The following is a 57671-nucleotide window of genomic DNA, read 5'->3' on the forward strand; positions in this document are numbered from 1 at the left end:
ACCGGCCTTGAACGCATCGGCCAGATCCTGCTGATCCTGGAACACCATGGCCGGTGCTTCGACGATCTGGTTTTCCAGCGCCACGGCGGAAACTTTCATCACCCCGCGACCAAGGTTGCCTTCCATCACCCGCAAGCCGCCCTCGGCGGAGAACGCGCGCGCCACCGGGCGCAGGATGTTTTCGTCGAGGCTGTCGGTCGGGCCTTCGCGCCACACCAGCTCACCGTTATCGAGGAACGGCTCTTGGGTGTAGCGGCTCAGACCATGGCCGAGCACGGTGTTGACGTCTTCGTGCAGCAGGCCCGCTTCAAGCAGCTCACGGATCAGGAACGACATACCGCCAGCGGCCTGGAAGTGGTTGATGTCGGCTTTGCCGTTCGGGTAGACGTGGCTCAGGGTCGGTACGACTTCGGAGAGGTCGGCCATGTCCTGCCAGGTCAGCTGGATGCCAGCGGCCATGGCGATGGCCGGCATGTGCAGGGTGTGGTTGGTCGAGCCGCCGGTGGCGTGCAGCGCGACGATCGAGTTGACCAGCGCCTTCTCGTCGACGATTTCGCCGATCGGCATGAAGTTGCCGTTCTGTTTGGTCAGACGCGTGACCTGATGCGCGGCTTCGCGGGTCAGGGCATCACGCAGCGGGGTGTTCGGGTTGACGAACGAAGCGCCCGGCAAGTGCAGGCCCATGACTTCCATCAGCAACTGGTTGGTGTTGGCGGTACCGTAGAAGGTACAAGTGCCTGGGCTGTGGTAGGACTTCATCTCCGATTCCAGCAGCTCTTCGCGGGTTGCCTTGCCTTCGGCGTACTTCTGCCGCACGTCGGCTTTTTCCTTGTTGGAAATACCCGAGACCATCGGCCCGCCCGGGACGAAAATCGTCGGCAGATGGCCGAAGCGCAGGGAGCCCATCATCAGGCCCGGCACGATCTTGTCGCAGATGCCGAGCATCAGCGCGCCGTCGAACATGTTGTGCGACAGCGCCACCGCCGTGGACATGGCGATCACTTCGCGGCTCGGCAGGCTCAGCTCCATGCCCGGCTCGCCCTGGGTCACGCCATCGCACATCGCTGGCGTACCGCCGGCGAACTGGCCGACCGAACCGATTTCGCGCAAGGCGTTCTTGATCTGCTGGGGAAAGACTTCGTACGGCTGGTGCGCCGAGAGCATGTCGTTATACGAAGAAACGATGGCGATGTTCGCCGAGTTCATCATCCGCAAGCTGTGCTTGTCTTCGCTGCCACACCCGGCCACGCCGTGGGCGAAGTTGGCGCATTGCAGCTTGCCGCGCATCGGCCCGTCAGTGGCGGCACCGCGAATCAGTGCAAGGTAAGCCTGACGCGTGGCGCGGCTGCGGGCGATAAGCCGTTCGGTGACCTCAAGAACGCGGGGATGCATGTGTAGAACTCCAGGCTAACGGATGTGGCGACCTGATTGTCTATGCTGATCAAACGCCGTTGTTGTTGGAATGACAGACGGCTTTTTTGACCATTCGGACCAGTTGATTCAGGTCACTCGTTGTAGATAAAACAAAATATTGCCACTAAAAAGGCTTGTTTTCTATTTTTATGCGAATAATCTTGTAATTCCAACAACAAAACGACGGCGGCGCTGTTCAATGACTCTTCGAATCGCAATCAATGGTTTTGGCCGCATCGGCCGTAATGTCCTGCGCGCACTGTATACCCAAGGCTATCGACAGGATTTGCAGATCGTCGCCATCAACGATCTGGGCGACAGCGCCATCAACGCCCATCTGCTCAAATACGACACCGTTCACGGCACATTCGACGCCGAAGTGGCCCATGACAATGAGAGCCTGACGGTCAATGGCGACCGTATTGCGGTCAGCGCGATTCGCAACCCGGCCGAGCTGCCATGGGCGGCGGAAAAGATCGACGTGGTGTTCGAGTGCACCGGTCTGTTCACCGACCGCGCCAAAGCGGCCGCGCATCTTACTGCCGGCGCGCGCAAAGTGATCATCTCGGCCCCGGCCAAAGGTGCGGACGCTACCGTGGTTTATGGTGTGAACCACGACATTCTGCGCCAGTCGCACCAGATCATCTCCAACGCGTCGTGCACCACCAACTGCCTGGCGCCCGTGGCGCAGGTGCTGCACCGCGAGCTGGGCATTGAAAGCGGCCTGATGACCACCATTCATGCCTACACCAACGACCAGAACCTGACCGACGTCTACCACACCGACCCGTACCGCGCGCGCTCGGCCACGCAGAACATGATCCCGAGCAAGACCGGCGCCGCCGAAGCGGTGGGCCTGGTGCTGCCGGAACTGGCGGGCAAACTGACCGGCATGGCCGTGCGGGTGCCGGTGATCAATGTGTCGCTGGTGGACCTGACTGTGCAGTTGAAAAAGGAAGCCACGGCCGACGAGGTCAACGCGCTGATGAAAGCCGCCAGCCAGCATTCGAAAATTTTGGGTTACAACACGTTGCCGCTGGTTTCCAGCGACTTCAACCACAACCCGCTGTCGTCGATCTTCGACGCCAACCACACCAAAGCCAGCGGCAAACTGCTGAAGGTGCTGGCTTGGTACGACAACGAATGGGGTTTCTCCAACCGCATGCTGGATAACTGCCTGGCGCTGTGCAACGCCGAATAAAGCTACGCCGCCCCTGTAGGAGCTGCCGAAGGCTGCGATCTTTTGATCTTGATTTTGATTTTTTACAAACAAGATCAAAAGATCGCAGCCTTCGGCAGCTCCTACATTTGCCTGCTTCGTTCAAAAACAACACTTGACCAGTCGACTAGATGATAAGCATTATCATTCGCTCGAAATGGATCAGGTTCCCCCGTGAGTCAATCGCGCTTCAATCACGTCTTCCTCTCTCAGCGCACATCCCTGCTGCGCACGATCGAGCGGATGGTCAACAACCACAGCACCGCCGAAGACCTGTTGCAGGAGACCTACCTGCGCGTCACGCGGGCGCTGAGCGAGCGCGCCATCGATCACCTTGAACCCTTCGTGTTCCAGACTGCGCGCAATCTGGCGCTCGATCATCTGCGTGCGCGCAAGATCCATTCACGGACCATGGTCGATGACGTGCCGCAGGACGTGGTGCACAGCGTCGCCGCCCCCGCCAGCAGCGCCGAAGACGCCGCCCATGCCGAACAGATGCTGGAGCGCCTGAACGTGAGCCTCAGTCAACTCAGCCCCCGCCAGCAGCAGATTTTCATTCTCAGCCGCCTGCACGGGCACAGTTATCAGGAAATCGCCGACGAGTTGAACGTCTCGTTGAGCACCGTGCAGAAGGAACTCAAGCTGATCATGTCGATCTGCATCGGTGTCGCCGAGCGTCTGAATGGCGATTGAGGCCGTAAGACTTTTCTCTATGCATCAGCAGTGCCTGCACTGATCATCGGGCTTTGCTACCCTTGCCCGATTTTTACGCTTCACTAAAAAAACAGCCGTGCACAGACACTGCCGAGGACACACCGTGACGGACACCCACCGCTCGCCTTCGCCCGCAACGGCGCAGGACGCTGCAAGCGCAATGGACCAGGCTCTGGACTGGCTCATCGTGCTCGGCAGTGCGGACGACGAGCAGACCCGGCAGTTTCACGCCTGGCTGGCGGCCGATCCATTGAATGCGGAGGCGTTCGCCAAGGCTCAGGCGGTCTGGGACGGGCCGCAAGTCGCCCAGTGCGCGCAAAGCCTCGCGGCCAAACCGGCGAAAGTCACCGTTCTCAAGCGGTTGCGTCCGCACTGGAAACCGTTGGCCACCGCTGCGGTGCTGATTCTGGGCCTGTTCAGTTTCAGCAACCTGCCGATGCGCCTTCAAGCCGATCACCTGACCGTGGTCGGCGAGCGCCAGCGTCTGCAACTGGAGGATGGCTCCAGGGTGCTGCTCAACACCAACTCGGCGTTCTCCAGCACCATCAACGAACGCCAGAGCGTGGCGCGGCTGTATCAGGGCGAAGCGTTTTTCGAGGTTGCCGCCAATCGTGGTCAACCGTTGGAAATCGATGCCGGACCGGTACAGGCCAGCGTGCGCGACACCGCGTTCGCCGTGCGTTATCTGGACGGCGTCGCGCAGGTCAATGTGCAGCGCGGCGATGTCGATCTGCGCGCCACGCACAACGACGCGCGGGTGCGCTTGTCCGCCGGAGAAAGCATTCGCATCGGTCCCAATGGTTTCGATCATCCGGCCAAACTGGATACCGCCACCGATCTTGCCTGGGTCCAGGGCCGGTTGATTTTCGAGAACTGTCCGCTCGACAAGGTGCTGGCCGAACTGCGCCGCTACTACCCGGGCTGGATCATCAACACCAACGAGCAGTTGGCCGACGTCAACGTCACCGGCAATTACCGTCTCGACCAGCCGCTGGACGTCGTGCGTTCCCTCGCTCACATCACCTCGGCGCGCCTGCAGGAATTCCCCGCGCTGGTGATTTTGAACTAAATGAGAATTATTTTTACTCGATAGCCGAATCCCGTTCGTCTCGTTATAGCCAATGCAATTGATTCGCATCTTCTGACGCGAATCAGCACCTATAAAGATTCGTGCGACACGGAGCGCTATCGATGTCCTCTCGCCTTACCCGCCAGACTGCTACCCCTTCCCGCGTATTGTCGTTGCTGACGGCCGCCATCCTCATGGCCGGCACCGCACCGCTGATGGCCGCCACCGAACAACCGGCGCGCAACATGGGTGGTTATTCGTTCTCGATCGGCCAGCAACCGCTGGTGTCGGCGCTCAATGCCTTCACCAGCGTGACCGGCTGGCAGGTCGGCTTGCCGGCAGAACTGGGTCAGGGTGTTTCGTCGCCGGGCGTGCGCGGTTCGCTGCCGCCGGAGAAAGCCCTGGAGCGCCTGTTGGTGGGGACCAACCTGAGCTTCCGCAAGCTGAGCAACAACAATGTGGTGCTGGAGAAGCGCAGTACCAGCGGCGCACTCAATCTGGATCAGGTGACCATCAGCGCCACCCGCCAGGAGCAGTCGGTCAATAGCGTTCCGGCCACCGTCACTGTGCAGACCCGCCAGGATCTGGACCGCAACAACGTCAACACCATCAAGGATCTGGTGCGCTACGAGCCGGGCGTGTCCGTCGGCGGCGCCGGCCAGCGCGGCGGCATCAGCGGCTACAACATTCGCGGCATCGACGGCGACCGCATCCTGACGCAGGTTGACGGCGTCGAAGTGCCGGACGGGTTCTTCAACGGCCCGTACGCCAAGACCCAGCGCAATTACGTCGACCCGGAAATCGTCAAACGCGTGGAAATCCTCCGTGGCCCGGCCTCGGTGCTGTACGGCAGCAACGCCATCGGCGGCGCCGTCAGTTACTACACCCTCGACCCGGACGACATCATCAAGCCCGGCAAAGATGTCGGCGCCCGCCTGAAAACCGGTTACAGCTCCGCCGATGAGAGCTGGCTGAAATCCGCCACCGTCGCCGGCCGTGCCGAGCAGTTCGATGGCTTGCTGCACTTCAGCCAGCGCGACGGTCACGAAACCGACTCCTACGGCAGCAACAACGGCACCGGCCTGGCGCGCACCGCCGCCAACCCGGAAGACGTCAAAGCCACCAACGTACTGGCGAAAATCGGCTGGAACTACAACGAAGATTCGCGTCTCGGCCTGACCTACGAAAAGTACAAGGACGATCGCGACACCGATCAGAAAAGCGCCTACGGCGGCCCGTACTTCAATGGCGCGCCGACCATCCCCAACAGCATGCTGCCCGGCGGCATGTACCAGTGGCGCACCGGCAATGACACCATCACCCGCGAGCGTTTCGGCCTGGAGCATAGCTTTGCCCTCGACAGCCTGCTGGCGGATAACGTGAAGTGGAGCCTCAACCATCAGGTCGCCAAGACTGACCAGAGCACCGAGGAGTTCTACTACCCGATGACCCGTAAAGTGCTGCGCACTCGCGACACAATCTACGAGGAAAAACAGTGGGTATTCGATGCGCAACTGGACAAGGCCTTCGCCATCGGTGACACCGATCACGTGCTGACCTACGGCACCACGATCAAGCAGCAGAAGGTCACCGGCTCGCGCAGCGGCGACGGCAAGTGCCTGGCAGTCGGCCGTGGCTGCACCGCCATCGGCGCCACCAGCGCGGCAGACGTGCTGAAAAAATCCAGCGACTTCCCGGACCCGACCATCAACACCTACAGCCTGTTCGCCCAGGATCAGATCAGCTGGAACAAGTGGACCTTCCTCCCGGGCCTGCGCTACGACTACACCCAGCTCAAGCCGCACATCACCCAGGAATTCCTCAACACCGTGGCCGCCGATGGCAACGGCACGGTCAGCGACGAGAACAAGACCTGGCACAAAGTCTCGCCCAAATTCGGCCTGACCTACGCCCTGACCGATAACTACACCTGGTACGGCCAGTACGCCGAAGGTTTCCGCACGCCAACCGCCAAAGCGCTGTACGGCCGCTTCGAAAACAGCACCACCGGCTACAACGTGGCGCCGAACCCGAACCTCGAACCGGAGAAAAGCAAAAGCTATGAAACCGGTCTGCGCGGCAACTTCGAGCAAGGCTCGTTCGATGTGGCGGTGTTCTATAACAAGTACCGCGATTTCATCAACGAAGACGCCGTTACTCCCGGCTATGACGAGCTGACCTTCCAGTCGAGCAACATCAAGCACGCGACCATCAAGGGCGCCGAAGTCAAAGGTCGTCTGAACCTCGATGCGTTCGGCGCGCCGCAAGGCCTCTACACCCAAGGCTCGATCGCTTACGCCTACGGTCGCAACAACGACACCGGCGAGCCGCTCAACAGCGTCAACCCGCTGACCGGCGTGTTCGGCCTGGGTTACGACCAGGACAACTACGGTGGCCTGCTGAGCTGGACCGTGGTGAAGAAGAAGGATCGCGTCGACGACACGCAATTCAAGTCGCCGGACGGCGTCAGCAGCCAGTTCAAATCGCCAGGCTTCGGCATTCTCGACCTGGCCGGTTATTACAAGGTTACCGATGACGTCACCGTCAGCGGCGGCATTTATAACCTGACCGACAAGAAATACTGGCTGTGGGATGACGTACGCGGTTACGACGGTGTGGGCGAGGCTTCGGTCATCAGCCCGGCCAACCTCGACCGCCTGACCCAACCGGGCCGCAACTTCGCGATCAACCTGGTCTGGGACATCTGATCCGCACGGCCCTGCGGCGCGCATTGATCTGCGCGTCGCAGGGTTTTTTTTACGGTTTGGCAGCTGCCCGTTCGTCTCGTTAGCAAGCGCCTCTTTTATCAAGGACCTCCCATGACCACTTCGGAAAAAGCCCTGCGTTCACAACGCCTGAACCAGATCACCCACGAGCCGCACAGCAAACTCGATGCGCTGGTCAAGGCTCACGCGCCGTTCGAGACCCGCGCCAACTTCGCCCGTTTCGTGGTCGCGCAGTACCTGTTCCAGTCGGAGCTGGTTGACCTCTACAACAACCCCGAACTGACCGCCATCGTCCCGGATCTGCCGGCCCGTTGCCGCGCTGAAGCGGCCAAGGCCGATCTGGCGGATCTGCACACCGACATCCCGGCACCCGTGGCCGGCGCGCTGAAAAACCCAAGCAAGGCCCGCGCCCTCGGCTGGATTTTCGTTTCCGAAGGTTCGAAGCTGGGCGCGGCATTCCTGATCAAACGCGCGGTGGCGCTGGAGCTGAGCGAGACCTTCGGTGCGCGTCACCTGGGCGAGCCTGAAGGTGGCCGTGCCGAAGGCTGGAAAAGCTTCGTGCGCACCCTTGATTCGCTGCAGTTCACTGCCGAGGAAGAAGCTGAAGTGGAACAAGGCGCAATCGACGCATTCAACCGCTTCACCGTGCTGCTGGAACAGGCTTACGCCATCGAAGCCGAACCGGCCTGACCCCACACAAATCCCCTTGTAGGAGCTGCCGCAGGCTGCGATCTGTTGATCTTGAAAACAACATCAAAAGATCGCAGCCTGCGGCAGCTCCTACAGGGGAACTGTGTAAGCCTGTAAGATTCCCGTCCCGCTTCAGAAGCAACCGCCGAGCCCATGCCGCAACCCGCCTCCTCTAAACTCGCCCGCCTGCTGTTCGGCCTGCTGGCCTATGTCAGCCTCGGCATTGGCCTGATCGCCATTGTCGTGCCCGGCCTGCCGACCACCGAGTTCATCCTGCTCGCCGCCTGGGCCGCGACCCGCAGCTCGCCGCGCCTGAGCGCCTGGCTGGAAAATCATCGACTGTTCGGGCCGATCCTGAGCAACTGGCGCAACGGCAAGATCATCGCGCGCAAGGCCAAGGTCAGCGCCACCGTCAGCATGCTGCTGTGCGCGACGCTGATGCTGGTGATGCTCGATCACGGCTGGCCGGTGTATCTGGCGATTGCCGGGATGAGTCTGGGCAATCTGTGGATCTGGTCGCGTCCGGAAACCATCGCCTCCTCCTGACTCACAGATCCCCCTGTGGCGAGGGAGCTTGCTCCCGCTCGGCGGCGAAGCCGTCGCAAAATTACCGCATACGTTGAGTCGGCAAGAATGCAGGGGAGCGCTGCGCACTCCAGCGGGAGCAAGCTCCCTCGCCACAACAGCCTCATCATCTCTTCGGTGTTCATCAGGCTGAAACTTCCCTGTAATTAATCGCCTTTTCAGCACATTCCCCTGCGCAAACGTTTAGCGTCGACCGTTCGTCGGCAAGCGCCTCATGCGCTGTCGCCGCGCGCCGATGAGCAATGCATGGCGCTGAATGGATTTGGCGAACCGGGTAGTTCATCCCGTGGCCACCTGCTCATTCATTCACGAGATCGCCCCATGTTCGACTCTCTCTCCATTCGCCTGAAAATCGTCCTGCTCTCCGGCCTGTGCCTGCTCGGTGTGGTCGCGCTGATCGTCGGCATGAACATTTACCAGACCAACCAGAACGACGAACTGGTCAGCAACTCCAGCAACCAACTGCTCACTGCCAGTGTGCAGAACCTGTTGCAGGCCAAAGCCGCCGAGCAAGCAGTGCGGGTGCAGAAGACCTTTGGCGAAAGCCTGACGGTGATCACCGCGCTGGCCGATCAGATCAAGGACATGCGCGCACTGGCCGCCAAGCGTTCGCTGGACGCCGGTGCCCTGCGTGAAGAGTTGAACCAGAGCCTGAAAACCGCGTTCGAGCGCAACGACAAGGTGCTCGGCATCTGGCTCGCCTTCGAACCCAACGGCCTTGACGGCAAGGACAGCGAGTTCGTCAACGATGCCGCGCGTCAATCCAACGAAGCCGGGCGCTTTGCGACTTACTGGAGCCGTGCCGCCGGTTCGGCGCTGAACACGATCATGGTCGAAGAAGATATGACCAAGACCACCCTCAGCGTCAGCGGCACGCCTTACAACAGCTGGTACACCTGCCCTCGCGACAACAAGCGTACTTGCCTGCTCGATCCGTATGCCGACACCGTGGGTAACAAGGAAATGTTGATGACCACCATTTCCGTGCCGCTGATCGTCGATGGCAAGGCCATCGGTGTGGTCGGGGTCGACATCGCGCTCGATGCCCTGCAAGCGGCGGCCGTGGAGTCGCAGCGCAACCTGTTCAACAACGCCGGGCACATGCTGATCGTCTCCGGCAGCGGCGTGCTCGCTGCCGACAGTTCCGACGCGACCAGGGTCGGCAAAAAGATCAGCGATACCCTCGGCGACGACGGCAAGGATCTGCTGCAACTGGTCAGCAGCGGCACGCCGAAGATTCTCGAACAGGGCGACCTGATTCGCGCGGTGTATCCGGTCGATCCGATTGGCAATTCGCGGGCCTGGGGCGTGGTCATCGACCTGCCGAAACAGGTGCTGCTGGCCGACTCGGTCAAGCTGCAAGCGGTGCTCGACGATGCGCAGGAAACCGGTGTGCTCACCGCCTTGGCGGTGGCTGCAGTTGCCGGTTTGATTGGCTTGCTGCTGATCTGGCTGACCGCCTCCGGTGTCACCCGCCCGATCAACAATGTCGCCGAGATGCTGAAGAACATCGCCAGCGGTGAAGGCGATCTGACCCAGCGCTTGAACTACAGCAAGAAAGATGAACTGGGCGAACTGGTGAACTGGTTCAACCGCTTCCTCGACAAGCTGCAACCGACCATCGCCCAGATCAAGCAGAGCATCACCGAAGCGCGCGGCACCGCCGATCAGTCTTCGGAAATCGCCCGCCAGACCAGCGAAGGCATGCAGGTGCAGTTCCGCGAAATCGATCAGGTCGCCACCGCGTCCAACGAAATGAGCGCCACCGCCCACGACGTCGCCAACAGCGCGTCGAACGCGGCCAACGCCGCCAAGGGTGCCGACCAGTCGGCCAAGGACGGCATGTCGATCATCGAGCGCAGCACCCGCGACATCAATCAACTGGCCGATGAAGTCAGCAAAGCGGTGACCGAAGTCGAAGCCCTCGCAGTCAACAGCGAGCAGATCGGTTCGGTGCTGGAGGTGATCCGCAGCATCGCTGAACAGACCAACCTGCTGGCGCTCAACGCCGCCATCGAAGCGGCCCGCGCCGGGGAAAGCGGACGTGGTTTCGCGGTGGTGGCCGACGAGGTGCGCAACCTCGCCAAGCGCACCCAGGATTCGGTGGAAGAGATTCGCGTGGTGATCGAACGCATCCAGACCGGCACCCGTGGCGTGGTTGCCACCATGCATTCGAGCCAGACTCAGGCGCACAACAACGCCGGGCAGATCCGTCAGGCCGTGGACGCGCTGGGCAAGATCAGCGACGCGGTCACCGTGATCAGCGACATGAACCTGCAGATCGCCAGCGCCGCCGAACAGCAGAGCGCCGTGGCCGAAGAGGTCAACCGCAATGTCTCGGCGATTCGCACCGTGACTGAAACGCTGACCGAACAGGCCACTGAATCGGCGGCGATCAGCAGTCAGCTCAATGCCCTGGCGAGCCAGCAGATGAAGCTGATGGATCAGTTCCGCGTCTGAAAATCACCACAGTCCCCTTGTGGGAGCTGGCTTGCCAGCGATGACGGTGAATCAATCAGTACATGAGTGACTGACACACCGCCATCGCTGGCAAGCCAGCTCCCACAGGGGGCAGTGTTCGTTGTTCGGGGATTTCATCTGCCTCGAGATTATTTTGCACTATCATCGCCCTCTCTCCCGGAGGGCCTTCGATGACTGATTTACTCACGTCCATTCAAGCCGCACTCGGCTTGCCCAACACGCCGATTCCGTTCACCGCCAGTGGCGCCCTGCCCTCGGCGTTCGCCGTCAGCGACCTGGCCTGCGCCAGCATCGCCGCTGCCGGTCAGGCCGTCAGCGAACTGCTCCAGCAACAGACCGGGCGCCTGCCCGCCGTGGAAGTTGATCGGCGTCTGGCCTCGTTCTGGTTCGCCACCTCGTTGCGACCGATCGGCTGGGACATCCCGCCGCTGTGGGATCCGATTGCCGGCGACTACGCTACCGAAGACGGCTGGATCCGCCTGCACACCAACGCCCCGCATCACCGCGCCGCCGCTGAAAGCGTACTCGGTGCCTGCGCCGACCGTGCCGCGATGGCAAAGAAAGTCGCGCAGTGGCGCAGCGCCGATCTGGAACAGGCGGTGGTCGAGGCCAACGGCTGCGCTGCCGAAATGCGCAGCTGGGCGCAATGGCAGCAGCACCCGCAAGGGTTGGCAGTGAATGCCGAGCCGCTGGTGCATTTCCGCACCGATCAGGACGAAACACTCAAACCATGGCAAGGCTCGGTGGCGCAACCGCTGGCCGGTCTCAAGGTGCTGGACCTGACCCGCGTGCTCGCCGGTCCCACCGCCAGCCGTTTTCTCGCTGGCCTCGGTGCCAATGTGCTGCGCATCGATCCGCCAAGCTGGAACGAGCCGGGCGTCATCCCGGACATGACCCTGGGCAAACGCTGCGCGCGACTGGATCTGCAGCAGCCGGCCGATCGTGCAGTGTTCGAAAACCTGTTGAAGGACGCCGACATTCTCGTGCACGGCTACCGCGCCGATGCCCTGGAACATCTCGGTTTTGGCGCCGAACGCCGCCGACAACTGGCGCCGGGTTTGATCGACGTCTGCCTCAACGCCTACGGCTGGAGCGGCCCGTGGCAGAACCGTCGTGGCTTCGACAGCCTGGTGCAGATGAGCAGCGGCATCGCCGAGGCCGGGCAGCGCTGGAAGCATGCCGATAAACCGACGCCGTTGCCGGTGCAGGGGCTGGATCACGGCACCGGGTATTTGATGGCGGCCAGTGCGATACAGCTTCTGACGCAGCGATTGAAGACGGGCCGGGGTGGCTCGGCGCGCTTGTCACTGGCGCGTACCGCCAGGCTGTTGATCGAGCAGGGGCCGGGGTCGAACGAGGCGTTGCGGGCTGAAGATGCGCAGGATCAAAAACCGCAGGTGGAGCAGACACCCTGGGGGCCGGCGCATCGATTACTGGCGCCGGTGACGATCAGCGGGACACCGCTGCACTGGACGTTGCCGGCCAGCGAATTGGGTTCACATCGCCCGTTGTGGTGAAACCATGGAGGCCTCTTCGCTGGCAAGCCAGCTCCCACAGGTTCAGAGGTGTTCACACACTCTGTGCTCGACACAGACACTGTGGGAGCTGGCTTGCCAGCGATGGGGCCAGTCCGACCAGCACACAATATTGATCAGTCAGCCCGGCTCAAAGACGTCCACAACACCTGCGCCGCATACCCGCGAAACGGCCGCCAGGCCTCGGCCCGATCCGCCAGTTCCCGCGCCGCAGGTCGCACACCTTCCAGCACCTCCAGCGACCGCAGCAAGCCGACATCTCCATGGGGAAAGCCGTCCATATCGCGCAACTGCCGCAATGCGATGTACTGCGCCGTCCACTCGCCAATCCCGTGCAACGCCAGCAGCCGCGCCACGCCGCCCGCGCGCCCTGGCTCGAACAGCAGCGGATCATCCAGCAGTGCTTGCGCCAGGCCCGATAACGTTCGCCCGCGACTTTTCGGCATGCCCAGCGCCGCCAGGTCCGCCGTCGCCAACACACCGGCCTCGGGAAACACATGCGTCAGGCCCGGCACCCTCGAGCGCAAGGGCGCGCCATACTGCGCAAGCAGTTTGCCCGCCAGGCGAATCGCCGCCACCACGGTGATCTGCTGCCCCAGCACCGCCCGAAACGCCAGCTCCAGACCGTCCCACGCCCCCGGCACCCGCAGCCCCGGGCGTTCGGCAATCAAGGGTGCGAGCAGCGGATCATTCGCCAGATGCCGATGCATCAATGCCAGATCGGTATCCAGATCAAACATCCGGCGCAAACGCTGAATGATCTCCGGCACAACGGCCGGATCAGGACAATCCAGCTCGACTTCCAGCGCATCACCCACGCCCGCCCACACCGACACCGTACCCTGCACCCCGGGCAAGCCGATGCTGCGCGAGTAAACGCCATCCACCACGGTTTCCATTCCGACCACCGCGCGTGCCGCGAGAAACCCGAGCATCGCGTTCCAGTCATAGGGCGGCTGATAAGCCAGCGTCAGCCTCACAGCGACAGCACACCACTGTACAAACCATACGCCGCCAGCCCCGCGCCGATCAGCACGCAGGCAAAAATGCCCTTCTCCACCGTGGTGAACAACGGCTCGCCCTGCTCATGCTTGGCCTTGGCGAACAGCACCACGCCCGGCGCGTACAGCAGCGCCGACAGCAGCAGGTATTTCACGCCGCCGGCGTACAACAGCCACACCGCGTAACACAGGGCGATGCCACCGATCAGCAGGTCTTTGGTGCGCTCGGCCGAGGCATGTTCATAGGTTTCGCCGCGCCCGCTGAGCAGTACCGCGTACGCCGCCGACCACAGGTACGGCACCAGAATCATCGACGAAGCGAGGTAGATCAGGCTGGTGTAGGTGCCGGCGGAAAACAGCGTGATCAGCAGGAAAATCTGGATCATCACGTTGGTCAGCCACAGCGCATTGACCGGCACATGATTGGCGTTTTCCTTTTTCAGAAACGCCGGCATGGTCTTGTCCCGGGCCGTGGCGAAGAGAATTTCGGCGCAGAGCAGCGCCCACGACAGCAATGCGCCGAGCAGGGAAACCGCCAGACCGATGCTGATCAACAACGCGCCCCATGGCCCGACGATGTGTTCCAGCACCGCCGCCAGCGACGGGTTCTGCAGGGTCGCCAGTTCCGGCTGACTCATGATCCCCAGCGACAGCACGTTGACCAGCACCAGCAGCGCCAGCACGCCAAGAAAACCGATCACCGTAGCGCGACCGACATCGCTGCGTTTCTCCGCCCGTGCCGAATACACGCTGGCGCCCTCGATGCCGATGAACACGAACACCGTCACCAGCATCATGTTGCGCACCTGATCCATCACTCCGCCGAAGCTCGGGTTGCTGCGGCCCCAGATGTCGCGGGTGAAGATGTCGGCCTTGAACGCCACGGCGGCAATCACAATGAACATGATCAGCGGCACGATTTTGGCGACCGTGGTCACCTGATTGATAAATGCCGCTTCCTTGATCCCGCGCATCACCAGAAAATGCACCGCCCACAACAGCACCGAGGCGCAGCCGATGGCGATCGGCGTATTGCCCTGGCCGAACACCGGGAAGAAATACCCGAGGGTGCTGAACAGCAACACGAAATAACCGACGTTGCCCAGCCACGCACTGATCCAGTAGCCCCAGGCGGACGAGAAACCCATGTAGTCGCCGAATCCGGCCTTGGCATAGGCGTAGACCCCGGAGTCCAGCTCGGGCTTGCGGTTGGCCAGGGTCTGGAACACGAACGCCAGGGTCAACATGCCGATGGCGGTGATCCCCCAGCCGATCAGGATCGCCCCGGCATCGGCGCGGGCGGCCATGTTCTGTGGCAGGGAAAAAATCCCCCCGCCAATCATCGAACCCACCACCAGGGCGATCAACGCACCCAGTCGCAGCTTTTGCGTCGGTTGCGACATTCCAGTCTCCCTTAATTCATTTGTAACAACTATTAACTAAACGGCTAATGCCAGATGTCGTTTATCAGGTAATGCCGACTAACACCCGTTTATATATAGCGACTGACGCTAACGCCTAGCACGCTAAGACAGTTTTGTGCGCGAATCCTAATAAATCAATTCTGTACTGAAAACAGATGCTGAAAATTTGCCAAAAGCTGAAAAACAACTAGCGTGATAATTCGAAAGTAATAAGACCAATTCCCAACCACAACAGGCAAAGGCCTCTAGGACGGGCATTCCAGACGATAGCGTTATGCCTTCAGTTGTTTCATAAGTCATTCATTAACAATGGAATGTGGCCATGAACTGATCCAAGTCAGCTGTTTGAACAGACAACAGCATTACGCTGTGAACTCTTCTCTCCTGCAATGGAGTCATGCAATGTCTGAAGCTCCCGGAAAACTACGACTAGGTGCACTGGTTGCCTTGGTAGTCGGCTCAATGATCGGTGGCGGGATATTCTCTTTGCCACAAAACATGGCCGCCAGCGCCGACGTCGGCGCGGTGCTGATCGGTTGGGCCATCACCGCTGTCGGCATGCTCACCCTCGCTTTTGTCTTTCAGACCCTCGCCAATCGCAAGCCTGACCTGGACGGCGGTGTCTACGCCTACGCCAAGGCCGGTTTTGGCGACTACATGGGTTTCTCGTCCGCCTGGGGCTACTGGATCAGTGCCTGGCTGGGCAACGTCGGCTACTTTGTTCTGTTGTTCAGCACCCTCGGGTATTTCTTTCCGGTTTTCGGCGAAGGCAACACGGTGGCTGCGGTGATTGGCGCCTCGGTGCTGCTGTGGGCCGTGCACTTTCTGGTGCTGCGCGGGATCAAGGAAGCGGCGTTCATCAACCTCGTGACCACCGTCGCCAAGGTCGTGCCGCTGCTGCTGTTCGTACTGATCGCGATCTTCGCTTTCAAACTGGACATCTTCACCGCCGACATCTGGGGTGTGAAAAACCCGGATCTGGGCAGCGTGATGAACCAGGTGCGCAACATGATGCTGGTCACCGTGTGGGTGTTCATCGGCATCGAGGGCGCGAGCATCTTCTCGGCACGGGCAGAAAAACGTTCTGACGTCGGCAAAGCCACCGTCATCGGTTTCATCACCGTGCTGCTGTTCCTGGTGCTGGTCAACGTGCTGTCGCTGGGCATCATGACTCAGCCGAAACTGGCCAAACTGCAAAACCCGTCGATGGCCGCCGTGCTGGAACACGTGGTTGGTCACTGGGGTGCGGTGCTGATCAGCGTCGGCTTGATCATCTCGCTGCTGGGCGCGCTGCTGTCGTGGGTGCTGTTGTGCGCGGAGATCATGTTCGCCGCCGCCAAAGACCACACCATGCCCGAGTTCCTGCGCCGCGAGAACGCCAACCACGTACCGGTCAACGCCCTGTGGCTGACCAACGCGATGGTGCAGCTGTTCCTGATCATCACCCTGTTTTCGGCCAGCACTTACCTGTCGCTGATCTACCTCGCCACCTCGATGATTCTGGTGCCGTACCTGTGGTCGGCCGCCTATGCCCTGCTGCTGGCAGTGCGCGGTGAAACCTACGAGGGTTTTGCCGCCGAGCGTCGCAAGGACCTGATTATCGGCGGCATCGCGCTGATCTACGCGGTGTGGCTGCTGTATGCCGGCGGGGTCAAGTATCTGCTGCTCTCGGCCCTGCTCTACGCACCCGGCGCGATCCTGTTCGCCAAGGCCAAGCTGGAACTCAAACAACCGATTTTCACTAACGTCGAGAAGCTGATTTTCGCCGCAGTGATCGTGGGTGCCCTGGTGGCAGCCTACGGCCTCTACGACGGCTTCCTGACCTTGTAACCCTTGATTTGTAATCTGGAGGATCACTGCAATGACCACGGAAAAAGTTAAGTACGGCGTCCATTCCGAAGCCGGCAAACTGCGCAAAGTCATGGTTTGCTCCCCAGGTCTGGCCCATCAGCGCCTGACCCCCAACAACTGCGATGAACTGCTGTTCGACGACGTGCTCTGGGTGGCTCAGGCCAAGCGTGACCACTTCGACTTCGTGACCAAGATGCGTGAACGCGGGATTGAAGTGCTGGAAATGCACAACCTGCTGACCGACATCGTCGCCATCCCCGAAGCGCTGGACTGGATCCTCGAGCGCAAGGTCACCGCCGACTCGGTGGGCCTGGGCCTGATCAGCGAAGTGAAATCCTGGCTGAAGAGCCTCGAGCCGCGGCACATCGCCGAATACCTGATCGGCGGCGTGTCGGCCGATGATCTGCCGGACAGCTTCGGTGGCAAGACCATCCAGATGTTCCGCGACTTCCTCGGCCACTCCAGCTTCATCCTGCCGCCGCTGCCCAACACCCAGTTCACCCGCGACACCACTTGCTGGATCTACGGCGGCGTGACGCTGAACCCGATGTACTGGCCGGCGCGACGTCAGGAAACCCTGCTGACCACCGCCATCTACAAATTCCACCCGCAGTTCACCAACGCCGATTTCGAGATCTGGTACGGCGACCCGGACAAGGACCATGGCAGCTCGACCCTTGAAGGCGGCGACGTGATGCCGATCGGCAACGGCGTGGTGTTGATCGGTATGGGCGAACGCTCATCGCGTCAGGCCATCGGCCAACTGGCGCTGAACCTGTTCAAGAACAAGGCCGTGGAAAAAGTCATCGTCGCCGGCCTGCCGAAGTCTCGCGCCGCGATGCACCTGGACACTGTGTTCAGTTTCTGCGACCGCGACCTGGTGACGATTTTTCCGGAAGTGGTCAACCAGATCGTCGCCTTCACCCTGCGCCCTGACGAAAGCAAACAGGGCGGCATCGACATCCGCCGCGAAGAAGGCAGTTTCCTCGACACCGTGGCCAAAGCCCTGAACCTGCCGAAACTGCGCGTGGTGGAAACCGGCGGCAACAGCTTCGCCGCCGAACGCGAGCAATGGGACGACGGCAACAACGTGGTGGCGGTGGAACCGGGCGTGGTCATCGGCTACGACCGCAACACCTACACCAACACCCTGCTGCGCAAGGCGGGCGTGGAAGTCATCACCATCAGTGCCGGCGAACTCGGTCGTGGTCGCGGCGGCGGCCACTGCATGACCTGCCCGATCGTGCGTGACCCAATCGATTACTAATCTTTGAGCCTTGGCCGCGCCTTATCGAGCGCGGCCAAGGGGATAACCGAAACCCAAGGAGATCCATCATGGCTTTTAACATCCACAACCGTAACCTGCTCAGCCTGGAACACCACACCCCACGTGAGCTGCGTTACCTGCTCGACCTGTCCCGCGATCTGAAACGCGCCAAGTACACCGGCACCGAGCAGCAACACCTCAAGGGCAACAACATCGCCCTGATCTTCGAAAAAACCTCGACCCGCACCCGTTGCGCGTTCGAAGTGGCGGCTTACGACCAAGGCGCCAACGTCACCTACATCGACCCGAACTCGTCGCAGATCGGCCACAAGGAAAGCATGAAGGACACGGCCCGTGTGCTGGGTCGCATGTACGACGCCATCGAGTACCGTGGCTTCAAACAGGAAATCGTCGAAGAGCTGGCGAAGTTCGCCGGGGTCCCGGTGTTCAACGGCCTGACCGACGAATATCACCCAACGCAAATGATCGCCGACGTGCTGACCATGCGTGAACACGCCGACAAGCCGATCCACGAAATCAGCTACGCCTACCTCGGCGACGCGCGCAACAACATGGGCAACTCGCTGCTGCTGGTCGGCGCCAAGCTCGGCATGGACGTGCGCATCTGCGCGCCGAAAGCCCTGTGGCCGCATGACGATCTGGTTGATCGCTGCAAGAAATACGCGGAAGAATCCGGCGCACGCATCACTCTGACCGAAGATCCGAAAGCCGCGGTCAAAGGCGTCGACTTCATCCACACCGACGTCTGGGTGTCGATGGGCGAACCGGTGGAAGCGTGGGCCGAGCGTATCCAGCAACTGCTGCCGTATCAGGTCAACAAAGAGCTGATGAAAGCCACCGGCAACCCGCGCACCAAGTTCATGCACTGCCTGCCGGCGTTCCACAACAGCGATACCAAGGTCGGCAAACAGATCGCCGAACAGTACCCGCACCTGGCCAACGGCATCGAAGTGACCGACGACGTGTTCGAGTCGCCTGCCTGCATCGCCTTCGAGCAAGCGGAAAACCGCATGCACACGATCAAGGCGATCCTGGTCTCGACCCTGGCTGATCTGTAAACCAATACAGCTCCCACTGACACGACACGGTCACTGTGGGAGCTGGCTTGCCAGCGATTGCGGTGTGTCAGACAGCGACAATGTTGCCTGATCCACCGCCATCGCGGGCAAGCCCGGCTCCCACAGGGACCGCATTCGTCCTGCGAGCTTTCACTGTTTTCCAGAAGGACATGTACCATGCGTATCGTCGTAGCTCTGGGCGGTAACGCCCTGCTCCGTCGTGGCGAGCCGATGACCGCTGACAACCAGCGCGCCAACATCCGCATCGCCACCGAGCAAATCGCCAAGATCCATCCCGGCAACCAACTGGTCATCGCCCACGGCAATGGCCCGCAAGTCGGCCTGCTGTCGTTGCAAGCGGCGGCCTACACCTCCGTCACCCCTTACCCGCTGGACGTGCTCGGTGCCGAAACCGAAGGCATGATCGGCTACATCATCGAACAGGAACTGGGCAACCTGCTGGACTTCGAAGTGCCGTTCGCCACCCTGCTGACCCAGGTTGAAGTCGACGCCAAGGACCCGGCCTTCCAGAACCCGACCAAACCGATCGGCCCGGTCTACGACAAGGCCGAAGCGGAAAAACTCGCTGCCGAAAAAGGCTGGGCGATTGCCGCCGACGGTGACAAATTCCGCCGCGTGGTGGCCAGTCCCCGGCCGAAACGCATCTTTGAAATCCGCCCGATCAAGTGGCTGCTGGACAAGGGCAGCATCGTGATTTGTGCGGGTGGCGGCGGCATTCCGACCATGTACGACGAAAACCGTAACCTCAAGGGCATCGAGGCGGTAATTGACAAGGATCTGTGCTCGTCACTGCTCGCCGAGCAACTGGAAGCCGACTTGCTGGTGATCGCCACCGACGTCAACGCGGCGTTCATCGATTACGGCAAGCCGTCGCAGAAGGCCATCGCCGAGGCGCATCCGGATGAACTGGAACGCCTCGGTTTCGCCGCCGGTTCCATGGGGCCGAAGGTGCAGGCAGCCTGCGAATTTGCGCGCCATACTGGCAAGGTCGCGGTCATCGGTTCGCTCGCGGACATCGAAGCGATCGTCCAGGGCACTGCCGGTACTCGCGTCAGCACGGCGAAACCGGGCATCAGCTATCGATAATTAGAAACTCCGGGGGCAGGCCCAGGGTCTGCCCTTCTCCCATGCCTTGAGAAGGAGAAACCCATGGCCATATTCAACCCCGGTCATTTGCACATCGAGCGACATGCGTTGACGCCAGATGACGTCAGTTACGACCTGTGCCTCGATTATGAAGTGTTCACCGATCCGCAAAAAGGCAAAGGGATACAGTTCACCCTGCACGGCAACATGCAGGGCAAGGACATGAAGGAAGCGTTTTTCCTGCCCAAGGAAGAGGCTTACAACTTCGCCCGCGACGTGACACGGATTGCCGAAAAGTACGGGATTCCAAAGGCTCACAGCCAGATCGGCTCGGTGCACAAGCATTACGATCTGATGTTTGAGGACATTCGGCAGAAGTTGAATATGCAATCCGGAGATCCGGTTAATCCCGAGCATTTCGAGTAACCCCAAAAGCCCCCTCACCCTGACCCTCTCCCGGAGGGAGAGGGGACTGACCGAGTTGCTCGCTCAAGGTACACCGACCTGAAATAGCGAGCCGAACTCAAGTTTTGAAAAGCCCCCAATCTGCTCCCTTTCCCCCTCGCCACTCTGGGGAGAGGGCTGGGGTGAGGGGTGGATTTCAAGCACGACGCCGATCTCAAGATTTCACCCCAGTCCCCCATCAAGGCATACTTGCCCCCCTCCGCACTGCAGAACACTGAACCGCCCCCATGCGTATCCACGTCAGCTTCATCGACCGCGTCGGCATCACCCAGGAAGTCCTGGCGATCCTCGGTGGGCGTAATCTCAATCTGGATGCGGTGGAGATGATTCCGCCCAACGTCTACATCGACGCGCCGACCTTGAGCCCGCAAGTGCTCGAAGAGCTCAAAGATGCGTTGTTCCGGGTGCGCGGCGTGGAGGCCGTGGTGGTGGTCGACATCCTCCCCGGCCAGCGTCGGCACTTGCAGCTCGATGCGTTGCTCGCGGCGATGACCGATCCGGTACTTGCCCTCGATAGCGCTGGCAAAGTCCTGCTGGCCAACCCGGCACTGATCGCCCTGTACGGACGTGAACCGGCCGGTGAAAGTGTCTCGGAACTGTTCAACGATCCCGGCCTGCTGGAAACCCTGCTCGAACAGGGCTTCCGCCTGCCGCTGCGCGAGATCACCGTCAACGGCCAGACCCTGTTGCTCGACGCCACACCGATCACCGACGCTGGTGCGCTGCTGACCCTGTATCAGCCAAACCGCATCGGCGAACAGCTCTCGGCGCTGCACCACGACCACGCCGAGGGTTTCGATGCGCTGCTCGGCGAATCTCCGGCGATTCGCACCCTGAAGGCTCGCGCGCAACGGGTCGCAGCCCTCGATGCGCCGCTGCTGATTCAAGGCGAAACCGGCACCGGCAAAGAACTGGTGGCCCGCGCCTGTCACGCGATCAGTGCGCGACACAGTGCGCCGTTTCTCGCGCTGAACTGCGCGGCGCTGCCGGAAAACCTCGCCGAGAGCGAGCTGTTCGGTTACGCCCCCGGCGCCTTCACCGGCGCCGCTCGCGGGGGCAAACCGGGGCTGATGGAACTGGCGAACCAAGGCACGGTTTTTCTCGACGAGATTGGCGAGATGTCGCCGTACTTGCAGGCCAAACTGCTGCGCTTTCTGAATGACGGCAGCTTCCGCCGGGTGGGCGGTGATCGCGAGGTGAAGGTCAACGTGCGGATCCTCAGCGCGACCCACCGCGATCTGGAAAAAATGGTCAGCGAGGGACTGTTTCGCGAAGACCTGTTCTACCGCCTCAACGTGCTCAACGTCGAAGTGCCGCCGCTGCGTGAGCGAGGTCAGGACATTCTGTTGCTGGCGCGCTATTTCATGCAGCAGGCCTGCGCGCAGATTCAGCGCCCGGTCTGCCGCCTCGCCCCCGGCACCTATCCGGCGCTGCTCGGCAATCGCTGGCCGGGCAACGTGCGCCAATTGCAGAACGTGATCTTTCGCGCGGCGGCGATCTGCGAAAGCAGTCTGGTCGACATTGGTGACCTCGACATCGCCGGCACCTCAGTGGCGCGGCAGACCGACAGCGACGTCGACAGCCTGGAACAGGCCGTCGAATCCTTCGAGAAAGCGCTGCTGGAAAAGCTCTACGTCAGCTACCCCTCGACCCGCCAACTGGCCAGCCGCCTGCAGACCTCGCACACGGCAATCGCCCATCGCCTGCGCAAGTACGGCATTCCGGGCAAGTCTTAAATTCACCGTAAATTCCCCCTGTGGGAGCTGGCTTGCCAGCGATGACGTCGGCACTTGCACCATTGATGGTGACTGATCCACCGCTATCGCTGGCAAGCCAGCTCCCACAGGGTGATGTGACGGATTCGAAATCCGTTCAAAAGCGACCTCCATCTGTACTGAAAGCGCTACAGCGGAACGATATCGCTACACTCTCCTCCAATCACCGCTGTGCAAGGCTTTGATCCGCTTCAGCTTTTCTCCCCGTCCCGAGCTGTAGCGATTTCGCTACAGAGGCCTCATTCCCACCACAATCAGAAACACATAACCATTTGATTTATATAGATAAATACAATCTGGCCGCGTTCTTGCTAAGTAACCGCTCATAAAATCAGGGCTTTCTAGCCAAGCCTTCCATCGCGTCCACCAGACGAGTCTGGCCCCCTTAGGAGTTTCCATGAGCGAGTTGCGTTTTACTGAAGATCACGAATGGCTGCGCACCGAAGCTGACGGCAGCGTTACTGTCGGCATCACCGCTTTCGCGCAGAACGCCCTGGGCGACGTGGTGTTCGTGCAACTGCCTGAACTGCAGGCTTACGAAAAAGGCGCTGAAGCCGCCACCGTGGAATCGGTCAAAGCCGCCAGCGGCGTGTACATGCCTCTGGACGGTGCAGTTCTGGCGGTCAATCCGGCGCTGGAAGATGCTCCGGAACTGGTCAACGAAGATCCGCTGGGCGAAGGCTGGTTCTTCCGTTTCCAGCCAAGTGACGCCGCCGCTGTCGGCAAACTGCTTGATCAGGACGCCTATGACCGTCTGATCAAAGCCCAAGCCGAAGGCTGAGGAGTAGCGACATGACCCAAGTAAACCTCGGCACTGCCAACGAATTCATTGCCCGTCACATCGGCCCGCGTGCCGGTGACGAGCAAGCCATGCTCAACAGCCTCGGTTTCGACTCGCTCGAAGCGCTGAGCGCCAGCGTGATCCCGGAAAGCATCAAGGGCACCAGCGTGCTCGGCATGGACGACGGCCTGAGCGAAGCCGATGCGCTGGCGATGATCAAATCCATCGCCGGCAAAAACCAGCTGTTCAAGACCTACATCGGCCAGGGCTACTACAACTGCCACACGCCGTCGCCGATCCTGCGCAACCTGCTGGAAAACCCGGCCTGGTACACCGCTTACACCCCGTACCAGCCAGAGATTTCCCAGGGCCGTCTCGAAGCGCTGCTGAACTTCCAAACCCTGATCAGCGACCTCACCGGCCTGCCGATCGCCAACGCTTCCCTGCTCGACGAAGCCACCGCCGCTGCCGAAGCCATGACCTTCTGCAAGCGCCTGAGCAAGAACAAGGGCAGCCACCAGTTCTTCGCCTCGATCCACAGCCACCCGCAAACCCTCGACGTGCTGCGCACCCGTGCCGAGCCGCTGGGCATCGACGTGGTGGTCGGCGATGAGCGTGAGCTGAGCGACGTGACGCCATTCTTCGGCGCGCTGCTGCAATACCCGGCGAGCAACGGTGATCTGTTCGACTACCGCGAACTGACCGAGCGCTTCCACGCCGCCAACGCGCTGGTGGCCGTGGCTGCCGATCTGCTGGCTCTGACCCTGCTGACCGCCCCGGGCGAGTTCGGCGCCGACGTCGCCATCGGTTCCGCGCAACGCTTCGGTGTGCCGCTGGGCTTCGGTGGCCCGCACGCGGCTTACTTCTCCACCAAGGATGCGTTCAAACGCGACATGCCGGGCCGTCTGGTCGGTGTTTCGGTTGACCGTTTCGGCAAACCGGCCCTGCGTCTGGCGATGCAGACCCGCGAGCAACACATTCGCCGCGAGAAGGCCACCTCGAACATCTGCACCGCGCAAGTGCTGCTGGCCAACATCGCCAGCATGTACGCCGTGTACCACGGCCCGAAAGGCTTGACCCAGATCGCCAACCGCGTGCATCACCTGACCGCGATTCTCGCCAAGGGCCTGAGCGCAATGGGCCAGACCGTCGAGCAGGCGCACTTCTTCGACACCCTGACCGTCGCCACTGGCGCACAGACTGCCGCGCTGCACGACAAGGCGCACGCTGCACAGATCAACCTGCGCGTAATCGACACTCAGCGTCTGGGCCTGTCGGTGGACGAAACCACCACCCAGGCTGACATCGAAACCCTGTGGGGCCTGTTCGCCGACGGCAAAACCCTGCCGGACTTCGCTGCGCTGGCCGCTTCGGTACAAAGCACCATCCCGGCTGCGCTGGTACGTCAGTCACCGATTCTCAGCCACCCGGTGTTCAACCGCTATCACTCGGAAACCGAGCTGATGCGCTACCTGCGCAAACTGGCGGACAAAGACCTGGCACTGGATCGCACCATGATCCCGCTGGGCTCGTGCACCATGAAACTCAACGCCGCCAGCGAAATGATCCCGGTGACCTGGGCCGAATTCGGCGCCCTGCACCCGTTCGCCCCTGCTGCGCAGAGCGCCGGTTATCAGCAACTGACCGATGAACTGGAAGCGATGCTCTGCGCCGCCACCGGTTACGACGCGATCTCGCTGCAACCGAACGCCGGTTCCCAAGGCGAATATGCAGGCCTGCTGGCGATTCGCGCTTACCACCAGAGCCGTGGCGACGAGCGCCGCGACATCTGCCTGATCCCGTCGTCCGCCCACGGCACTAACCCGGCCACCGCCAACATGGCCGGCATGCGCGTGGTGGTGACCGCGTGCGATGCCCGTGGCAACGTCGATATCGAAGACCTACGCGCCAAAGCCATCGAGCACCGCGAACACCTCGCGGCGCTGATGATCACCTACCCGTCGACCCACGGCGTGTTCGAGGAAGGTATCCGCGAAATCTGCGGCATCATTCACGACAACGGCGGCCAGGTGTACATCGACGGCGCCAACATGAACGCGATGGTCGGCCTCTGTGCACCGGGCAAGTTCGGCGGCGATGTCAGCCACCTGAACCTGCACAAGACTTTCTGCATTCCTCACGGCGGTGGCGGCCCGGGCGTCGGCCCGATCGGCGTCAAGTCGCACCTGACCCCGTTCCTGCCGGGTCACAGCCAGATGCAACGCAAGGAAGGTGCGGTCTGCGCAGCGCCGTTCGGCAGCGCGAGCATTCTGCCGATCACCTGGATGTACATTCGCATGATGGGCGGCGCCGGTCTGAAGCGCGCTTCGCAACTGGCAATTCTCAACGCCAACTATATTTCCCGTCGTCTGGAAGAGCACTATCCAGTGCTGTACACCGGCAGCAACGGTCTGGTGGCGCACGAATGCATTCTCGATCTGCGTCCACTGAAAGACAGCAGCGGCATCAGCGTCGATGACGTCGCCAAGCGCCTGATCGACTTCGGCTTCCACGCCCCGACCATGTCGTTCCCGGTCGCCGGCACGCTGATGATCGAGCCGACCGAAAGCGAATCCAAGGAAGAACTGGACCGCTTCTGCGACGCCATGATCCGCATCCGCGAGGAAATCCGCGCGGTGGAAAACGGCACTTTGGACAAGGACGACAACCCGCTGAAGAACGCACCGCACACCGCGGCGGAGCTGGTCGGCGAATGGACCCACCCGTACAGCCGCGAGCAGGCGGTGTATCCGGTGGCGTCGTTGATCGAAGGCAAATACTGGCCGCCGGTCGGCCGCGTCGACAACGTGTTTGGCGACCGCAACCTGGTCTGCGCCTGCCCGTCGATCGAAAGCTACGCTTAACCGAAGGAGGGGCAGGTTTACCTGCCCCTTTCTCCAGAACACCACAAATCCCTGTGGGAGCTGGCTTGCCAGCGATGAGGGTGGTCAGTCTCCATCTCTGTTGCCTGACACATCGCCATCGCTGGCAAGCCAGCTCCCACAATGAACGCATCAAGCCTGATATTGCGCCAATTCCTATAACAAGAAACCGGAGAACCACTCATGTCGTTAAGCGTGTTCGACCTGTTCAAGATTGGCATCGGCCCTTCCAGCTCCCACACCGTCGGCCCGATGCGTGCCGCTGCGCGCTTCGCCGAAGGTTTGCGCCGTGAAAACCTGCTGACGGCCACCGCCAGCGTGCGCGTCGAACTCTACGGTTCCCTCGGCGCCACCGGTAAAGGTCACGGCAGCGATAAAGCCGTGCTGCTTGGCCTTGAAGGCGAACACCCGGACACCGTCGACACCGAAACCGTCGCCGCGCGCCTGCAGGATATTCGCGGCAATGGCCGGCTGAATCTGCTCGGCGAACACAGCATTGCCTTCAACGAGAAAGAACACCTGGCGATGATCCGCAAGCCGCTGGCCTTTCACCCCAACGGCATGATCTTCCGCGCGTTCGATGCGGCGGGTATTCAGATCCGCAGCCGCGAGTACTACTCGGTGGGCGGTGGTTTCGTCGTCGATGAGGATGCCGCCGGCGCTGACCGCATCGTCGAGGACGCCACCCCGCTGACCTTCCCGTTCAAAAGTGCCAAGGACTTGCTCGGCCATTGCGCCACCTACGGTCTGTCGATCAGCCAGGTGATGCTGACCAACGAAAATGCCTGGCGCCCGGAGGCGGAAACCCGCGCCGGCCTGCTGAAAATCTGGCAAGTGATGCAGGACTGCGTCGCCGCTGGCTGTCGCAACGAAGGCATTCTGCCGGGCGGATTGAAGGTCAAACGCCGGGCGGCGGCGCTGCATCGGCAACTGTGCAAGAACCCGGAATCGGCGCTGCGCGATCCGCTGTCGGTGTTGGACTGGGTCAACCTCTATGCGCTGGCGGTCAACGAAGAAAATGCCAACGGCGGCCGCGTGGTCACCGCGCCGACCAACGGCGCGGCAGGGATTATCCCGGCAGTGCTGCATTACTACATGCGTTTTATCCCCGGTGCGAATGACGACGGCGTGGTGCGTTTTCTGCTGACCGCCGCCGCGATCGGCATTCTGTACAAGGAAAACGCCTCGATCTCCGGCGCTGAAGTCGGCTGTCAGGGCGAAGTCGGCGTGGCGTGCTCGATGGCTGCCGGTGCCTTGTGTGAAGTCCTTGGCGGCAGCGTGCAGCAAGTCGAGAACGCGGCGGAAATCGGCATGGAACACAACCTCGGCCTGACCTGCGACCCGATTGGCGGCCTGGTGCAGGTGCCGTGCATCGAGCGCAACGCCATGGGCTCGGTGAAAGCGATCAACGCGGTGCGCATGGCCATGCGCGGCGACGGGCAACACTTCGTCTCGCTCGACAAAGTCATCCGCACCATGCGCCAGACCGGCGCCGACATGAAAAGCAAATACAAAGAGACCGCCCGCGGCGGTCTGGCGGTCAACATTATCGAATGCTGATTTATGTCCTCTCCCTGTGGTAGAGGACCGCGCTTAGCCCCCTCTCCCTCCGGGAGAGGGCTGGGGTGAGGGGCTTTTGACCTTGATCTAAATCTAGCCCCATGCCCCCAAACTCAAACTTTCAAGGAGCCACGCATGTCCACCGAACAACTGTCGAAAACCCCGCTGCACGCTCTGCATATCGAACTCGGCGCCCGCATGGTGCCGTTCGCCGGCTACGACATGCCGGTGCAATACCCGCTGGGCGTGATGAAGGAACACCAGCACACCCGTGAGCAGGCCGGGCTGTTCGACGTCTCGCACATGGGCCAGATTCGCCTGACCGGCGCCAATGCCGCCAAGGCCCTGGAAACTCTCGTGCCGGTGGACATCATCGACCTGCCGGTGGGCATGCAGCGCTACGCGATGTTCACCAATGACCAAGGCGGTATCCTCGACGACCTGATGGTCGCCAACCTCGGTAACGACGAGCTGTTTCTGGTGGTCAATGCCGCGTGCAAGGATCAGGACCTGGCGCATCTGCAAAAGCACATCGGCGATCAGTGCACCATTACGGAGCTGTTCGAAGCCCGCGCACTGCTGGCGTTGCAGGGTCCGGCTGCGGTCACTGTGCTGGCGCGTCTTGCGCCAGAGGTGGCGAAGATGACATTCATGCAGTTCAACCGCGTGCAACTGCTGGGCGTGGATTGCTTCGTCAGCCGCTCGGGCTACACCGGTGAAGACGGCTTCGAAATCTCGGTGCCCGCCGCCGACGCAGAAAAACTTGCCCGCGCGCTGCTGGCCGAACCGGAAGTTCAGGCCATCGGCCTCGGCGCCCGCGACTCGTTGCGCCTGGAAGCCGGCCTGTGCCTGTATGGCCACGACATGAACACCGAGACCACGCCGATCGAAGCCAGCCTGTTGTGGGCGATCTCCAAGCCACGCCGCGCCGACGGCGCGCGGGCCGGTGGCTTCCCTGGGGCAGAGACAGTTTTCGCTCAGCAGCAGAACGGCGTCGCGCGCAAACGCGTCGGCCTGCTGCCGCAGGAGCGTACACCGGTGCGTGAGGGCGCTGAAATCGTCAACGAAGCCGGCGAAATCATCGGCAGCGTGTGCAGCGGTGGCTTTGGTCCGACTCTGGGCGGGCCGTTGGCCATGGGTTACCTCGACAGCGCTTATGTCACCCTGGATACGCCAGTCTGGGCCATCGTTCGTGGGAAAAAGGTGCAAATGCTTGTAAGCAAAATGCCATTTGTTCCACAACGCTACTATCGTGGCTGATTGATTGTTTCTATAAGTAACGCGATTGCGTTATGCGTGCACTAATGTGTAACGTAATCGCCACAAAAAAGTGCATTTTCTAACATCTGATTCGATTATGAACTTTGCTTATAACGTTCGAAAACTTTTGAACAAGCTATTCGTCCAAGCCGCACTAGTAGGCTGACTAACTGCCAGCAGGGGCAGGAAAACCGGGGTCTTCGCGGGGCTTGTTTTTTCTCCCGTAGTTGGCGTAGAGTTTGTCCACTGTGTTTGCATGGGTCAGCTTGGAATCGTGACCTGGGCAGTAGCCTACAAGTTAGCTACATCCCGCTCGACGTCTTCTTACTCTCCTGCAACCAGCCCCAGTACTCTTTCATGAGAAAGAGACTGTCATCAATTTATGCGTCAAAGGAAATAAGAAATGTCGACACGTCAGAGCGGTACCGTCAAGTGGTTTAACGACGAGAAAGGTTTTGGTTTTATCACTCCAGAAAGCGGTCCGGATCTGTTCGTGCATTTCCGCGCTATTCAGGGCAACGGCTTCAAGAGCCTGAAAGAAGGCCAGAAAGTGACCTTCGTTGCTGTGCAAGGCCAGAAAGGCATGCAGGCTGATGAAGTACAAGCAGAAGGTTAATCTTCTGTAACGAAAAAGCCCCTGATATTGATATCAGGGGCTTTTTTGTGCGCGCGAATCCGTAAAATGGCGCTTCATTTTGCGTCCAGAGGCTGCCATGTCGAAAAACCTGCTCACTCCCCAGGGCGACTTTCCTGCTGTTGGCCTCGGCCGGCGCCTGGCCGCGATGTTCTATGATTTCCTGTTGTGCACCGCCCTGCTGATTGTCACCGGATTCGTCTACAAGTTGATCCAGGCGGCAATCATCGGTGAAGAACGCCTGCGCGTGCTGACTGACGCCGGAAAAATGGACGGCGATCCGCTGTATTCCACAGTGTTGCTGCTGGTGCTGTTCGCGTTCTTCGCCAAGTTCTGGACCCACGGCGGGCAGACACTGGGCATGCAGGTGTGGGGTATACGCGTACAGAACGCCGATGGCAGCGCGATCAGCCTGTGGCAGGCGCTGCTGCGCTTCATGGTGTCGATCGCTTCATGGCTGTGCGCAGGGCTCGGATTCTTCTGGTCGCTGTTCGACAAGCAGAAGCGCACTTGGCACGACATCTATTCCGATACCCGCGTGGTGCGAATTCCGAAGAAACAAAAATAGCGCGCATAAAAAAGATCGCAGCCTGCGGCAGCTCCTACATTTGATCCCTGTAGGAGCTGCCGCAGGCTGCGATCTTTTGCCTTTAGCGCTTAGGCGTTACCGGCCAGCTTCATCCGCGCCGCCTGAGTGAAATCCAGCATACGCTTCAACGGGCGGATCGCCTGCGGAATCAACGCCGGATCGACAAAGATCTCGTTCGTCCCTTCCTTCAGACTCTTGAGCGTGCGCTCAAGGGTGTTCATCGCCATCCACGGGCAATGTGCGCAACTGCGGCACGCGGCGCCGTTACCGGCGGTTGGCGCCTCGATGAAGACCTTGTCCGGGCACAGCTGCTGCATCTTGTAGAAGATGCCACGGTCGGTGGCGACGATCAGGGTCTTGTTCGGCAGGCTTTGCGCGGCAGCGATCAACTGACTGGTGGAACCTACTGCGTCTGCCAGTTCGATCACCGAAGTCGGTGACTCCGGGTGCACCAGAATCGCGGCGTCCGGGTACAGCGCTTTCATGTCTTCGAGCTGCTTGGATTTGAACTCTTCGTGGACGATGCACGCGCCGTCCCACAGCAGCATGTCAGCGCCGGTCTTACGCTGAATGTAGGTGCCCAAGTGCTTGTCCGGGCCCCAGATGATGGTCTCGCCGTTGTCCATCAGGCTTTCGACGATCTCCAGCGCGCAGCTCGACGTCACCACCCAGTCAGCCCGGGCTTTGACCGCAGCCGAGGTGTTGGCGTACACCACCACCGTGCGCTCCGGGTGCTGATCGCAGAACGCCGAGAACTCGTCCACCGGACAACCCAGGTCCAGCGAGCAGGTCGCGTCCAGGGTCGGCATCAGCACGCGTTTTTCCGGGTTGAGGATCTTCGCGGTCTCGCCCATGAACTTCACGCCGGCGACCACCACAGTCTTGGCCGGGTGAGCGTTGCCGAAGCGCGCCATTTCGAGGGAGTCGGACACACAGCCGCCGGTTTCTTCGGCCAGGGCCTGAATCACCGGATCGCAATAGAAGTGGGCCACCAGCACCGCGTCCTGAGCCTTGAGCTCGGCGGCGATGGCGGAACGGTAGTAGGCCTCTTCCTCGGCAGTCAGCGGTTTGGGCTGTTTGGCATCGAGGTGGGCTTGAACCAGAAGGCGTTCGGAAATCTGCGTCATGTTCGCAAGACCTGCAGGCGCTTTCGCGCGAAAGTCGAGTATACACCCGGCTCCGGACCGCTTGAGGGTACCGCCGGGAGAGTGAGTTTTATCAGGCACGGACAGCGTTGAAGCTGCGCAAGGCTACAGAATATCCCGTTGATACAAAAGATGATTCTGACCTGTGTCGGCGCAGGCAACAATGAAAGGACAGGCAGCTGAATCACAGGCAAAAAAAATCCGGAAATCTCACGCGCATGGAGACCTCCGGATTTGCCGAACCGCCAGATACAGCAGATCGCGTAAATAGCTGCGATCTTGCCTGCCGGATTTGCCGATCTAGCGCAGCGGGTAGATGGAACCGCCACGTTTCTTTTTCTTACGCTTGAACAGACTCAAGATTTTTCGAATGATGCCCATGCTGTTGCTCCCGATAGAGGCCTAATTCGGCACTGATGAGTTTTGCCAATTGCTCGTTGCCCAGGTCATTGAAGTGGACGCGATCGACAAAAAGGGTTTCGTTGAAGACCGGCGACTGCCTGAGCATGGAATTCATGTCCAGGCAGCGGATGTCACCGGCCTTCGCCTGAATATGCGCGAAAAACGGCGCGTGCACTTCCTTGCCCAGTACGCCGCTGAATAGCCGGTAGAAGTTGTTCGGACAGCTGTCGATGGCATGGAATACAGCTTCTTCATCCGCCGTCAGTTGATCCCGGCACCAGTGGGACAGGGGTTGAAGGACGAAGCTCAGGGTAGCGCCACTGCCCGACAGCAGCAGTTGCCATTGCTTCAATGCGTCGGTGATGGAATCAGCCGCGCGCTCCAGACGTTCGTCCAGCGAGATCCCCTCGTCGGTGATGACTTCATCCGCCGGGTTTTCATAGAACAATGCTTTCTTGCAGCGCTGCAGCCAGGACTCGCCCCCCTTGGAACCGAACGAGTTCTTTTTGCGTTGCATGTCCTCATTGAATTTATTCATGTAATGCTGAAATTCGAACGAGTAGTAATAACGCCCATGCTCGCTGGCGAACTCGTCGGGGATACCCTCCAGAGCCAGGGTGTTGATGCCGCTGAACACCACGACATGACCGATATCGCCCAGACGCTTCTGATGCATGAGGAACATCAATAATTCCTGGGTAGAGTTGTAGCCCCGGCCGGCAAAATTCAGCCACACCTCGCCAGTCAACTCGCTGAGCCTGGAAGCCACGGTAAACGCATCGCGCGTAGCGCCCACACCCAGTGCGGTCGAACCGCCCACCAGCAAGTTGATCTTGCCATTGGCCGGAAGCTCAGTGACCGAAAACCGCTGGCCTTGATATTCGCTGTAACGAAATCCGAATGCGTCGGTATTGATCGTCGGCGAACGAAAGTTCTTTTCATGGAAGTACATGGTATAGGGCACCCAGCGCGCGCCGATGTGCATGAAGCTATCGTAATCACGGATTTGCGGGGTCCACCTGTAGACCTCCTGCACCGCCTGGTGGTGATTCAGTTCGGGTTTGTCAGTCAAGGGCATAGTGCGTTCTCCAGTCGGTCTCTTCATTCCATTGAGGCTGGTCGGACTTGGTCAGCAGAAACTGACCGATCACCAGACAATCCATTTCCGTGCGCATGAAGCAGCGGTAGGCGTCTTCCGGACTTTCAACGATCGGCTCCCCCCGAACGTTGAACGAGGTATTGATCAGTACCGGGCAGTCCGTCCGCTCGGCAAATGAGCTGAGTAACTGTCGAAACCGCGGATTGTGTCTGCCATCCACGGTCTGCACCCGAGCGGAGAAGTCCACGTGAGTCACTGCCGGTATTTGTGAGCGCTTGAGCTTGAGCTTCTCGATACCGATATAGCCGACGTCATTCACGTTTGGCTCTCGCTTGTCAGGCTGTACCGGCGCGACGATCAACATATAGGGCGACGGGTGATCCAGATCGAACCATTCGTGCGCCTTTTCGGCCAGAACCACTGGGGCAAACGGGCGAAACGACTCACGGTTCTTGATTTTCAGGTTCATGACGCTCTGCATGTGTTCCGAGCGAGGGTTCCCCAGAATCGATCGCGAGCCGAGAGAGCGTGGGCCAAATTCCATGCGCCCCTGAAACCATCCGATGACTTTGTCTTCGGCCAACCGCGCGGCCGTCGCCTCGATCAAGGCCAACGGATCGAGCTTTTGATAGTTGGCTTTCAGCTCACACAGGTACTGTTCGATCTGGTCATCACTGTAAGCATTGCCAAGATAGGCACCTTGCATGCTGTCCTCGGTGCCGTCCGCCTGACGTTGCATCCCGGTCTTTTCAAAATGGCATTGCAACGCGGCGCCAAGAGAGCCCCCGGAATCCCCCGAGGCTGGCTGGATGAACAAACTTTTGAATAACCCGGATCTGGCCAGTTTGCCGTTGGCCACACAGTTCAGGGCCACACCACCGGAAAGGCACAAATGCTCGGCGTTGGTCATTGCCTTGACCTTGCGGGCCAGTCCGAGCATGACCTGTTCGGTGACCACCTGGATGGAGGCCGCCAAATCCATTTCCCGTTGAGTGATGAGAGCCTCGGGTTCGCGCGGCGGGCCAGCGAACAAGGTCTCAAAGGCATCGCTGATCATCCGTTCGCCCACCTCATAATCGAAGTACTGGCGATTCAGCGTGAAAATGCCGTCGTCTTCGATCCGGATAAGATGCTCCAGAATGGTCTCGACATATTTCGGCTCACCGTAGGGCGCCAGCCCCATGAGCTTGTATTCCCCGGAGTCAACCTTGAACCCGCAGTAATAGGTGAATGCCGAATACAACAAACCAAGAGAATGAGGGAAACGAACCTCGAACAGCGGTTCGAGGCGATTACCGGTGCCATGCCAGGCGGTGGTGGTCGACCACTCCCCTACACCGTCGACACACAACACAGCGGCATCCTGGAACGGTGACGGATAGAACGCCGAAGCCGCGTGACTCAAATGATGCTGACAGAGATACAACGGGGGCATTGCCACGCCGGGAAATAGCGTCTGCAGTTCGCGAGCGATGATGCCCTCGACGTCCTTTCGCGCGACGAAGCGGGTGTAGTTTTGCGCGAACGCCAGAGCGCCTCGCGGGAAATTGCTCTTGTAGGTGTGGCAGATTCGCTCGAACTTGATGCTCGGGTCTTCGTAATAGGCCAGCCAGCTGATATCCGCCAGCGTGATACCTGCCTGATCCAGGCAGGCGAGCAAGGCTTTGGCCGGGAAGCGCTTGTCCTGTTTGACCCGTGAAAAACGCTCTTCCTGCAATGCGCAGACGATTTTTCCGTCCTTCAGCAGGGCCACCGCGCTGTCATGGTAGAACGCCGAGATTCCAAGAATGTAACTCATACCACCCCCTGCACGAAGGCGAAAATCGCAATGGCGAAAAACAGCACGGGCGGCAGATAGTCAAACCAGGTGGCGCGCTGGATGGCGCCTCGCAATGAATGCGCGGTCAGCCCGACCGTCATATTCACCAGAATCCCGCCGATATTGAAAATGAGCCCGTAAAGCAGAAAATGCAGCCACGCAGGACTCGCATCGGACGGCACGAATTGCGGCAGCAGACTGATAAAAAACAGACCGATCTTGGGGTTCGACAGGTTGATCAGCATGCCTTTGCTAAACGCATAGCTGGCTGGCGCTGGCGGGATTTCGCTGCCTTCAGCCGTACCGCCAACAGGACGGCGGGGCCAGGAAATATAGGCCAGATACAACAAGTAAAAAGCCCCGGCAATCTGCACTGCGCGATACAGCAGCGGCACTTCCTTGAAAATCAGTACCAGGCCGAATGCTGCCAGCAACACGTAGAAAAACACTCCAAACTCAACGCCCGCCGCCGCCCGCAAACCGGTCCTTACGCCATGCTTGAGCGATTGGTTCATCACGTACAGCATCGCTGGCCCGGGCGCCAGGTTGATGACCAGTACCGCCAAAATGAAAGATAGAAATCCGTAGCTCATAATGCATCCTGCCGTTGTGTGATTTTGTTGTAACTGCGTCGGGTAAAGTCACGCAGCGCGGCCAGCAGTGACGCTTCGGGCGGGCTCAACGCACGGTAGCCGACCCAGACGCGCTGCCAATGGTGAGCGAGTTCCGTTTGCCCACCGTTCTGCGCCACATCATCCAGATGTAGTTTGATCGCCTCGATGGCCCAGGCTGTGTGGCCACTGACCACGTTGTCGATGGTGTTGTGGAGGTCGGTAAACATCGAGTTGAAGCCGTAGTGCCGCAAGACGTCAGCCGAACGGCGATACTCGCCTCCCACACCCGACAGTTCCATGGCGAGATTCAAACCCAGGGTTTCCGGTTGAAAACTTTGCGGAAACAGTGAAATGGCGAGCCAGAACACCGGAACCTGCAGACAGTCATCGTCAAAATGCGTGGATGCAGCAAAGGACCGAGCCGTGAACGTCCCGACATCGACCCCCATACTGGTCAACAGCTCCTGGTAGATATTGCCGTGATGGAGCGCTGTATCGCCTTGGCCGAGCTCGTCGATCAGAGTGCGGTATAGCAATGCGCCGATCGGACTGGTGACAATCGCCGGCTTGACGATGTTTCGCAGCCAGGCACCATCGATCAGGGTCAAGGGCGCCAGCCGCGTCGCGTCGGCAATAATCTCCTCGCGACTTTCTTCGGGTACCTGCGTCAATGGTCGGTAGCTTTCAACCTGTCGCTTGTGCTGCGCGGCTAACCACTGATCCAATCGTTGATGACTGTAAACACTGAACGGCAGTCCTTCACTGCGCACAGCCTGTTGATGGCGTGCCAACCACCGCTCGGCAAAAAGCCTGGCTGCCGGCAGGGCATCAGGCGCCTTGTCAATATGAAGGAACAGGGGGTAAAGCTGCTGTAGCGAATAATCGGAATACTTGGCCAGTGCCAGTTGCCGGGCTTGAGCCAGTGCTTGTTCGCAAAGCGTTGCCGATTGCTCAGGAGATGGAGCGGTCAGCGGCGGCGGAGCAACAACACTCAAACTCTCTCTGTTCAGCGATGCGATCCAGGTATCGACGACTTGAATATCTTGCGCAGAAAAAACCCCGAACATCCTGCCTTTCGGGTGACTGATGAGATTCATCAACGCGCTTTTTCCCGGCTGGCCAGCCCTGACGTAACGAGAGTTAGCCAGCGCCTGAATCGTCGCCTGCGCATTGAAGGTTTGCGGATCCAGCCAATGGTCGATCGGTTGGTCGGCCAGTTGCCCACGCTTGTGATAACCGCAGCCATGAGGACCCAGTTTTTCAATCAATGCGAGCATGGCCGCCGCATTACTGAAACGCGCTTCATCCTTGAGTTCGCTGGCCAGGCGTTTTTCACTTTTCTGAATCAGACTCAGTGCGCAAGCAAAGCCTGTGGCGATCCGGTCATGCGCCTGCGAATCGACCTGCGCCAGGAAATAGTCAATGGCCTCCGCCGCCGCCGGCCAATACCGGTCGCTGGATGAACAGCCAAAGACAGGGTTGCCCGCTTGCGCACACAGGATGTTGAGCTGATCGAGATAACCGCACATTGCAAGATTGACGCCCAGGGTTTCGGCGAACCGTGTCGCTGGAAAACTTGCCAGGCCTAGCAAGAACACCGGTAGCTCGTAAGCGGCGCCCTCTATGTTCGGGTCATGACTGAAACTGTTCGCGAATACTTCATTCAAGTGTACCCCTGCCTGCCGTGCGGCCTGCTCGAACAAATAGCTCTGGCTCAAGGACGGATACCCTCCCCCGACCAGCCGCGCATGTGTCTGAAGCAGCAAACCACCATCCTTGCGCCACGCGTAGGCGATCGAAGTCACGCCGCAAAGCCAGCCACCGAGGGTTTTAAACAGCGGCGCATATTGATAGTAAAAATGACGTCGCTGCGGCGCATCGTGAAGAGTGTCTGGCATGTCCTGACGAATTTGCGCCCCGAGTGCCTGGATATCGCGCTGTCCCGCAACAATAAACGCAGCAAGATCTGCAGCCTCGCCCACCGCGCGATGAGGATTCAGATATTGATCGATATTGTTCCAGACCAACTCCATCAGCCCATGACTCTGTTCCTGGTTAATCAGCCTGAAAAACCATTGACGAGGGCTATATCTCAGCGTCGCGAGTTCCGTCGAAGAGATCGCCAGAAAAATCGGCACTTCGTCATCAGGTAACGCAGAAGTACTACCGGCCATTATTCGATCCTTGATTGATGGCATTGAATTGCTTCGGATAACCAGACCGTACAAGCAGTCAACTCATGACAAATTGAACAGTTCGCGCACGTTATAGATCAGCCCGGACAAGGCAATCAAAAGCAATGCGACACCCGAGCCCTTGGAAATCAAGTGGCTGCTGGTTTTACTCAGCAGTTTCCTGGTCATGAAAATATATAAACCCAGAATGGCAAAATCGATCACAACCCAGAGTAACGAGAGCAGGATCAGGCTGTGCTTCGAGGAAGAGGTAATCTGGATGAACTGGGGAAAGAATGAGATAAAGAAAATAATGTCTTTGGGGTTGGAAATACCCACGATGAACCCGTGCCACAGACCACCCTGCATCGCTTGTTTATCCGGGGATTGTGCCTCCGCAGATGCCGGATTGTTCTTCAGCGCATCAAGCGCCAGGTAACCGATAAAAAGACAACCCAGCAAGCTGAGCATGTTCAACAACACGACATTGACAGCAGCACTGGCAACGATGATGTAAGAGGCCAGTGCAATCAGCATCAAGGAGGCCCAGTTCGTGCCTATCGCCGTCGAGAACGCCTTTCTCGGCCCGGCAGCGCTGGCAGTCGCGACCACTAGCGCGACGACGGGGCCTGGCGTCGCTATCAAAAGCATGACGGTCAAAATATAGGTAATGGCTAATGCAGTATTCACGCCTTGCTTGCCCCGCTGTCGGTTAATCGATATTCATTCGAAAAGGGCATCGCTCATGACTCAGTGATCCCGGTTCTTCAAGTTGGTATTGTTTGATTTCAAAGTTGCCCGGATCACCAAAAACACCGAGCGTTCTGGAGTACACGCCTCCGTTGTAGGCATCAGAACGGGAACGAATACGTGCACGAATACGTTGTCCGCTCAGCGAGTTACCGGCAGCCACCTGGTCAAAATTTTCTCGAGGATTGATCACGAATACGATATGCGTCCCCAGGTTCCTGCTTTTCATCAGGCGATGCCGGGGAAAGTTCATGTTCACGAAAAGAGGTATCCCCATGAAAGAGAATGACCATTTTTCGCTACTCAGGTCGGCCGAAATCTCTCTTGGCCATGGCCCGGGATCCTGGTTGTGCAGCCTCTGCAAAAGATCCCAGGCATAAAGTTGCTCTTGTTCAAGAGAATCAAACCCGTTGTTTTCCAACAGTACGATCAAGGGCTTGCCGACTCTACATTTCAGTGGCCAGGCATTTACCTTTTTCAAATAAGAAGCAAGCCCCGTCATGAAGTCGGTAACGTCAGATTCTTTACTGACAAACAAAAGTTCGATATTCGAAGACTTCACCGCTTTCATCCCAAACAGACAGGGAAAAGAGGCCTGGCGTACGACACTTTCGAACACGTCTAATGCCGATGTTACCCAAGTCGTCTTGAGCGACTCATACACCTGCAGATTCTCAAGCCAATCCAGCTTGTTAAAACAACGTCCGTGTATAGCTACCATTGCATCTCCATGATGATGCTCAAAAAAAGTTATATGCATATACCTTTTTTAGAAGACGCATTCTGGGAGAGGCCGGGATCGTTGTAAAACGAGTTAGATTATGATCTCTTATTAGTTTTACTCATGGTAGAAACCTGTATGACGGAACGGATTCCCGCACTGTATTCCTTACGCGCATTTGAGGTCGCAGCGCGCTTTGTCTCATTCAGCAAGGCAGCCAGCGAGCTATCGGTCACTCAAAGTGCGGTGAGTCATCATGTTAAAACCCTCGAAGAACTTTTCGGTTGCAGCCTTTTCGAACGCCACGGACCAAAAATTAGCCTGACCGAACATGGGCGACTGCTCGCAGACGAGTTGAAGGTCGGCTTCAAGATCATCGAAAGTGCTTGTGAGCTATTGAAGGTGGATCGTCATCGGCTGCGCCTCAAGGCACCTTCGACGCTGACGATTCGCTGGCTTCTCAGAGCGCTGGATAAATTCAATAAACACAACAGCCATTGCTCTGTGCAACTCTCCAGTGTCTGGATGGATGTTGACGAGGTCGACTTCTACTCCGAGCCCTATGATTGCGCGATTCTGTTGGGGGATGGCAATTTCGGCCCGGCCATGGAGAGCTTTAAACTGTTTGATGAATGGCTGATCCCCATTTGCAGTCCTGGGTATCTGGAGCCGGAAGACCTCAAACTGTCGTCGCTCAACGATCATGAATTGCTGCATCCCTCCACTGACCGGCGAGACTGGCGACGATGGCTGAAAAGAATGGGCTGCCTTGATACCACCAATATAGAGCGCGGCCAGTTGTTCGACACCCTGGATCAGGGAATTGCCGCTGCCGTACAGGGTATGGGAATCTCCGTGGCAGATCTGGTGCTGGTTGTTCAGGAGATTCAGGCCGGCCAGTTGCGACTTCCATTCAAAAGCGCTGTGGCGACAGGGGATGGCTATTACATGACCTGGCTGAAAGCCAGCCCCAAGTCGCAGCAGATGTGCCAACTGCGCGATTACCTGATGACTCAGGTTCATGCCCTCCCGACACAAGGTATCGCCTACCTGCTCTGATGGCCGCAGGCGTCGCGCAATCGAGACTTTCGCAGCGGCGCCTGATCCAGCCTCAAGACGCTGGAGCCCGCGAAATCGCAGGCAAAAAAAAACCCGGAAATCCTCACTTTCGTGGGCCTTCCGGATTTTCTAAACCGCCAAATATGGTGGGTCGTGTGGGATTCGAACCTACGACCAATTGGTTAAAAGCCAACTGCTCTACCAACTGAGCTAACGACCCGCTGTGTGGTGGCGCGTATAATACTGATTTTTAAGGACTATTCAACACCTTTTTGAAAAAAATCAAAAATAAGGTGTTGGATCGCCTACACCGGCCGCTGCGAAGCCTTCTGCACGCAGGCGGCAGCTGTCGCATTTGCCGCACGCACGGCCTTCATCGTCCGCCTGATAGCAGGAAACGGTCAGGCCATAATCGACGCCGAGCTTCACGCCCGCCTGGACGATCTGCGCCTTGCTCAGGTTCTGCAGCGGTGCCTGGATGCGGAAACCGTTGCCTTCCACGCCCGCCTTGGTCGCCAGGTTGGCCATGCGCTCGAACGACTCGATGAACTCCGGACGGCAATCCGGGTAACCGGAATAGTCCACCGCATTGACGCCGATAAAGATGTCACGGGCGCCGAGCACTTCCGCCCAGCCCAATGCCAGCGACAGGAACACCGTGTTGCGCGCCGGCACGTAGGTCACCGGGATGCCCTCGCCCAACTCTTCCGGGATGTCGATGCTGGTGTCGGTCAGCGCCGAGCCGCCCATGCCGTTGAGGTTCAGGCCGATTACTTTGTGCTCGACCACACCCAGATCGCGGGCGACGCGCGCGGCGGCATGCAGCTCCGCATGAGAGCGCTGGCCGTAATCGAAACTCATGGTGTAGCAGGCATAACCTTCAGCCCGGGCCATCGCCACCACCGTGGCCGAATCGAGGCCACCCGACAGCAGGATGACCGCACGTTTTTCGTGAGTGTTCAGTTGTTCAGTCATATCAGCGCCCCGGCTCGTCATTCCATAGATATTTATGCAGCTGCAATTGCAACCGCACTGGCAGGTTGTCTGCCACCACCCAATCCGCCAGATCCCTGGCATTGAGGTCATGATGACTTGGGGAAAACAGCACTTCACCCGCACGGCGATCAAGACCGTACTGGATCAGCTTCGAGACCGCCCAGTCATAGTCGTCCCGCGAACAGATGACAAACTTCACCTGATCGTTGGACGTCAACAGTTCGATATTTTCATAGCGGTTGCGGTGCGCCTCTTTGGAATCGGGCGTCTTCAAGTCGACCACGCGACTGACGCGCGGATCTACTGCCGAGATGTCGAGGGCACCACTGGTTTCCAGGGAGACCTCATATCCGGCATCACACAACTGCTTGAGCAAAGGGATGGCGTTCGGCTGTGCCAGCGGTTCACCGCCGGTTACACAGACATAGCGCGGACGATATCCGGCCACTTGCTCGAGGATGTCGTCGAGGGTACGAATCGTACCGCCGCTGAACGCATAGGCACTGTCGCAGTATTGGCAACGCAACGGGCAACCGGTCAGGCGCACAAAAACCGTGGGCAGCCCGGCTGTCCGAGTTTCCCCCTGCAACGAGTAGAAAACTTCGGTAATTCTCAATGTGTCTTGCATAGTCGCCACGGGCGTAACAGCTAAACAGGCTGTCCGCCTCCGTCAGGCACTTCCGGCAACCCCGCCAACGCGTAGATCACCAGAAGCGTGTTTCAGAAAAAGGGCGTGAATTCTAACGAAAAAACCCGCGACAAGCGCGGGTTTCTTCCAAACGGGTCAAACACACTTACATGCGTTGCAGATCGCGTTGGGCCAACTGAGCAGCGGAGGTCCCCGGGTATTGGGAAACCACCTGTTGCAGAATGCCTTTGACCTTGTCGGTATGACCCAGGCGGCGCTCTACATCAGCCAGCTTGTACAGCGAGTCCGGCACTTTGTTGTGCTTGGGATAAAGCTGCGAAACTTTGGCAAAAGCCTGACCTGCGCCCTGCAGATCACCCTTGGCCAGATTGACTTCGCCCAACCAGTACTGGGCATTGCCCGCGTATTGACTGTTCGGGTATTTGCGCAGGAATGCCGAGAAAGCCTGGCTGGCCTTGTCGAAATCCTTGGCTTTGATCAGGTCGAAAGCGGCATCGTAATACAGCTTTTCCTTGGCCGGATCACCCGGTTCGCTACTCGCAGCAGGTGCCTGGGCGGCAGCAGCCCCGGCGCCAGCGGCAGCACCGGCAGCAGCACTTGCGTCGCCACCGGCAGAAGAATTCTCAGGAGTCGCGGCAGGTGCAGCACCGGATCCTATGCGCCGATCAAGATCCTGGTATCGCTCCAGGGATTCCTGCTTCATGCGCGCAACCTGATTCTGCAGTTCTTCGATCACACCCTGTTGGCGCGATATCTGATCCTGCATCTGTTGCAGTTGGTTGAACAGCATGCCCTGTGCCGAGGCAGGGGCCGAAGCCGCTCCCCCGGCATAGGCGCCGTTCGTACCGTAACCCGCAGGCGGATAACTGCTCCCGCTATTGTTATAACCGGAGTTGTCATCGACCACAGGAACCGCAGCCCACACCGCAAGCGGTGCGAGACTGAGAGCCAGGACAGTTACAGCACGACGGCACGTTCGCATATCGAATTACTTACGCAGTTCGACGCGACGGTTTTGAGCCCAGGACTGCTCGTCGTTGCCGGTAGCAACTGGACGCTCTTCGCCGTAGGAAACCAGTTCCAGCTGAGCTGGGGAAACACCTTGCAGTACCAGGTAGCGCTGAACGGCTTTCGCACGACGCTCGCCCAGTGCCATGTTGTACTCACGAGTACCACGTTCGTCGGTGTTGCCTTCCAGAACAACGCGAGCGCCGTTTGCTTTCAGGTCTTTGGCGTGAACGTCCAGAGCGCGCATGGCTTCTGGCTTCAGGTCCGAGCTGTCGTATTCGAAGTAGAAGGTGGTGATTGCGCGCAGAGCAGCTTCTTCGCTCAGGGAACCGTCAACGGCACCAGTGTTTGCGCCGTAACCAGCGTTTGGATCAACAGCGCCTTCACCGGCGTTGTCGCCGCCTTTGGACGAGCAACCTACAGCTACAGCCATGGCCAGAGCCAGCGCAGCAAATTTACCAAACTTCAGCATTTCCATCGTGAAACTCCTAATGAACCCCAGTGTGTTAAGTAAAACGTAAAGCGCCGCGTCAGTTCAGGTAAGGGGACCAGGACGGTTCTCTGACTTCGCCTTGTGCGGTAGGAAGCGGGAGCCTCACGCGTCCATTAATGGACACGAGCATCAAGACTCCCCGGCCCTGCTGGCGGGTGGCGTAGATTACCATGGTGCCGTTGGGCGCAACAGTGGGTGACTCGTCCAGAGTGCTATCAGTGAGGATCTTTACACTACCTCGCTGCAAATCCTGGGCCGCCACCTTGAAATTGGTGAAACCATCCTGGCGATGGATCATCACCAGCGTCTTTTCATCCGCCGAAAGCTTCGGGTTGGCGTTGTAGTTGCCAATGAAGGTCACACGCTCGGCACCGCCGCCATTGGCGCTGGTTTTGTAGATCTGTGGTTTGCCGCCACGGTCCGAGGTGAAGTAGATGGTCGAACCATCCTTGCCCCAGTACGGTTCGGTGTTGATGCCAGGACCTGCCGTCACGCGAGTGATCTGACGCGAACCCAGGTTCATCACATAGATGTCCGGGTTGCCGTCTTTCGACAGTACGAAAGCCAGGCGATTGCCATCCGGCGACCAGGCTGGCGCGCCGTTCAGGCCTTCGAAGTTGGTGATCTGCTCACGGCGACCGGTGTCGATGTTCTGCATGAAGATCCGTGGACGCTTCTGCTCGAACGACACGTAAGCGATACGCTTGCCATCCGGGGCGAAACGCGGCGACAGGATCGGCTCGCGCGATTGCAGCAGAGTTACCGCACGGGCACCGTCGTAGTCCGAACGCTGCAGGGTGTAGCGAGTGTTCTTCTCGGAAAAACGCTCGGCTGTCACGTACAGCAGACGGGTCGAAAACGCACCTTTGATACCGGTGAGTTTTTCGAACGACTGGTCAGAGATGAAGTGCGCCATGTCACGCAGTTGCTCGGTGGTACCGGAAACACTGCCGTCAGCCACTTTCTGCTCGGTGGCCACGTTGAACAGTGCCCATTGCACCTGCAGACGACCGCCTGCCGGAGCAATGCTGCCGACCATCATGTATTGAGCACCCACCGCCTTCCAGTCACGGAAGATGATTTCGCTCGGCTGGCTTGGCTGGCTGATCATGTTTTGCTTTGGAATCGGCGAGTAGTAGCCCGAGTTCCGCAAATCGTTACCAATGATTTCTGCCATGTCGTCCGGCAGCACGGCGCCGCCCTGCATGCCGAACGGTACGACGGCAATCGGGGTGGCCCGATCGCTGCCGCTGGTGACCAGAATGTTCTTTTCATCAGCCATCGCGATCCCTGCCATGCAGCAGATCACGACCAGCATTCCTCGAAGAAGGTTTCTCACAAGGCTAGATCCTCAGGTGTGAATGTCATCTTGAATGAACGATACGGAGCGAAATCGCTCGGCTTCATTCCCTGCATTTCCGTCAAACGTCCAATATTCTTCACTGCCGCGACTGCCGAAGCATCGAACGGACCGTCGCCACTGGACTTGGCCACGCTGACCGAAGTCACCGTACCGTCCGGCAACATGCCGATTTGCAGCACGACCGTCATGCCTTTGCGTGCCGAAGGAGGACGAGCCCAACCTTCCGCTGCCCGCGCACGAATCAGGTCATCGAAACTGCCCGCGACTTCGTCACCCTGCTCATCGGCCAAGGCCTGCTGACGCTGTGGCGTGTCGGAAAGCAAATCTGCCAGGGCCTGAGCCTTTTTCTCTTCGGCGGATTTACGTGCCGCTTCCTGCGATTTCTTCTTCGCAGCATCAGCAGCAGCTTTCTTCTTCGCTTCGTCGGCGACTTTCTTCTTCGCCTCCTCAGCTTCAGCTTTTTTCTTGGCGTCTTCGGCGGCTTTCTTCTTCGCGTCTTCGACGATCTTCTTCTTGGCTTCTTCAGCGGCCGCTTTCTTGGCCTCTTCCTTGGCCTCTTCTTCGGCTTTCTTCTTGGCTATATCAGCCAATTGTTTCTCTTCTGCCTTCTTGGCCTCGGCTTTCTTCGCATCGTCGGCTTTCTTGGCTTCATCAGCCTTTTTCGCCTCGTCCGCTTTCTTCGCCTCGTCGGCCTTCTTGGCTTCCTCGGCCTTTTGAGCCGCTTCTTCTTTCTTTTGTTCCGCAGCCTTCACCGCTTCCTGCTCGACCTTTTTCTGTTCCATCTGCTCGACTTCGGTCTGGCGCGCGGCGGATTTCTTCGCCTCACCCGCAATCTTCTGATTGGTCTGGGTGGTTGCCTGACTTTTCGATTTCAACTGGTACAGGGTCGCCTGGACGATCGGCTTGGCCGGCGGCAACTCGGGTGTGAAGGCAAAACTGACGAACAGCATGCCGAACACCAGCACGTGCAGGACAATCGCCAGAACACTGGGCCAGAAGTAGCTTTCCGAGGCGGACGGCTCTCGCTGTTGCTGCATCAGGGGGCCTCGGTAATCAAACCAACATTACCGACCCCGGCTTTCTGCAACCCGCCCATGGCACCCATGACGGCGCCGTAGTCGACCGACTTGTCGCCACGAATGAAGACCTGGGTACGCTTGCCGCCTTCGGTACCGGCGCGAATGATCTTGGTCACCGCGTCAGTCATCTGCGGCAGCGTCATTGCCCTGTCCTGCTGCTTTTCAGTATCGACTTCGCTGCCAAGGTTCCAGTAGTAGGTCTTGTCAGCCTTGATCGAAATGGTCAGCACCTGAGTGTTGTTGTCCTGCGGCAAGGCTTCGCTGGAAACCTTGGGCAGATCCACTTTCACGCCCTGATTGAGCATCGGCGCGGTCACCATGAAGATAACCAGCAGCACCAGCATCACGTCGATGTATGGCACCACGTTCATCTCGGCGACCGGCTTGCGCTTGTTTCGGGCTCGAGCGATTAAAGCCATCGGGAAATACCTGCTTATTCTTCGCTGGTGTGCACTTTGCGGTGCAGGATCGCCTGGAACTCATCGGCGAAGGTGTAGTAGCGGCTCAGCAAGGTTTCGCTGCGGGCAGAGAAACGGTTGTAAGCGATAACGGCCGGGATCGCGGCGAACAGGCCGATCGCGGTAGCGATCAGGGCTTCGGCGATACCCGGGGCCACGGTGGCCAGGGTCGCCTGCTGGGCGCTGGCCAGACCGCGGAAGGAGTTCATGATGCCCCACACGGTACCGAACAGACCGATGTACGGGCTGACCGAACCAACGGTGGCAAGGAACGGCAGGCTCTGCTCCAGCTTCTCTTCCTCACGGGAGATGGCAACGCGCATGGCACGGGCCACACCTTCCATCACCGCTTCCGGATCAACACCTGGCTGCTGACGCAGACGGGAGAATTCCTTGAAACCGGCACGGAAGATCTGCTCCACGCCCGAATCCGGATCCGGGTTGCTGCCGGCCTGACGGTACAGCTTGGACAGATCGATACCCGACCAGAAGCGCTCTTCGAAGCTCTCCAGGGCGCGTCGACCGGCACGCAGCAGATTGCTGCGCTGAAAGATCATGATCCATGAGGTCACCGATGCGGCCACCAGGGTCAACATTACCAACTGCACCACGATGCTGGCATTGCTGACCAGGCTCCACATGGAGGAATGGTCGACGACGTTAGCTTCCACGCTTTATCTCCTGCTTTGAGTGTGTACCCGTGCCGCCCGCGTCGGCAAAGGCCGCACGCAAGGATTCGGGCATGGCCCGGGGTTTCAAACTGTCGGTGCGCACACAGGCCACCAGAAACTGCCCTTCACAGAGCAGCACATTATCCGTGGCCCGCCTGACCTGCTGTTTGAAGCGCAGGCTGGCACGGTTCAATTCGATTACATCAGCGCTTACCAGCAGTTCGTCGTCCAGTCGCGCCGGCGCGTGGTAGCGCGCTTCGCTGGAATGCACGACAAACAACAGGTCCTCCCCGGCCAGTTCCGACTGGGCAAAGCCCAGCGTCCGGAGCCGCTCGGTTCGAGCCCGTTCCATAAACTTGAGGTAATTAACGTAATACACGATGCCGCCCGCATCGGTGTCCTCGTAATAAACGCGACAACGATGTGCGAACGGCTCAAGCCCGTTTTGCGCGCGCATACTCTAGTGCTTACTCCTCGGGTTGCCAATCCGGCCAGGCAACTGTTTTTTCAGTGTTTAAGGCTTTACCGCAAAAGTACCGTCCTGTGACAGTACAAACGCTGAATAAATCGCGAAAAAATGTGTATCAATCATCCACGGCATCGAGAAACTCGTCTGCCACGGGCATCTCGCCCATTCGTGACGGAATGTTCAGACCGAAATGCAGGTACGCATGTCGCGTCACCACCCTGCCCCGTGGTGTACGCATGATGTAACCCTGCTGAATCAGGTACGGCTCCAGCACATCTTCGATGGTGTGGCGCTCTTCGCTGATCGCCGCCGCGAGGCTGTCGATGCCCACCGGACCGCCATCGAACTTCTCGATCATGGTCAGCAGCAAGCGCCGGTCCTGATGATCGAAGCCGTGTTCATCGACATCCAGCAGATTCAACGCCAGATCGGCCACCGACTTGGTGATATGACCCTTGGCCCGGACCTCGGCAAAATCGCGCACCCGACGCAGCAGACGGTTGGCGATCCGCGGCGTACCACGGGCACGACGAGCGATTTCGAAAGAACCCTCCGGATCCAGTGGCAGACCGAGAATCGCCGCCGACCGACTGACAATCGTCGCCAGATCCGCCGTGCTGTAGAACTCGAGACGCTGGACGATACCGAAGCGGTCACGCAACGGGTTGGTCAGCATGCCAGCACGGGTGGTGGCGCCGACGAGGGTGAACGGTGGCAGATCAAGCTTGATCGAGCGCGCCGCCGGCCCTTCGCCGATCATGATGTCGAGCTGGAAGTCTTCCATCGCCGGATACAGCACTTCCTCAACGATGGGCGACAGACGATGGATTTCGTCGATGAACAATACGTCGTGCGGCTCAAGATTGGTCAGCAGTGCCGCCAGATCCCCCGGACGTTCTAGCACCGGACCGGACGTGCTCTTGATCGACACGCCCATTTCCTGGGCAATGATATTGGCCAGCGTGGTTTTACCCAGACCCGGCGGGCCGAAGATCAACGTGTGATCCAGCGACTCACTGCGACCACGCGCCGCCTGGATGAACAGTTCCATCTGCTCGCGCACGGTCGGCTGGCCAATATAGTCGGCCAGACTGACCGGGCGAATGGCCCGGTCCTGGACTTCTTCGCGCTCGCGCGGGCTGTGCGCGGCGGCGATCAGACGATCAGCTTCAATCACTTAAATCATTCCCTTCAGGGCGCGGCGGATCAGGTCTTCACTGCTCAAATTCTTGTCCTTGATGGCGGTAATCGCCTTGCTCGCTTCCTGCGGCTTGTAGCCCAGGGAAATCAACGCACTGACCGCATCGTTTTCAGCGGTGTTGACCGGCGCCGGGCCGTCCGGCTGGTTCGGCACCAGAGCGAACATGGCCGGCGAGGTTTCCCAGGCCTTGAAGCGATCCTTCAGTTCAACCAGCAGGCGTTCCGCGGTTTTCTTGCCGACACCCGGGACCTTGGTCAGCGCCGAGGTGTCTTGGGATTGTACGCAGCGGATCAGCTCATCGACTTCCAGGCTCGACATCAAGGCCAGGGCCAATTTCGGCCCGACACCATTGAGACGGATCAACTCGCGAAAAAAGTCTCGCTCACGCTTGCCGGCGAAGCCATAGAGTAATTGCGCGTCTTCGCGTACGACCAAATGGGTGTGCAGCGTCAGCGGTTCACCGACCGACGGCAGACGATAAAGGGTGGTCATGGGCACTTCCAGCTCATACCCGAGGCCGTTTACATCCAGAATCAGGTGCGGCGGCTGTTTCTCAGCCAGGGTGCCGCGCAAGCGTCCAATCACGTTTCAGATCCTTGAGCGTTGACCAGCCGGGGGCTGGCGACAGATGGAAGGCGGGATTCGGGCCGACAACCCAGGCGCGAAATCCGCATTCCGCAAAAATGATTGCTGATGCTATCAGAGACGCAGGCGCCCGCCACGACTGCGTGCGGTTCCCAAGCCGTGCGGCAGAAGGCTGGAACGGGTGTGCGCGTGACAAATGGCGATAGCGAGGGCATCCGAGGCATCGATCTGCGGTTTGCTGGTCAGCTTGAGCATGTGCATGACCATCATCTGCACCTGTTCTTTATTGGCAGCGCCGGTGCCGACCACGGCTTGCTTGACCTGGGTGGCGGTGTATTCGGCAATTTCCAGACATTCTTCGGCGCCTGCGACAATCGCCGCACCGCGAGCCTGCCCGAGCTTGAGCGCCGAGTCGGCGTTTTTCGCCATGAACACTTTTTCGATGCCCATGGTCACCGGGCCATAGGTCTGAATGATTTCACGCACGCCGCGATAAACGATTTGCAGCCGCTCATGCAGCTCGCCGGCGCCGGTACGGATGCAGCCCGAGGCCACATAGATGCAGCCGCCGCGTCCGGTATCGCGAACAATCCCGTAACCGGTGATGCGCGAGCCGGGGTCGATACCCAGAATTAAAGTCATAACGCCTGCTGGTTCGAAATAACACAAAAACAAATGTGGGAGCTGGCTTGCCAGCGATGACGGAGTGTCAGGCGCCATCATTGCCTGATGTGCCGACGCCATCGCTGGCAAGCCAGCTCCCACATTGAATCGTAGTCGCTCTTAACCGAGCTGAGCGGCCACGTCTTCCGGAATGTCTGCGTTGGAGTAGACGTTCTGCACGTCATCCAGATCCTCGAGCATGTCGATCAGCTTGAGCACCTTCTCCGCGCCTTCCAGATCCAGTTCGGCGCTGGTGGTCGGCTGCATGACGATTTCTGCGTCGTCGCCTTTGAACCCGGCCGCTTCCAGCGCGTTACGCACCGCATAGAAGCTGGTGAACGAGGTGAACACGTCGATCGAGCCGTCTTCATGGCTGACGACGTCGTCGGCATCGGCTTCCAGCGCCGCTTCGGTCAGGGCGTCTTCGTCGACGCCCGGGGCGAAGCTGATCTGCCCCTTGCGCTCGAACAGGTACGCGACCGACCCGTCGGTGCCGAGGTTGCCGCCACACTTGCTGAATGCATGGCGGACGGCTGCAGCGGTACGGTTGCGGTTGTCGGTCATGCATTCGACCATCACCGCCACGCCACCCGGGCCGTAACCTTCGTAAGTCAGCTCTTCAACGTTGTCCGCTTCGGTCGCACCGGCGCCACGGGCCACGGCGCGATCGATGATGTCGCGGCTCATGTTCGCGCCAAGGGCCTTGTCCAGGGCCAGACGCAGACGCGGGTTGGAACCCGGATCACCGCCGCCCTGACGGGCCGCAACGGTCAGTTCACGGATCCACTTGGTGAAGATCTTGCCTCTCTTGGCATCCTGACGTTCTTTGCGGTGCTTGATGTTCGCCCACTTGGAATGACCTGCCATAACTCGCTCCGAATTCTCTTGAAACGTTGCCCGCCCTGCTCACGCAGCGGCCAGCAAACAAAAAATCTCGACCTGCTCTCTATAGAAAGAAAAAAGGCGCATCCGAAGATGCGCCTTCAGGCCCGTCTTACTCAGCCTTTGGCGTTTCGCGCAAACGAATGTGCAGCTCGCGCAATGCCTTGGCATCCACCACACCCGGCGCTTGGGTCATAACGTCCGCAGCACTCTGGGTTTTCGGGAAGGCGATCACTTCACGGATCGACTGGGCGCCGGTCATCAGCATCACCAGACGGTCCAGACCGAAGGCCAGACCACCGTGCGGCGGTGCACCGTACTTCAGCGCGTCAAGCAGGAAGCCGAACTTCTCTTCCTGTTCCGCTTCATTGATACCCAGCAGACGGAACACCGCTTGCTGCATTTCCTTGCGATGGATACGGATCGAACCGCCACCCAGCTCGGTACCGTTCAGTACCATGTCGTAGGCGCGGGACAGAGCGCCGGCCGGATTGGCTTCCAGCTCTTCAGGGGAGCACTTCGGTGCGGTGAACGGGTGGTGCAGCGCCGAGAAGCTGCCGTCGTCGTTCTCTTCGAACATCGGGAAGTCGACGACCCACATTGGCGCCCACTTGCAGGTCAGCAGGTCGAGGTCGTGGCCGAGTTTGATACGCAGCGCGCCCAGGGCTTCGCTGACGATCTTGGCCTTGTCGGCGCCGAAGAACACGATATCGCCGTCAACCGCACCGACGCGATCGAGGATCACGTTCAGGTTGGTTTCAGGGATGTTTTTCACGATCGGCGATTGCAGACCATCAACACCGGCAGCGCGCTCGTTGACCTTGATGTACGCCAGGCCCTTGGCACCGTAGATGCCGACGAACTTGGTGTAGTCGTCGATCTGCTTGCGCGGCATGCTCGCCCCGCCTGGAACGCGCAGCGCGGCGATACGGCATTTCGGATCGTTGGCCGGACCGCTGAACACCTTGAATTCGACTTCTTTGAGTTGATCGGCAACGTCGACCAATTCCAGCGGGTTACGCAGGTCCGGCTTGTCGGAGCCGTAACGGCGCATGGCTTCTTCGAAGGTCATGTGCGGGAACTCGCCGAATTCCAGATCCAGCACCTCCTTGAACAGGTTGCGGATCATGCCTTCGGTCAGGCCCATGATGTCTTTTTCGTCGAGGAAGCTGGTCTCGATGTCGATCTGAGTGAACTCAGGCTGACGGTCGGCACGCAGGTCTTCGTCGCGGAAGCATTTGGCGATCTGGTAGTAACGGTCGAAACCGGCCACCATCAGCAGTTGCTTGAACAGCTGAGGCGATTGCGGCAGCGCGAAGAACGAACCGGCGTGAGTACGGCTCGGCACTAGGTAGTCGCGGGCGCCTTCCGGGGTCGCGCGGGTCAGAATCGGCGTTTCGACGTCGAGGAAGCCGTTCTCGTCGAGGAAGCGACGGATGCTGGTGGTCATGCGCGAACGCAGACGCAGCTTCTCGGCCATTTCCGGACGACGCAGATCCAGGAAGCGGTAGCGCAGACGGGTTTCTTCGCCGACGTCGGAGTATTCGTTGAGCGGGAACGGCGGGGTTTCCGACTCGTTCAGCACTTCCAGCTCGTAGCCCAGCACTTCGATCATGCCCGACGCCATGTTGGCGTTGGTCGCACCGGCCGGACGCAGACGTACCTTGCCGGTGATCTTCACCACGTATTCGCTGCGCACGCGATCGGCGGCGGCGAAGCTCTCGGCGCGATCCGGATCGAACACCACCTGAGCCAGACCATCACGATCACGGATATCGAGGAAAATCACCCCGCCGTGGTCGCGACGACGGTGAACCCATCCGCAAAGGGTAATTTCCTGGCCTTCCAGGCTTTCGTTCAGTTGGCCGCAATAATGGCTGCGCATCATGGTAGTGGTTTCGCTTCTCGTAATTCGAAATTCGGTGGAGATTCCGTCGCACTCAAGCACTGCGAAATCTCACGCGTGTCGTTCGACCAGGGTTTGAACCCTAGTCAGATTTGTCGCCACCGGCCAGATTCTTCTTGGCTCCGGTCTTGAAATCGGTTTCGTACCAACCGCTGCCGCTGAGGCGAAAACCCGGCATGGACAGCTGTTTCTTGAGCTCTGGCGCCTGACAGGCAGGGCAGTCGACCAGCGGTGCCTCGCTGATCTTTTGAATGGCTTCCAACTGATGACCACAGGAAGCACATTGATAATCGTACATCGGCATGGGGGTGTCTCGGCGATCAGATTGCCACCGCGCGCAGGGCTTTGCGGCGAAAGAGCGGGATTATATCCATTAAATGCGGGCTGTGCAGCCGTAAGACTGCACAGCCCGCCACGTCATTTCAAGTATTGCCCGTTCAGGGCATGACGGCCGCCGGGGTATCCCGCAGGCCATTCATCACACACACCACCCGTACCAGACCGCTGAAGTTTTTCACCCCGCCGTGACGCAGGTGCACCTGGCGGTCCACATGGGACAGCAGCGTGCTGACCGAGCAGCCATTGTGCCCGGCCATGTCACCGAGAATGTTCCAGTAAACCTGCTCGAGCCTCAAGCACGTGGCAAACCCGTTCAACCGCACTGATCTCGCCAGCGGCCGGATCAGCTCGAAGTCGAAATCGCTGACAAACGGATCAACCTTCAGAGCCTGCTGCGAAACGCCATGTTCGCTTTGCCTGTCTGCACCCACCATATCGCTGACACTCCTTTGTCATCGCTGCTTTTATAAAGACAACATCCTGTGCCTTCATAAAAACGCAGACGCAGAGCCAGCGCCAGATGACTAGTTGCCCAGCAACGTAGGATAAGCCGACATGTTCAGTAAGATTTGAAACAGCACGCGGACATCCATTACCCCCGGATATCCGCGCACCGGATTATCAGGCCTCGAGCAACGCGCGCAGCATCCACGCGGTCTTCTCGTGTACTTGCATGCGCTGGGTCAGCAGGTCGGCCGTCGGCTCGTCACTGACTTTGTCCAGCAACGGGAAGATGCCGCGAGCGGTGCGCGTGACCGCTTCCTGGCCGTCGACCAACTGCTTGATCATGTCCTCGGCACTTGGCACGCCGACTTCTTCTTTAATAGAGGAGAGACGCGCGTAAGTCGCGTAGGCCCCCGGCGCCGGAAAACCCAGAGCTCGGATGCGCTCGGCGATCAGATCCACCGCCAGCGCCAGCTCGTTGTATTGCTCTTCGAACATCAGATGCAGGGTCCTGAACATGGGACCTGTGACGTTCCAGTGGAAGTTATGGGTTTTCAGATACAGCACATAGGTGTCCGACAGCAGCCGCGACAGCCCCTCGACGATGGACTTGCGGTCTTCTTCACTGATACCGATATCGATTGCCATGTTTACCCCCTAAGGCGATTGAATTCATCCAACAGGTGCAGCCCCACTCTAGCAAGGCAGCCGCCACCTCGCAGCCGGCAATCTTCACTCACCGTGCGACAAATCGACCGGGCCGGTGCCGCTGGCCGGGGTAATTTGAGTCGCTGCAGGCTTTGCTGTTAAATAGGCAGTGTGTCGCTACGCCCCGTTTTTCGGGGGTGTCGCGCATAGGCTGATGCCGGGCACGTGTCCAACGCCTCTTTATTGTTCCGAAGCGAACCGTGCGCCTTCAGCTCTTCCTTGTGAGCCGTCATAACGTGAGCCAATCAAAATGTTGAAGATCGTCCACCTGCTAATGGGCGCAGCGGCCTTGCTGCTGTCGTTCATACCTAGCTTGAAATCCGAAGCCGTTCCTTACCTGCAACAACCCGATGCACTTTACCTGGCCTTTTTCGGCCTGCTGAACCTGGTCATCGCTCCAGTGATTCCTTACTGGAACAAAGGCCCGCGCCAGCATCTGCAAAATCTGGTCAGCGCTCTTCTCGTGCTGACTGTCGTCCTGCAAACCCTGACCCTGATCGCACCGATGCCAGTCATCGCCGGTCAACCTGCCGTGTTGTTCAGCCTGGTGATCGCCCTGGTTGCCGTGGTTGTGCATCTGGCTGTGAGCTTCTACAAATCTTCACCGGCTGCCGCACCTGTCAGCTATGACATGAGCAATCGTGATACCGGTACCGTCAAGTGGTTCAACACCTCCAAGGGCTTCGGCTTTATCTCCCGGGATTCCGGCGATGATATTTTCGTGCACTTTCGTGCAATCCGTGGCGAAGGCCACCGCGTACTGGTCGAAGGCCAGCGCGTGGAGTTCTCGGTGATGAACCGGGACAAAGGCCTGCAAGCCGAGGACGTGATCGCCGCCCTGCCGCGTCGCTGATCCAGGGTAATAAAAAACCGCGAGCAGCCAGGCTGATCGCGGTTTTTTTATGCCTGCACAAACGTGCCTGGCATCAGTAATGCGGCGGTGGCGCCTCTTCCTCGAAAGAGTCGAACTGCCCGACCATCTCTTCCTGACGCTTGAGCAAGGCGGCCATCTGCAGCTGCAGGCGCTCGATCACCCGCTGCTGCGCCACCAGTTCGTCGTTCAATGCCTGAATGGTGTCGTCCTGGAAGGCCAGACGACTTTCCAGATCGGTAACGCGTTCTTCAAGGTTCATGGTTCAGCTCTCCAGAAACGTGAAGTGTTCGGTCAACACCAGTCGCAACCGCTCACGAATGGCCGCTACCTGCTCGGCGCTGTAGGGCTTTGCCGGATGTTTGCCCCAGACTGGCGCCGGCCATGCCGCATCGTCACGCTTGCGCACGATCACATGCATGTGCAGTTGGCTGACGACGTTGCCCAGCGTTGCGACGTTCATCTTGTCAGCGTCGAACAAGTCCTTGAGCAACTCGGCCAGCGCGGTGGTTTCCTGCCACAACTGCTGCTGGTCGGCGACATCCAACTGAAACAACTCGCTGATATCGTCGCGGCGTGGCACCAGGATGAACCACGGGTAATTGGCATCGTTGGACAACAGCAGCCGGCAGAGCGGGAAGTCGCCGATGGTCAGGGTGTCCTGTTGAAGTCGTGAATCTAAAGCAAACACTGCATGCACTCCCGGCTGATCTACACAATTCAGCTTAGCGGCCATCCCGACGGGCGACGCACCAAGCGACAGGCAGGCAGCATACCTGCGAATGCGCCGGGGTTCACGAAGCCAGCCCACTCAGGCCCTTGCAAGAGGCATTCATACGGACCGTGCACCATCACAGCGCCAGGTTTGCCCTCGAGCACGAACAAATGCCCGAGACGCCCAGATCAACCCGACAGCAGAGTGACCACACACTGTATGAATCCGGTACAGCCCGTAAATTTTTTGCACCAAAAGCGCACAGTGCGTCTACGCTCAGTGCGTCGGGCATCCGCCAAATACTCACTTATGGGGTGAACCGGTAACGTTTTTGGTTGTCACGCCACCCTTCGAACGTGACAACACGATGTAAAGGTATGCGTCAAGCCCCTGATACAAAAGGGCTTGAACCCCCGTTTTTATGAGGTTTTTACGGCTACAGGCGGGTGTTCAGAAAAATAAACGTGGCAACCCTGCACTTTGTGCACGCTTGTTGCATTCAGACACACATGGTCTATAAGCGCAGCACGTGAAGTGGCAGCTTGAGACCAACCAAATACGGTGGCAGGGTTGCCCCAATGGAGATTCAAGTGTTTTGCCAGGGACTCTTTTTTACCGATGCAAAAAGGCCCAGAAACAGCGATAAAGTTGTCAGCCCGGCTGCATGGGTAATGTGAATTTGCGACATCGACCAAGCTATTTGCGACCTCGTCGTAAAGAACATGAAAGGTTGTATGTGCAAGTATCGCCAACAATGTCGGCGTGATATAAGTTTGCGCCGACACAAAAAGAAAGAGCCGCCCAGATAATAAAACAGGTGGGACGGCAGTACTCTTCTAAAACCAAAGGAGCAAATCACGATGCGCGTGATGAAGTGGAGCACAATCGCACTGGCAGTTGCAGCAGCAGCCAGTACTCAGTTGGCTACGGCCGCCCCGTTTGTAGATGACCAGGCAGAAGCCAAAGGTTTTGTTGAAGGCGCGAAACTCACCGAGACGTTGAAGAACTACTACTTCAACCGCGACAACAAGAACGGTGGCCACGACCAGAAAGACTGGACCCAGGGCTTTCTCGGTAACTTCACTTCCGGTTACACCCAAGGCACCGTAGGCGTCGGTATCGATGCATTCGGTTACCTCGCGGTCAAGCTGGATGGCGGTGATGGTACTACCGGCACTGGCAACATGAGCCGTAGCGACACCGTCAAGGCCAACGGTTATGCCCACGACGTTAACGACAGCCAAGGCAAAGCCGGCGCAGCCGTTAAATTCCGCATCTCCAAAACCGAGCTGAAATTCGGCGACATGCAGCCAAGCACCGCTCCGGTATTCGCTGTTGGCGGCTCCCGTATCCTTCCGCAAACTGCCACTGGTTTCCAGTTGCAGAGCAGCGAAGTCAAAGATCTGGACCTCGAAGCGGGTCACTTCTACTCGGCTACCAGCCAGGACAAAAACGCTCGTGAAGGCGGCCTTTACGCCACCTACGCGGGTGTTGAAGCCAAAAACATCGACTACTTCGGTGGCAAATACGGCATCACTGACAACCTGACTGCATCGCTGTACGGCGCCAAGCTGGAAGACATCTGGAACCAGTACTACGCCAACGTGAACCTCACTACCCCGTTTGGTGGTGACACTTCGCTGAACACCGACTTCAACATCTACCGCACCACCGACACCGGCAGCGCCAAAGCGGGCGACATCAGCAACACCGCCTTCTCGCTGGCAACCGCCCTGTCGTTCCTGAAGGCACACACCTTCACCCTGGCCTTCCAGAAGGTCAACGGCGACACCCCGTTCGACTACATCGGCGTGGGCAAGAACAACCGTGGTGGCGACTCGATCTTCCTCGCCAACTCCATCCAGTACTCCGACTTCAACGGTGCAGGCGAGAAATCCCTGCAAGCCCGTTACGACCTGAAAATGGCCGAGTACGGCGTTCCTGGCCTGAGCTTCATGGTTCGTTACGTTAAAGGTTGGGATATCGACGGTACCCACACTCCCGCGGGTAGCGCTTACGCCGGCCTGTACGGTGAAGACGGTAAACACCACGAAACCAACTTCGAAGCCAAGTACGTTGTTCAGTCTGGCCCAGCGAAAGATCTGTCCTTCCGCATCCGTCAAGCCTGGCACGTTGCTAACGCTGACGAAGGCGAAGGCGACGTTAAAGAGTTCCGCCTGATCACCGAATACCCACTGAACATCCTGTAATTGTCAGTGGTTAGTTTCGAAGCATAAAAAAGGCCCATCTTCGGATGGGCCTTTTTTATTGCCTGTCACTT

The 57671-nt window shown here is 59.1% G+C and carries 52 protein-coding genes and 1 tRNA gene (1 of these 53 cut by a window edge); 23 read left to right on the plus strand and 30 right to left on the minus strand.

The genetic code is table 11. From position 1 onward, the window contains the following. Positions 1-1392 carry the 5' portion of a phosphogluconate dehydratase gene (edd, locus tag ABV589_RS08020; protein ID WP_367085493.1) on the minus strand. It extends 435 nt beyond the left edge of the window, so only the first 1392 of its 1827 coding nucleotides appear in the window; the start codon lies at positions 1390-1392; its stop codon lies beyond the left edge, outside the window. 220 nt (positions 1393-1612) lie between these two features. Between edd and gap the strand changes: the two genes are divergently transcribed. The 8 genes from gap (at position 1613) to ABV589_RS08060 (ending at position 12414) form a co-directional block, all read left to right on the plus strand. Then, positions 1613-2614, plus strand: coding sequence for a type I glyceraldehyde-3-phosphate dehydrogenase (gene gap, locus ABV589_RS08025; RefSeq protein ID WP_095137054.1), 1002 nt, complete (start codon positions 1613-1615; stop codon positions 2612-2614). Positions 2615-2806: 192 nt separating this feature from the next. Beyond that, on the plus strand, positions 2807-3325 hold the full coding sequence (locus ABV589_RS08030; RefSeq protein WP_108592185.1) for a sigma-70 family RNA polymerase sigma factor: 519 nt from the start codon (positions 2807-2809) through the stop codon (positions 3323-3325). A gap of 124 nt (positions 3326-3449) precedes the next feature. Then, positions 3450-4415, plus strand: a complete 966-nt coding sequence (locus ABV589_RS08035; RefSeq protein WP_367085494.1) for a FecR domain-containing protein — start codon at positions 3450-3452, stop codon at positions 4413-4415. 122 nt (positions 4416-4537) lie between these two features. Beyond that, on the plus strand, positions 4538-7123 hold the full coding sequence (locus tag ABV589_RS08040) for a TonB-dependent receptor (RefSeq protein WP_367085495.1): 2586 nt from the start codon (positions 4538-4540) through the stop codon (positions 7121-7123). 111 nt (positions 7124-7234) lie between these two features. Beyond that, on the plus strand, positions 7235-7831 hold the full coding sequence (locus ABV589_RS08045) for a biliverdin-producing heme oxygenase (protein ID WP_367085496.1): 597 nt from the start codon (positions 7235-7237) through the stop codon (positions 7829-7831). 153 nt (positions 7832-7984) lie between these two features. After that, on the plus strand, positions 7985-8377 hold the full coding sequence (locus tag ABV589_RS08050; protein WP_007969302.1) for a YbaN family protein: 393 nt from the start codon (positions 7985-7987) through the stop codon (positions 8375-8377). Between the two features lie 360 nt (positions 8378-8737). After that, positions 8738-10876 (plus strand): methyl-accepting chemotaxis protein, encoded by a 2139-nt coding sequence (locus ABV589_RS08055; RefSeq protein WP_367085497.1) that lies wholly within the window; start codon positions 8738-8740, stop codon positions 10874-10876. Between the two features lie 191 nt (positions 10877-11067). Continuing rightward, positions 11068-12414 carry a CoA transferase gene (locus ABV589_RS08060; RefSeq protein WP_367085498.1) on the plus strand — a complete coding sequence of 449 codons (1347 nt, stop codon included), beginning with the start codon at positions 11068-11070 and terminating at the stop codon, positions 12412-12414. A gap of 134 nt (positions 12415-12548) precedes the next feature. Here ABV589_RS08060 and ABV589_RS08065 read toward each other — a convergent pair whose 3' ends face one another. Together ABV589_RS08065 and arcD (ABV589_RS08070) are read right to left on the minus strand one after the other, a co-directional pair. Further along, positions 12549-13412 (minus strand): DNA-3-methyladenine glycosylase, encoded by an 864-nt coding sequence (locus tag ABV589_RS08065; RefSeq protein ID WP_367085499.1) that lies wholly within the window; start codon positions 13410-13412, stop codon positions 12549-12551. Further along, positions 13409-14836 carry an arginine-ornithine antiporter gene (arcD, locus tag ABV589_RS08070; protein ID WP_007969298.1) on the minus strand — a complete coding sequence of 476 codons (1428 nt, stop codon included), beginning with the start codon at positions 14834-14836 and terminating at the stop codon, positions 13409-13411. The genes ABV589_RS08065 and arcD (ABV589_RS08070) overlap by 4 nt, the downstream gene beginning before the upstream one ends. Positions 14837-15259: 423 nt before the next feature. On the opposite strand from arcD (ABV589_RS08070), the gene arcD (ABV589_RS08075) reads away from it, so the two are divergent. The 12 genes from arcD (ABV589_RS08075) to ABV589_RS08130 all read left to right on the plus strand — a co-directional run bounded on the left by arcD (ABV589_RS08075) (position 15260) and on the right by ABV589_RS08130 (position 30086). Then, positions 15260-16687 carry an arginine-ornithine antiporter gene (arcD, locus tag ABV589_RS08075; protein ID WP_367085500.1) on the plus strand — a complete coding sequence of 476 codons (1428 nt, stop codon included), beginning with the start codon at positions 15260-15262 and terminating at the stop codon, positions 16685-16687. A gap of 31 nt (positions 16688-16718) precedes the next feature. After that, a complete protein-coding gene (arcA, locus tag ABV589_RS08080) occupies positions 16719-17975 on the plus strand; it encodes an arginine deiminase (RefSeq protein ID WP_007969294.1) in 1257 nt (418 codons plus the stop codon). A gap of 68 nt (positions 17976-18043) precedes the next feature. Beyond that, the gene (locus ABV589_RS08085; RefSeq protein ID WP_003227481.1) at positions 18044-19054 is read left to right on the plus strand and encodes an ornithine carbamoyltransferase; all 1011 of its coding nucleotides are present in this window, start codon (positions 18044-18046) and stop codon (positions 19052-19054) included. Positions 19055-19231: 177 nt separating this feature from the next. Continuing rightward, the gene (arcC, locus tag ABV589_RS08090) at positions 19232-20161 is read left to right on the plus strand and encodes a carbamate kinase (protein WP_367085501.1); all 930 of its coding nucleotides are present in this window, start codon (positions 19232-19234) and stop codon (positions 20159-20161) included. Positions 20162-20224: 63 nt separating this feature from the next. Further along, positions 20225-20587, plus strand: a complete 363-nt coding sequence (locus tag ABV589_RS08095) for a DUF5064 family protein (protein ID WP_041068604.1) — start codon at positions 20225-20227, stop codon at positions 20585-20587. 266 nt (positions 20588-20853) lie between these two features. Beyond that, complete coding sequence (locus ABV589_RS08100) at positions 20854-22362, plus strand: sigma-54-dependent transcriptional regulator (RefSeq protein WP_007962060.1); 1509 nt, start codon at positions 20854-20856, stop codon at positions 22360-22362. Positions 22363-22798: 436 nt separating this feature from the next. Beyond that, positions 22799-23182: a glycine cleavage system protein GcvH gene (gene gcvH / locus ABV589_RS08105; RefSeq protein WP_367085502.1), complete on the plus strand. Its 384-nt coding sequence runs from the start codon at positions 22799-22801 to the stop codon at positions 23180-23182. A gap of 11 nt (positions 23183-23193) precedes the next feature. Then, on the plus strand, positions 23194-26046 hold the full coding sequence (gene gcvP, locus ABV589_RS08110; RefSeq protein WP_367085503.1) for an aminomethyl-transferring glycine dehydrogenase: 2853 nt from the start codon (positions 23194-23196) through the stop codon (positions 26044-26046). A gap of 201 nt (positions 26047-26247) precedes the next feature. After that, positions 26248-27624: an L-serine ammonia-lyase gene (locus ABV589_RS08115; RefSeq protein WP_367085504.1), complete on the plus strand. Its 1377-nt coding sequence runs from the start codon at positions 26248-26250 to the stop codon at positions 27622-27624. 135 nt (positions 27625-27759) lie between these two features. Then, entirely contained in the window at positions 27760-28884 is a 1125-nt protein-coding gene (gene gcvT, locus ABV589_RS08120; RefSeq protein WP_367085505.1) for a glycine cleavage system aminomethyltransferase GcvT, read from the plus strand. A 403-nt stretch (positions 28885-29287) separates the two neighbouring features. After that, entirely contained in the window at positions 29288-29500 is a 213-nt protein-coding gene (locus ABV589_RS08125) for a cold-shock protein (RefSeq protein WP_003237709.1), read from the plus strand. A 97-nt stretch (positions 29501-29597) separates the two neighbouring features. Further along, positions 29598-30086 carry an RDD family protein gene (locus ABV589_RS08130; RefSeq protein WP_367085506.1) on the plus strand — a complete coding sequence of 163 codons (489 nt, stop codon included), beginning with the start codon at positions 29598-29600 and terminating at the stop codon, positions 30084-30086. Positions 30087-30175: 89 nt separating this feature from the next. Here ABV589_RS08130 and nadA read toward each other — a convergent pair whose 3' ends face one another. The 7 genes from nadA to ABV589_RS08165 all read right to left on the minus strand — a co-directional run bounded on the left by nadA (position 30176) and on the right by ABV589_RS08165 (position 38831). Next, positions 30176-31234, minus strand: a complete 1059-nt coding sequence (gene nadA / locus ABV589_RS08135; protein ID WP_003227499.1) for a quinolinate synthase NadA — start codon at positions 31232-31234, stop codon at positions 30176-30178. Positions 31235-31592: 358 nt separating this feature from the next. Then, positions 31593-32639, minus strand: a complete 1047-nt coding sequence (locus ABV589_RS08140) for an SGNH/GDSL hydrolase family protein (protein WP_367085507.1) — start codon at positions 32637-32639, stop codon at positions 31593-31595. 79 nt (positions 32640-32718) lie between these two features. Next, the gene (locus tag ABV589_RS08145; protein WP_367085508.1) at positions 32719-34551 is read right to left on the minus strand and encodes a carbamoyltransferase; all 1833 of its coding nucleotides are present in this window, start codon (positions 34549-34551) and stop codon (positions 32719-32721) included. Then, positions 34548-35165 carry a LysE family translocator gene (locus ABV589_RS08150; RefSeq protein WP_007962045.1) on the minus strand — a complete coding sequence of 206 codons (618 nt, stop codon included), beginning with the start codon at positions 35163-35165 and terminating at the stop codon, positions 34548-34550. Before ABV589_RS08150 ends, ABV589_RS08145 begins: the two co-directional genes overlap by 4 nt. After that, positions 35162-37360 (minus strand): iron-containing redox enzyme family protein, encoded by a 2199-nt coding sequence (locus ABV589_RS08155; RefSeq protein WP_367085509.1) that lies wholly within the window; start codon positions 37358-37360, stop codon positions 35162-35164. The genes ABV589_RS08150 and ABV589_RS08155 overlap by 4 nt, the downstream gene beginning before the upstream one ends. A 63-nt stretch (positions 37361-37423) precedes the next feature. Next, positions 37424-38050, minus strand: a complete 627-nt coding sequence (locus ABV589_RS08160; RefSeq protein WP_367085510.1) for a LysE family translocator — start codon at positions 38048-38050, stop codon at positions 37424-37426. 22 nt (positions 38051-38072) lie between these two features. Next, on the minus strand, positions 38073-38831 hold the full coding sequence (locus ABV589_RS08165) for a YqcI/YcgG family protein (RefSeq protein WP_367085511.1): 759 nt from the start codon (positions 38829-38831) through the stop codon (positions 38073-38075). 138 nt (positions 38832-38969) lie between these two features. Here ABV589_RS08165 and ABV589_RS08170 point away from each other — a divergent pair, with 138 nt between their 5' ends. Further along, a complete protein-coding gene (locus ABV589_RS08170) occupies positions 38970-39890 on the plus strand; it encodes a LysR substrate-binding domain-containing protein (protein WP_367085512.1) in 921 nt (306 codons plus the stop codon). 144 nt (positions 39891-40034) lie between these two features. Here ABV589_RS08170 and ABV589_RS08175 read toward each other — a convergent pair. The 18 genes from ABV589_RS08175 to ABV589_RS08260 form a co-directional block, all read right to left on the minus strand. Further along, positions 40035-40110: transfer RNA gene (locus ABV589_RS08175), tRNA-Lys, on the minus strand. Between the two features lie 62 nt (positions 40111-40172). After that, positions 40173-40865, minus strand: coding sequence for a 7-cyano-7-deazaguanine synthase QueC (gene queC / locus ABV589_RS08180; RefSeq protein ID WP_367085513.1), 693 nt, complete (start codon positions 40863-40865; stop codon positions 40173-40175). 1 nt (position 40866) lies between these two features. Then, positions 40867-41514, minus strand: coding sequence for a 7-carboxy-7-deazaguanine synthase QueE (gene queE / locus ABV589_RS08185; protein WP_007962032.1), 648 nt, complete (start codon positions 41512-41514; stop codon positions 40867-40869). A 166-nt stretch (positions 41515-41680) separates the two neighbouring features. Next, on the minus strand, positions 41681-42517 hold the full coding sequence (gene ybgF / locus ABV589_RS08190; RefSeq protein WP_367085514.1) for a tol-pal system protein YbgF: 837 nt from the start codon (positions 42515-42517) through the stop codon (positions 41681-41683). Between the two features lie 6 nt (positions 42518-42523). After that, on the minus strand, positions 42524-43021 hold the full coding sequence (gene pal, locus ABV589_RS08195) for a peptidoglycan-associated lipoprotein Pal (RefSeq protein WP_003178634.1): 498 nt from the start codon (positions 43019-43021) through the stop codon (positions 42524-42526). Positions 43022-43073: 52 nt separating this feature from the next. Next, entirely contained in the window at positions 43074-44354 is a 1281-nt protein-coding gene (gene tolB / locus ABV589_RS08200) for a Tol-Pal system beta propeller repeat protein TolB (RefSeq protein WP_177325710.1), read from the minus strand. Between the two features lie 17 nt (positions 44355-44371). Then, a complete protein-coding gene (gene tolA / locus ABV589_RS08205) occupies positions 44372-45436 on the minus strand; it encodes a cell envelope integrity protein TolA (RefSeq protein ID WP_007962027.1) in 1065 nt (354 codons plus the stop codon). Beyond that, positions 45436-45888 (minus strand): protein TolR, encoded by a 453-nt coding sequence (gene tolR / locus ABV589_RS08210; RefSeq protein WP_161794900.1) that lies wholly within the window; start codon positions 45886-45888, stop codon positions 45436-45438. Before tolR ends, tolA begins: the two co-directional genes overlap by 1 nt. A gap of 23 nt (positions 45889-45911) precedes the next feature. After that, positions 45912-46607: a protein TolQ gene (gene tolQ / locus ABV589_RS08215; protein WP_007912733.1), complete on the minus strand. Its 696-nt coding sequence runs from the start codon at positions 46605-46607 to the stop codon at positions 45912-45914. After that, positions 46597-47064, minus strand: a complete 468-nt coding sequence (gene ybgC / locus ABV589_RS08220) for a tol-pal system-associated acyl-CoA thioesterase (RefSeq protein WP_027612533.1) — start codon at positions 47062-47064, stop codon at positions 46597-46599. Before ybgC ends, tolQ begins: the two co-directional genes overlap by 11 nt. Positions 47065-47191: 127 nt before the next feature. After that, positions 47192-48253, minus strand: a complete 1062-nt coding sequence (gene ruvB / locus ABV589_RS08225; protein ID WP_007962024.1) for a Holliday junction branch migration DNA helicase RuvB — start codon at positions 48251-48253, stop codon at positions 47192-47194. Beyond that, a complete protein-coding gene (gene ruvA, locus ABV589_RS08230; RefSeq protein ID WP_003227522.1) occupies positions 48254-48862 on the minus strand; it encodes a Holliday junction branch migration protein RuvA in 609 nt (202 codons plus the stop codon). 114 nt (positions 48863-48976) lie between these two features. Continuing rightward, positions 48977-49504: a crossover junction endodeoxyribonuclease RuvC gene (gene ruvC, locus ABV589_RS08235; protein WP_007962095.1), complete on the minus strand. Its 528-nt coding sequence runs from the start codon at positions 49502-49504 to the stop codon at positions 48977-48979. Between the two features lie 141 nt (positions 49505-49645). Then, positions 49646-50392 (minus strand): YebC/PmpR family DNA-binding transcriptional regulator, encoded by a 747-nt coding sequence (locus ABV589_RS08240; protein ID WP_003227527.1) that lies wholly within the window; start codon positions 50390-50392, stop codon positions 49646-49648. Positions 50393-50519: 127 nt separating this feature from the next. Further along, entirely contained in the window at positions 50520-52295 is a 1776-nt protein-coding gene (aspS, locus tag ABV589_RS08245; RefSeq protein WP_367085515.1) for an aspartate--tRNA ligase, read from the minus strand. Between the two features lie 100 nt (positions 52296-52395). Further along, positions 52396-52617 carry an FmdB family zinc ribbon protein gene (locus ABV589_RS08250; protein WP_003227532.1) on the minus strand — a complete coding sequence of 74 codons (222 nt, stop codon included), beginning with the start codon at positions 52615-52617 and terminating at the stop codon, positions 52396-52398. 133 nt (positions 52618-52750) lie between these two features. Beyond that, complete coding sequence (locus ABV589_RS08255; protein WP_367085516.1) at positions 52751-53086, minus strand: ribbon-helix-helix domain-containing protein; 336 nt, start codon at positions 53084-53086, stop codon at positions 52751-52753. Between the two features lie 187 nt (positions 53087-53273). Further along, the gene (locus tag ABV589_RS08260) at positions 53274-53744 is read right to left on the minus strand and encodes a Dps family protein (RefSeq protein ID WP_007912745.1); all 471 of its coding nucleotides are present in this window, start codon (positions 53742-53744) and stop codon (positions 53274-53276) included. A 310-nt stretch (positions 53745-54054) separates the two neighbouring features. Here ABV589_RS08260 and ABV589_RS08265 point away from each other — a divergent pair, with 310 nt between their 5' ends. Beyond that, complete coding sequence (locus tag ABV589_RS08265) at positions 54055-54657, plus strand: cold-shock protein (protein WP_003227539.1); 603 nt, start codon at positions 54055-54057, stop codon at positions 54655-54657. Between the two features lie 73 nt (positions 54658-54730). On the opposite strand, the gene ABV589_RS08270 is transcribed toward ABV589_RS08265, so the two are convergent. Then, positions 54731-54937, minus strand: coding sequence for a SlyX family protein (locus tag ABV589_RS08270; RefSeq protein ID WP_007962092.1), 207 nt, complete (start codon positions 54935-54937; stop codon positions 54731-54733). Positions 54938-54940: 3 nt separating this feature from the next. Beyond that, on the minus strand, positions 54941-55366 hold the full coding sequence (locus ABV589_RS08275) for an HIT domain-containing protein (RefSeq protein ID WP_367085517.1): 426 nt from the start codon (positions 55364-55366) through the stop codon (positions 54941-54943). An 884-nt stretch (positions 55367-56250) separates the two neighbouring features. On the opposite strand from ABV589_RS08275, the gene ABV589_RS08280 reads away from it, so the two are divergent. Next, the gene (locus tag ABV589_RS08280; RefSeq protein WP_108592213.1) at positions 56251-57600 is read left to right on the plus strand and encodes an OprD family porin; all 1350 of its coding nucleotides are present in this window, start codon (positions 56251-56253) and stop codon (positions 57598-57600) included. The last annotated feature ends 71 nt before the right edge of the window (positions 57601-57671 follow it).

The sequence above is a fragment of the Pseudomonas sp. HOU2 genome, from assembly GCF_040729435.1.
Lineage (GTDB): Bacteria > Pseudomonadota > Gammaproteobacteria > Pseudomonadales > Pseudomonadaceae > Aquipseudomonas.

Coding starts and splice junctions, on each gene's coding strand:
- ABV589_RS08085 (WP_003227481.1), top strand. CDS start 18,044: ATGGCTTTTAACATCCACAACCGTAACCTGCTCAGCCTGGAACACCAC.
- ABV589_RS08165 (WP_367085511.1), bottom strand. CDS start 38,831: ATGGTAGCTATACACGGACGTTGTTTTAACAAGCTGGATTGGCTTGAG.
- queC (WP_367085513.1), bottom strand. CDS start 40,865: ATGACTGAACAACTGAACACTCACGAAAAACGTGCGGTCATCCTGCTG.
- ABV589_RS08125 (WP_003237709.1), top strand. CDS start 29,288: ATGTCGACACGTCAGAGCGGTACCGTCAAGTGGTTTAACGACGAGAAA.
- ABV589_RS08255 (WP_367085516.1), bottom strand. CDS start 53,086: ATGGTGGGTGCAGACAGGCAAAGCGAACATGGCGTTTCGCAGCAGGCT.
- ABV589_RS08060 (WP_367085498.1), top strand. CDS start 11,068: ATGACTGATTTACTCACGTCCATTCAAGCCGCACTCGGCTTGCCCAAC.
- aspS (WP_367085515.1), bottom strand. CDS start 52,295: ATGATGCGCAGCCATTATTGCGGCCAACTGAACGAAAGCCTGGAAGGC.
- ABV589_RS08280 (WP_108592213.1), top strand. CDS start 56,251: ATGCGCGTGATGAAGTGGAGCACAATCGCACTGGCAGTTGCAGCAGCA.
- ABV589_RS08150 (WP_007962045.1), bottom strand. CDS start 35,165: ATGAGCTACGGATTTCTATCTTTCATTTTGGCGGTACTGGTCATCAAC.
- pal (WP_003178634.1), bottom strand. CDS start 43,021: ATGGAAATGCTGAAGTTTGGTAAATTTGCTGCGCTGGCTCTGGCCATG.
- tolA (WP_007962027.1), bottom strand. CDS start 45,436: ATGCAGCAACAGCGAGAGCCGTCCGCCTCGGAAAGCTACTTCTGGCCC.
- ABV589_RS08095 (WP_041068604.1), top strand. CDS start 20,225: ATGGCCATATTCAACCCCGGTCATTTGCACATCGAGCGACATGCGTTG.
- gcvP (WP_367085503.1), top strand. CDS start 23,194: ATGACCCAAGTAAACCTCGGCACTGCCAACGAATTCATTGCCCGTCAC.
- ABV589_RS08045 (WP_367085496.1), top strand. CDS start 7,235: ATGACCACTTCGGAAAAAGCCCTGCGTTCACAACGCCTGAACCAGATC.
- ABV589_RS08140 (WP_367085507.1), bottom strand. CDS start 32,639: ATGCACATCGGCGCGCGCTGGGTGCCCTATACCATGTACTTCCATGAA.
- ABV589_RS08240 (WP_003227527.1), bottom strand. CDS start 50,392: ATGGCAGGTCATTCCAAGTGGGCGAACATCAAGCACCGCAAAGAACGT.
- ABV589_RS08155 (WP_367085509.1), bottom strand. CDS start 37,360: ATGGCCGGTAGTACTTCTGCGTTACCTGATGACGAAGTGCCGATTTTT.
- tolB (WP_177325710.1), bottom strand. CDS start 44,354: ATGCTGGTCGTGATCTGCTGCATGGCAGGGATCGCGATGGCTGATGAA.
- arcD (WP_007969298.1), bottom strand. CDS start 14,836: ATGTCGCAACCGACGCAAAAGCTGCGACTGGGTGCGTTGATCGCCCTG.
- ABV589_RS08260 (WP_007912745.1), bottom strand. CDS start 53,744: ATGGCAATCGATATCGGTATCAGTGAAGAAGACCGCAAGTCCATCGTC.
- ruvC (WP_007962095.1), bottom strand. CDS start 49,504: ATGACTTTAATTCTGGGTATCGACCCCGGCTCGCGCATCACCGGTTAC.
- ybgF (WP_367085514.1), bottom strand. CDS start 42,517: ATGCGAACGTGCCGTCGTGCTGTAACTGTCCTGGCTCTCAGTCTCGCA.
- ABV589_RS08130 (WP_367085506.1), top strand. CDS start 29,598: ATGTCGAAAAACCTGCTCACTCCCCAGGGCGACTTTCCTGCTGTTGGC.
- ABV589_RS08145 (WP_367085508.1), bottom strand. CDS start 34,551: ATGAGTTACATTCTTGGAATCTCGGCGTTCTACCATGACAGCGCGGTG.
- ABV589_RS08270 (WP_007962092.1), bottom strand. CDS start 54,937: ATGAACCTTGAAGAACGCGTTACCGATCTGGAAAGTCGTCTGGCCTTC.
- ABV589_RS08050 (WP_007969302.1), top strand. CDS start 7,985: ATGCCGCAACCCGCCTCCTCTAAACTCGCCCGCCTGCTGTTCGGCCTG.
- ABV589_RS08100 (WP_007962060.1), top strand. CDS start 20,854: ATGCGTATCCACGTCAGCTTCATCGACCGCGTCGGCATCACCCAGGAA.
- ABV589_RS08055 (WP_367085497.1), top strand. CDS start 8,738: ATGTTCGACTCTCTCTCCATTCGCCTGAAAATCGTCCTGCTCTCCGGC.
- gcvT (WP_367085505.1), top strand. CDS start 27,760: ATGTCCACCGAACAACTGTCGAAAACCCCGCTGCACGCTCTGCATATC.
- ABV589_RS08265 (WP_003227539.1), top strand. CDS start 54,055: ATGTTGAAGATCGTCCACCTGCTAATGGGCGCAGCGGCCTTGCTGCTG.
- ABV589_RS08170 (WP_367085512.1), top strand. CDS start 38,970: ATGACGGAACGGATTCCCGCACTGTATTCCTTACGCGCATTTGAGGTC.
- ybgC (WP_027612533.1), bottom strand. CDS start 47,064: ATGCGCGCGCAAAACGGGCTTGAGCCGTTCGCACATCGTTGTCGCGTT.
- gap (WP_095137054.1), top strand. CDS start 1,613: ATGACTCTTCGAATCGCAATCAATGGTTTTGGCCGCATCGGCCGTAAT.
- ABV589_RS08115 (WP_367085504.1), top strand. CDS start 26,248: ATGTCGTTAAGCGTGTTCGACCTGTTCAAGATTGGCATCGGCCCTTCC.
- arcD (WP_367085500.1), top strand. CDS start 15,260: ATGTCTGAAGCTCCCGGAAAACTACGACTAGGTGCACTGGTTGCCTTG.
- nadA (WP_003227499.1), bottom strand. CDS start 31,234: ATGACGCAGATTTCCGAACGCCTTCTGGTTCAAGCCCACCTCGATGCC.
- gcvH (WP_367085502.1), top strand. CDS start 22,799: ATGAGCGAGTTGCGTTTTACTGAAGATCACGAATGGCTGCGCACCGAA.
- arcA (WP_007969294.1), top strand. CDS start 16,719: ATGACCACGGAAAAAGTTAAGTACGGCGTCCATTCCGAAGCCGGCAAA.
- queE (WP_007962032.1), bottom strand. CDS start 41,514: ATGCAAGACACATTGAGAATTACCGAAGTTTTCTACTCGTTGCAGGGG.
- arcC (WP_367085501.1), top strand. CDS start 19,232: ATGCGTATCGTCGTAGCTCTGGGCGGTAACGCCCTGCTCCGTCGTGGC.
- ABV589_RS08040 (WP_367085495.1), top strand. CDS start 4,538: ATGTCCTCTCGCCTTACCCGCCAGACTGCTACCCCTTCCCGCGTATTG.
- ABV589_RS08250 (WP_003227532.1), bottom strand. CDS start 52,617: ATGCCGATGTACGATTATCAATGTGCTTCCTGTGGTCATCAGTTGGAA.